General features: G+C 69.2%; 46 protein-coding genes. 32 read left to right on the forward strand and 14 right to left on the reverse strand.

Translation table 11 applies throughout. The features are described 5' to 3' along the window. Nucleotides 1-91: 91 nt before the first annotated feature. The 3 genes from ABZ863_RS31080 to ABZ863_RS31090 all read right to left on the reverse strand — a co-directional run bounded on the left by ABZ863_RS31080 (nucleotide 92) and on the right by ABZ863_RS31090 (nucleotide 2,532). The gene (locus tag ABZ863_RS31080; protein ID WP_358542944.1) at nucleotides 92-745 is read right to left on the reverse strand and encodes an RES family NAD+ phosphorylase; all 654 of its coding nucleotides are present in this window, start codon (nucleotides 743-745) and stop codon (nucleotides 92-94) included. A 39-nt stretch (nucleotides 746-784) separates the two neighbouring features. Then, the gene (locus ABZ863_RS31085) at nucleotides 785-1,369 is read right to left on the reverse strand and encodes a DNA-binding protein (protein ID WP_358542946.1); all 585 of its coding nucleotides are present in this window, start codon (nucleotides 1,367-1,369) and stop codon (nucleotides 785-787) included. 164 nt (nucleotides 1,370-1,533) lie between these two features. Beyond that, nucleotides 1,534-2,532, reverse strand: a complete 999-nt coding sequence (locus ABZ863_RS31090) for an aldo/keto reductase (protein ID WP_358542948.1) — start codon at nucleotides 2,530-2,532, stop codon at nucleotides 1,534-1,536. A 60-nt stretch (nucleotides 2,533-2,592) separates the two neighbouring features. Between ABZ863_RS31090 and ABZ863_RS31095 the strand changes: the two genes are divergently transcribed. Next, nucleotides 2,593-3,477 (forward strand): LysR substrate-binding domain-containing protein, encoded by an 885-nt coding sequence (locus ABZ863_RS31095; protein WP_358542950.1) that lies wholly within the window; start codon nucleotides 2,593-2,595, stop codon nucleotides 3,475-3,477. A gap of 3 nt (nucleotides 3,478-3,480) precedes the next feature. On the opposite strand, the gene ABZ863_RS31100 is transcribed toward ABZ863_RS31095, so the two are convergent. After that, entirely contained in the window at nucleotides 3,481-4,176 is a 696-nt protein-coding gene (locus tag ABZ863_RS31100) for a helix-turn-helix domain-containing protein (protein ID WP_358542952.1), read from the reverse strand. On the opposite strand from ABZ863_RS31100, the gene ABZ863_RS31105 reads away from it, so the two are divergent. Then, nucleotides 4,175-4,327 (forward strand): hypothetical protein, encoded by a 153-nt coding sequence (locus tag ABZ863_RS31105; protein WP_358542954.1) that lies wholly within the window; start codon nucleotides 4,175-4,177, stop codon nucleotides 4,325-4,327. The genes ABZ863_RS31100 and ABZ863_RS31105 overlap by 2 nt on opposite strands. 6 nt (nucleotides 4,328-4,333) lie before the next feature. Here the strand turns inward: ABZ863_RS31105 and rnhA are convergent, their stop codons facing one another. Then, nucleotides 4,334-4,813, reverse strand: coding sequence for a ribonuclease HI (gene rnhA / locus ABZ863_RS31110; protein WP_358542956.1), 480 nt, complete (start codon nucleotides 4,811-4,813; stop codon nucleotides 4,334-4,336). 90 nt (nucleotides 4,814-4,903) lie between these two features. On the opposite strand from rnhA, the gene ABZ863_RS31115 reads away from it, so the two are divergent. Further along, nucleotides 4,904-5,173, forward strand: a complete 270-nt coding sequence (locus ABZ863_RS31115) for a type II toxin-antitoxin system prevent-host-death family antitoxin (protein WP_358542958.1) — start codon at nucleotides 4,904-4,906, stop codon at nucleotides 5,171-5,173. Beyond that, the gene (locus ABZ863_RS31120; protein ID WP_358542960.1) at nucleotides 5,163-5,633 is read left to right on the forward strand and encodes a type II toxin-antitoxin system VapC family toxin; all 471 of its coding nucleotides are present in this window, start codon (nucleotides 5,163-5,165) and stop codon (nucleotides 5,631-5,633) included. Before ABZ863_RS31115 ends, ABZ863_RS31120 begins: the two co-directional genes overlap by 11 nt. 82 nt (nucleotides 5,634-5,715) lie before the next feature. Here ABZ863_RS31120 and ABZ863_RS31125 read toward each other — a convergent pair whose 3' ends face one another. Further along, the gene (locus tag ABZ863_RS31125) at nucleotides 5,716-6,393 is read right to left on the reverse strand and encodes an MBL fold metallo-hydrolase (protein WP_358542962.1); all 678 of its coding nucleotides are present in this window, start codon (nucleotides 6,391-6,393) and stop codon (nucleotides 5,716-5,718) included. A gap of 98 nt (nucleotides 6,394-6,491) precedes the next feature. On the opposite strand from ABZ863_RS31125, the gene ABZ863_RS31130 reads away from it, so the two are divergent. Together ABZ863_RS31130 and uvrA are read left to right on the forward strand one after the other, a co-directional pair. Beyond that, on the forward strand, nucleotides 6,492-7,679 hold the full coding sequence (locus ABZ863_RS31130; protein WP_358542965.1) for an acyltransferase: 1,188 nt from the start codon (nucleotides 6,492-6,494) through the stop codon (nucleotides 7,677-7,679). A 54-nt stretch (nucleotides 7,680-7,733) separates the two neighbouring features. After that, nucleotides 7,734-10,592, forward strand: coding sequence for an excinuclease ABC subunit UvrA (gene uvrA / locus ABZ863_RS31135; RefSeq protein ID WP_358542967.1), 2,859 nt, complete (start codon nucleotides 7,734-7,736; stop codon nucleotides 10,590-10,592). 53 nt (nucleotides 10,593-10,645) lie between these two features. Here the strand turns inward: uvrA and ABZ863_RS31140 are convergent, their stop codons facing one another. Then, nucleotides 10,646-11,389 carry a DUF4440 domain-containing protein gene (locus ABZ863_RS31140; RefSeq protein ID WP_358542970.1) on the reverse strand — a complete coding sequence of 248 codons (744 nt, stop codon included), beginning with the start codon at nucleotides 11,387-11,389 and terminating at the stop codon, nucleotides 10,646-10,648. A 51-nt stretch (nucleotides 11,390-11,440) separates the two neighbouring features. Here ABZ863_RS31140 and ABZ863_RS31145 point away from each other — a divergent pair, with 51 nt between their 5' ends. From ABZ863_RS31145 to ABZ863_RS31160, 4 genes are all read left to right on the forward strand, one after another. Then, a complete protein-coding gene (locus tag ABZ863_RS31145; protein ID WP_358542973.1) occupies nucleotides 11,441-11,836 on the forward strand; it encodes a hypothetical protein in 396 nt (131 codons plus the stop codon). A gap of 163 nt (nucleotides 11,837-11,999) precedes the next feature. Further along, nucleotides 12,000-12,389 carry a MerR family transcriptional regulator gene (locus tag ABZ863_RS31150; protein WP_358542975.1) on the forward strand — a complete coding sequence of 130 codons (390 nt, stop codon included), beginning with the start codon at nucleotides 12,000-12,002 and terminating at the stop codon, nucleotides 12,387-12,389. Beyond that, complete coding sequence (gene trxA, locus ABZ863_RS31155; RefSeq protein ID WP_358542977.1) at nucleotides 12,389-12,739, forward strand: thioredoxin; 351 nt, start codon at nucleotides 12,389-12,391, stop codon at nucleotides 12,737-12,739. The genes ABZ863_RS31150 and trxA overlap by 1 nt, the downstream gene beginning before the upstream one ends. 24 nt (nucleotides 12,740-12,763) lie before the next feature. After that, nucleotides 12,764-13,204 (forward strand): SRPBCC family protein, encoded by a 441-nt coding sequence (locus ABZ863_RS31160; RefSeq protein ID WP_358542979.1) that lies wholly within the window; start codon nucleotides 12,764-12,766, stop codon nucleotides 13,202-13,204. A gap of 113 nt (nucleotides 13,205-13,317) precedes the next feature. Here the strand turns inward: ABZ863_RS31160 and ABZ863_RS31165 are convergent, their stop codons facing one another. After that, nucleotides 13,318-14,628 carry a cation:dicarboxylase symporter family transporter gene (locus tag ABZ863_RS31165; RefSeq protein ID WP_358543046.1) on the reverse strand — a complete coding sequence of 437 codons (1,311 nt, stop codon included), beginning with the start codon at nucleotides 14,626-14,628 and terminating at the stop codon, nucleotides 13,318-13,320. 159 nt (nucleotides 14,629-14,787) lie between these two features. On the opposite strand from ABZ863_RS31165, the gene ABZ863_RS31170 reads away from it, so the two are divergent. After that, a complete protein-coding gene (locus tag ABZ863_RS31170) occupies nucleotides 14,788-16,401 on the forward strand; it encodes a sensor histidine kinase (RefSeq protein WP_358542982.1) in 1,614 nt (537 codons plus the stop codon). A gap of 45 nt (nucleotides 16,402-16,446) precedes the next feature. Continuing rightward, a complete protein-coding gene (locus ABZ863_RS31175) occupies nucleotides 16,447-17,124 on the forward strand; it encodes a response regulator (RefSeq protein WP_358542984.1) in 678 nt (225 codons plus the stop codon). A 40-nt stretch (nucleotides 17,125-17,164) separates the two neighbouring features. Here the strand turns inward: ABZ863_RS31175 and ABZ863_RS31180 are convergent, their stop codons facing one another. Genes ABZ863_RS31180 through ABZ863_RS31190 form a run of 3 tightly spaced genes read right to left on the reverse strand, consistent with a single transcriptional unit; the run spans nucleotide 17,165 to nucleotide 21,477 of the window. After that, nucleotides 17,165-18,571 carry a gluconate:H+ symporter gene (locus ABZ863_RS31180; protein WP_358542987.1) on the reverse strand — a complete coding sequence of 469 codons (1,407 nt, stop codon included), beginning with the start codon at nucleotides 18,569-18,571 and terminating at the stop codon, nucleotides 17,165-17,167. Beyond that, on the reverse strand, nucleotides 18,568-20,163 hold the full coding sequence (locus tag ABZ863_RS31185) for a D-aminoacylase (protein WP_358542989.1): 1,596 nt from the start codon (nucleotides 20,161-20,163) through the stop codon (nucleotides 18,568-18,570). The genes ABZ863_RS31180 and ABZ863_RS31185 overlap by 4 nt, the downstream gene beginning before the upstream one ends. A 9-nt stretch (nucleotides 20,164-20,172) precedes the next feature. After that, nucleotides 20,173-21,477, reverse strand: a complete 1,305-nt coding sequence (locus ABZ863_RS31190; protein WP_358542992.1) for an amino acid deaminase — start codon at nucleotides 21,475-21,477, stop codon at nucleotides 20,173-20,175. Between the two features lie 89 nt (nucleotides 21,478-21,566). Between ABZ863_RS31190 and ABZ863_RS31195 the strand changes: the two genes are divergently transcribed. From ABZ863_RS31195 to ABZ863_RS31205, 3 genes are read left to right on the forward strand one after another with little or no spacing between them, the layout of a single operon-like run. Further along, nucleotides 21,567-22,547, forward strand: coding sequence for a sugar kinase (locus tag ABZ863_RS31195; RefSeq protein ID WP_358542994.1), 981 nt, complete (start codon nucleotides 21,567-21,569; stop codon nucleotides 22,545-22,547). Further along, nucleotides 22,544-23,311, forward strand: a complete 768-nt coding sequence (locus ABZ863_RS31200; protein WP_358542996.1) for an IclR family transcriptional regulator — start codon at nucleotides 22,544-22,546, stop codon at nucleotides 23,309-23,311. Before ABZ863_RS31195 ends, ABZ863_RS31200 begins: the two co-directional genes overlap by 4 nt. Further along, a complete protein-coding gene (locus ABZ863_RS31205) occupies nucleotides 23,308-23,691 on the forward strand; it encodes a Rid family detoxifying hydrolase (RefSeq protein ID WP_358542999.1) in 384 nt (127 codons plus the stop codon). Before ABZ863_RS31200 ends, ABZ863_RS31205 begins: the two co-directional genes overlap by 4 nt. A 4-nt stretch (nucleotides 23,692-23,695) precedes the next feature. On the opposite strand, the gene ABZ863_RS31210 is transcribed toward ABZ863_RS31205, so the two are convergent. Then, a complete protein-coding gene (locus ABZ863_RS31210; RefSeq protein WP_358543002.1) occupies nucleotides 23,696-24,055 on the reverse strand; it encodes a DUF1844 domain-containing protein in 360 nt (119 codons plus the stop codon). Nucleotides 24,056-24,285: 230 nt separating this feature from the next. Between ABZ863_RS31210 and infC the strand changes: the two genes are divergently transcribed. The 6 genes from infC (at nucleotide 24,286) to pheT (ending at nucleotide 30,134) form a co-directional block, all read left to right on the forward strand. Beyond that, the gene (gene infC / locus ABZ863_RS31215; protein ID WP_358543049.1) at nucleotides 24,286-24,897 is read left to right on the forward strand and encodes a translation initiation factor IF-3; all 612 of its coding nucleotides are present in this window, start codon (nucleotides 24,286-24,288) and stop codon (nucleotides 24,895-24,897) included. A gap of 73 nt (nucleotides 24,898-24,970) precedes the next feature. Beyond that, complete coding sequence (gene rpmI, locus ABZ863_RS31220) at nucleotides 24,971-25,165, forward strand: 50S ribosomal protein L35 (RefSeq protein WP_358543004.1); 195 nt, start codon at nucleotides 24,971-24,973, stop codon at nucleotides 25,163-25,165. A gap of 59 nt (nucleotides 25,166-25,224) precedes the next feature. Continuing rightward, a complete protein-coding gene (gene rplT / locus ABZ863_RS31225; RefSeq protein ID WP_358543007.1) occupies nucleotides 25,225-25,602 on the forward strand; it encodes a 50S ribosomal protein L20 in 378 nt (125 codons plus the stop codon). A gap of 32 nt (nucleotides 25,603-25,634) precedes the next feature. Then, nucleotides 25,635-26,408 carry an RNA methyltransferase gene (locus tag ABZ863_RS31230; protein WP_358543009.1) on the forward strand — a complete coding sequence of 258 codons (774 nt, stop codon included), beginning with the start codon at nucleotides 25,635-25,637 and terminating at the stop codon, nucleotides 26,406-26,408. A 103-nt stretch (nucleotides 26,409-26,511) separates the two neighbouring features. Beyond that, a complete protein-coding gene (pheS, locus tag ABZ863_RS31235; RefSeq protein WP_358543011.1) occupies nucleotides 26,512-27,579 on the forward strand; it encodes a phenylalanine--tRNA ligase subunit alpha in 1,068 nt (355 codons plus the stop codon). Further along, nucleotides 27,579-30,134 (forward strand): phenylalanine--tRNA ligase subunit beta, encoded by a 2,556-nt coding sequence (gene pheT, locus ABZ863_RS31240; protein WP_358543014.1) that lies wholly within the window; start codon nucleotides 27,579-27,581, stop codon nucleotides 30,132-30,134. Before pheS ends, pheT begins: the two co-directional genes overlap by 1 nt. Before the next feature lie 103 nt (nucleotides 30,135-30,237). On the opposite strand, the gene ABZ863_RS31245 is transcribed toward pheT, so the two are convergent. After that, nucleotides 30,238-30,507 (reverse strand): helix-turn-helix transcriptional regulator, encoded by a 270-nt coding sequence (locus tag ABZ863_RS31245; RefSeq protein WP_358543017.1) that lies wholly within the window; start codon nucleotides 30,505-30,507, stop codon nucleotides 30,238-30,240. Nucleotides 30,508-30,594: 87 nt separating this feature from the next. Between ABZ863_RS31245 and map the strand changes: the two genes are divergently transcribed. Continuing rightward, nucleotides 30,595-31,419: a type I methionyl aminopeptidase gene (gene map / locus ABZ863_RS31250; RefSeq protein ID WP_358543020.1), complete on the forward strand. Its 825-nt coding sequence runs from the start codon at nucleotides 30,595-30,597 to the stop codon at nucleotides 31,417-31,419. 286 nt (nucleotides 31,420-31,705) lie between these two features. Here the strand turns inward: map and ABZ863_RS31255 are convergent, their stop codons facing one another. Continuing rightward, complete coding sequence (locus ABZ863_RS31255; RefSeq protein WP_358543022.1) at nucleotides 31,706-32,407, reverse strand: DNA alkylation repair protein; 702 nt, start codon at nucleotides 32,405-32,407, stop codon at nucleotides 31,706-31,708. A 147-nt stretch (nucleotides 32,408-32,554) separates the two neighbouring features. Here ABZ863_RS31255 and argC point away from each other — a divergent pair, with 147 nt between their 5' ends. From argC to tyrS, 10 genes are all read left to right on the forward strand, one after another. Beyond that, a complete protein-coding gene (argC, locus tag ABZ863_RS31260) occupies nucleotides 32,555-33,583 on the forward strand; it encodes an N-acetyl-gamma-glutamyl-phosphate reductase (protein ID WP_358543025.1) in 1,029 nt (342 codons plus the stop codon). Continuing rightward, nucleotides 33,580-34,731 carry a bifunctional glutamate N-acetyltransferase/amino-acid acetyltransferase ArgJ gene (argJ, locus tag ABZ863_RS31265; RefSeq protein ID WP_358543027.1) on the forward strand — a complete coding sequence of 384 codons (1,152 nt, stop codon included), beginning with the start codon at nucleotides 33,580-33,582 and terminating at the stop codon, nucleotides 34,729-34,731. Before argC ends, argJ begins: the two co-directional genes overlap by 4 nt. Continuing rightward, nucleotides 34,728-35,648, forward strand: a complete 921-nt coding sequence (argB, locus tag ABZ863_RS31270) for an acetylglutamate kinase (protein WP_358543029.1) — start codon at nucleotides 34,728-34,730, stop codon at nucleotides 35,646-35,648. The genes argJ and argB overlap by 4 nt, the downstream gene beginning before the upstream one ends. Then, complete coding sequence (locus ABZ863_RS31275) at nucleotides 35,648-36,841, forward strand: acetylornithine transaminase (protein ID WP_358543031.1); 1,194 nt, start codon at nucleotides 35,648-35,650, stop codon at nucleotides 36,839-36,841. Before argB ends, ABZ863_RS31275 begins: the two co-directional genes overlap by 1 nt. 1 nt (nucleotide 36,842) lies before the next feature. Beyond that, nucleotides 36,843-37,763, forward strand: coding sequence for an ornithine carbamoyltransferase (gene argF, locus ABZ863_RS31280; protein ID WP_358543034.1), 921 nt, complete (start codon nucleotides 36,843-36,845; stop codon nucleotides 37,761-37,763). Nucleotides 37,764-37,789: 26 nt separating this feature from the next. Next, the gene (locus tag ABZ863_RS31285; protein ID WP_358543037.1) at nucleotides 37,790-38,308 is read left to right on the forward strand and encodes an arginine repressor; all 519 of its coding nucleotides are present in this window, start codon (nucleotides 37,790-37,792) and stop codon (nucleotides 38,306-38,308) included. Then, nucleotides 38,301-39,503: an argininosuccinate synthase gene (locus ABZ863_RS31290; protein WP_358543040.1), complete on the forward strand. Its 1,203-nt coding sequence runs from the start codon at nucleotides 38,301-38,303 to the stop codon at nucleotides 39,501-39,503. Before ABZ863_RS31285 ends, ABZ863_RS31290 begins: the two co-directional genes overlap by 8 nt. Before the next feature lie 100 nt (nucleotides 39,504-39,603). Beyond that, nucleotides 39,604-41,001: an argininosuccinate lyase gene (gene argH, locus ABZ863_RS31295; protein ID WP_358543052.1), complete on the forward strand. Its 1,398-nt coding sequence runs from the start codon at nucleotides 39,604-39,606 to the stop codon at nucleotides 40,999-41,001. 131 nt (nucleotides 41,002-41,132) lie between these two features. Further along, a complete protein-coding gene (locus ABZ863_RS31300; protein ID WP_358543055.1) occupies nucleotides 41,133-41,747 on the forward strand; it encodes a DNA-3-methyladenine glycosylase in 615 nt (204 codons plus the stop codon). A gap of 27 nt (nucleotides 41,748-41,774) precedes the next feature. Further along, nucleotides 41,775-43,049: a tyrosine--tRNA ligase gene (tyrS, locus tag ABZ863_RS31305; protein ID WP_358543043.1), complete on the forward strand. Its 1,275-nt coding sequence runs from the start codon at nucleotides 41,775-41,777 to the stop codon at nucleotides 43,047-43,049. Nucleotides 43,050-43,472: the final 423 nt, after the last annotated feature.

Genomic DNA, 43,472 nt, shown 5'->3' on the forward strand with positions numbered 1-43,472 from the left:
ATCCACTCCGACCGCGACGCCGAGATCACCTGCACCACACCATGATCAACCAAGGACGCAACTCGACCGACACCGGGTTACGAGACAACCCTTAGTTCAGCATCAGGTAGTTCAGTTCCTCGCAGACCCGGCTCAGCGGCACGTCGAGACCGGGGTGGTCCAGGGGGAGTAGCACGTCCGGTGCCGTCGGCAGCGCGCCGCCCGCTGGCGGGTCCCACAGGCAGATGGCCGGCGCTCCGGAGTCCATTGAGGACCGATACCACAGCCCGTCCAGGTCGCCGAACGCGCCGCGAATGGCCCGTGCCCAGGCCTGGGTGATCCTCTTCGGACCGCTCGATATCTCCTGCGACGCACCGACCCGTGTCGGCCACAGACCGGAGAGGTCCAAAAGCCGGAGTGTCCGCGATGGACGGACGACAACCAGATGCGGCCCCCGCGTTCTGCGGTCGACCGTCGAGGTGGTTTGGAACACCTCGGCGATACTGGTGCGCACCGAGAGTCCGAAGTAGAGCACACCGTTGCCCGGGTCGTGCACGGGCTCGCCGTGCTTTGGCCGCTGCGGGTCGAAACGGCCGTGCGGCAGGGGGCCGGTGTAGCGGAAGGTGTCCCAGCGCTGGGGATGGTTACTGCGGGTGGTGAAGATCCGGACGAGCCGCGTCGCGGGATGGACGGCGACGACATCCTCGGTGGGGCGCAGCTCGCCGAGCAGCACCGGCCGCGGGGGTGGCAGTGGCAACCGTGCCATAGATCGTGACTAACCGTTTCCGTTGTTGTCGCCGGCGACTCAGGGCAGGTTTCCGAGCGTTGCCACGAGCCGCGCGACGAGTTCGGGGTCGCCACCGGCCAGCAACCACTGGCGCGGGGTGGCGGGCCTGCCGTTGATCACCAGGTCGGACTGTGGAGTGCCCATGAACGCCGCGACGACGAGTGCGGGCTGGTCGTCTGGAACGGCACGGAGTACGACCTCGAGCCCGGGCAGGACGCTGCTGGTGGTGAACTGCCAAGCGGGCAGCCGCCAGCCACCCTGGTCTTTCCAGCCGGTGAGCCTGCCTTCCTTGAGGCGATGCCGGATCCGGCTGTCGTCGACGCCGAGGCGACCCGCGGCTTCCAGCACGGTGAGCGCGGAATCGGCGAGCACGGCGTGCGCGGCGACGGTGCGGGCCCGATAGTCACCCTCGTCCTGGCGATGCGGCGAGAGATCGAGCCCCACGTCGGCGAGCGCCGCGCGCTGGTCGGCGGTGAAGTAGTGCGCGGGCTCCGGATTCGGCGGGGTGAGCCTGCGCGCGGCATCCTCCACCAGCGCCAGGAACTCCGCTGGGTTCACCTTGAGGCCGGCCTTGGCGAGGACGTTCTCGAGCGCGACAGACATACGCATAGAGTAGCCCGCGTGTGCGGGTTCGTGCGCTCCTGTGCAGAAAATGTGCAAGAAATCACCAAACTCGGTACAGAGTGCACACAACCAAACACTCCGGGTAGGCAGCCCCGTCAGTCTCGCGCACCCAGTGCGACCGTGTCCATCCCCGTGTAGGCCATTCAGAGGAGCCGTGCGGTTCCGCTCGGGGCGAACTCGAGCAGTGCGGTGCCGATCCGGGCGACCGTGTCGGGATGCAGGCCGATCCGCGCGGCGTGCAGGTTCTCCTCGATGTGCGCCGGGGTCCGGGAACCCGGGATCGGCACGACGGCCGGGTCCTGATGCAGCAGCCACGCCAGTGCCAGCTGAGCCGCGGTGATGTCCAGCTCGGCGGCCAGTGCGCGGATCGGCGCGTACCGGTCGTAGTTCGCCGCCAGGTGCTCGGCGCTGAACCGGGGAATGTTACGGCGGAAATCGTCCTCACCGAGCTCACGCACGTTCCCGGTGAGGAAACCGCTGCCGAGAGGACTCCACGCGACGATGCCGACGCCGAGTTCGCGTGCCCCGGTGAGGAGGTCCTCGTCGATCGGCTGCCACATCGACCACTGGGTCTGCACCGCGGCCACCGGATGCACCGCATGGGCCCGCCGCAGCTGCGCGGCGGTGACATTGGACAGCCCGAGGTACAGCACGAGCCCGTCCTCGATCAGCTCGGCGACCGCGCCCACGGTGTCCTCGATCGGCACCGTGGGGTCGGGGAAATGTGGGTAGTACAGGTCGATGCGGTCGGTGCCGAGGTTGCTGAGGCTCTGCTCGGCGTAACCGCGCACGAAGCGCGGTTCGGCGTTGACCGCCAGCGTTTCGAACGCGTACTTCACCGGGAACGTATGCGCCGGCGCGCCAGGCGGGACACGGAAGCCGAACTTGGTCGCGAGCACAACCTCGTCGCGGCGGCCGCGCACCGCCGCACCGACGAGCCGCTCGTTGTGCCCGTCCTCGCCGTAGCCGTCGCTGGTGTCGATGAGCGTCGCGCCCGCGTCCATGGCGCTGCGCAGCGCGGCCGTGGCGACGCTGTCGTCGATCTCGCCGTACATGCCCGGCGACAGGACCATGGCGCCGAAGCCGATCGCCGAGACGTTGATGCCGCCGAGCGAGCGGGTGGGCAGCAGCGTGTTCGTCATGCCGCCATCGTCCGTCGCGTACTGGCCCGCGTCGAAGACCCGCTGCTATAACCGGTCGTTATGGACGTCCACCTGCGGCACCTGCGGTACTTCGTGGCGGTCGCCCAGACGCGCCACTTCACCCGTGCCGCCGAGCGGCTGTTCGTCTCCCAGCCCGCGCTGTCCAAACAGATCCGCGTGCTCGAGCGGGAACTCGGCTTCGCGCTCTTCGAGCGCAGGGCGCGCGAGGTGGTGCTCACCAGCCAGGGCGAAGCGCTCCTGCCCGAGGCCGAGGCGACCCTGGCGAGCTGGGAGAACGGGCTGCGCGCCGCCCGTGCCGCCGGGCCCCGTCACGAACTGGTCGTCGGCATGCAGACGGCGGTGGGGCGGGGCCTGCAGCGCCAGGCCGTACGCAGGTTCGCGAAGCGGATGCCGGACTGGCAGGTGGTGCTGCGGCTCGTTGACTGGACCGATCCCTCCGCGGGCCTTGGCGACAGCAGCTCCGATGTCGCGTTCGTGTGGCGTCCGGTCCGTGTTCAGGGCGTCCGCACCCGGACGCTGCGGCGGGAACGCAGAGCGGTGGCGTTGCCGGAGGACCACCCGCTGGCCACCCGGACCGAGATCGACTTCGGCGACCTGCTCAGCGAGCCGTTCGTCGCGCTGCCCGCGGAGGCGGGCGCGCTGCGTGACTTCTGGCTCGCGCGCGCCGAACGCGGTGGTCGGGAACCGGTCGTCGGTGCCGTTGCGGGCTCGGCCGACGAGGTGTTCGAAGCCGTCGCGGCAGGACTGGGGATCGCGCTGCTGGCAGAGGGCAACGCCGAGCTGTACCGCAGGCCCGGCGTGGTGATCCGCCCCGTACTGGGCCTTTCCGACGCCGAGCTGGCCATCGCCTGGCGCAGTGCGGACACCCGTCCTGCCGTGCGCGAGTTCGTGACGAGCGTCAGCTCCCTGACGGGAGCGCACTGACGGTCACGGCACAGCCGAACACAGCGTGGCGAAGAAGGTGGTCGGGGTCGTGCCGGTGAGGTCGCGGCAGTCCCGCGACAGATGGGCCTGGTCGGCGTAGCCGGCTTCGGCAGCGAGCGAGGCCAGGTCCGGCATGCGCGGCGCGGTGTCGATGGCCCTGCCGAGTCGCGCCACGCGCAGGTAGGTCGCGGGACCGTAGCCGACCGCACGGGTGAAGCGCCGCCGCAGCTGCCGCTCTCCGGTGCCGAGCCCCGCGAGCGCGTCGCCGACCCGTGGCACGCCTGCGGCGAGCCTGCCGATCAGCACCTCCAGCTCCCGGTCACGCTGCCCGGTCAGGCGGCGCGCGACGACCTCGGCGAGCGCCGCGGGGCGGTCCACCAGCAGCCGGCCTGCGGCCGCGCCCTGCCTGCCCCACAGAGCGGTCAGGTCCACCCGCCGGTCGGCCAGCTCGTCGGCGGCCACGCCCAGCGCCTGCGGGACACGGCCGGGAAGGAGGCGGATGCCGTGCACGACGGTGCCCGCGGGCAGGTCGATGTCCCACGGCCCCGTGTCCGGCCCCGCGACGAACACCCGCTCGCCCGCGACCATCAGGTCGGCGCATCCGTCTGGGACGATCCGCTTCGTCCCGGACGTGCGGTTCCACCACAGGCAGCGCACGGCCCAGCGCAGGTGCGCGGGTGCGGGCGCTTCTCGGTACATGACTGCCATGATGCCCTGCGGCGCGGAGCCGACCTGGCTGTCGGGTGCGTTGTGGGCCACGATCGTCGCGCTGCTGGCGATCGGCGCGGCAGTCGTGTGGCGCGCCGCGCGCACGGAGCAGCTGCGCCGCGACTACGTCATGCGGTTGTGAGCGTTGTCAGCCCGGCTTGGCCGCGCTGAGTGTTCGGGCCTCCTGCACCCCGCGGACGGCGAGGCGGTCGGCCCGCTCGTTCTCCGGATGGCCCGCGTGGCCCTTGATCCAGTGCCATTGCACCTCGTGCCCGTCACGCGCGGTATCCAGCCGTTGCCACAGATCGGCGTTCTTGACCGGCTCACGGCCCTGTGTCCGCCAGCCGTTGCGTTTCCACCGGGCCAACCATGAGGTGACGCCGTTGCGTACGTAGCTGCTGTCGGTGTAGAGGTGCACCACCGAGGGCCGGGTCAGGGACTCCAGCGCGCGGATGGGCGCCATCAGCTCCATCCGGTTGTTGGTGGTGGTGCCCGGCTCGCTGCCGTAGATCTCCTTCTCGTGGCGGCCATAGCGCAGCACCGCGCCCCAGCCGCCCGGTCCCGGATTGCCGCTGCAGGCGCCGTCGGTGTAGATCTCCACGACCGGCCCAGACCCGTCCTCCGCCACGGCATCAACCCTAACCCTGGCGCGCGGTCGAGCCGGTGCGGCGCGGTGCTACAGCGTGGCACAGGGTAGCACCGCTGGTAAGATGGTGCTATGAGTATCCAGCCGGAGATAACTCAACGTGACCTGCGAAGCCGGTCCAGGGAGATCATGGACGCCGTTGAGCATGGGCAGTCCTTCACTGTCACGCGAGATGGTCATGGGATCGCGGAGCTGATCCCGCTCCGGCGGCGCCCTCGATTCGTCTCCCGGCAACAGTTCGCGGTCACGTCACGCAACGCGCCCAGTATCGATATCGAGGCGTTCCGCGCAGACCAGGACACTGCCGCCGATCATGAGGCGACCAGCCCGTATGACCGCTGAGCGGTACGCGCAGGGACTGCTGGACACCAACATCGTGATCCTGCGCAAGTGGGTGGATCCTGCTGAGCTGCCCGGCGAGATGGCGATCAGCGCGATTACCCTCGCGGAGTTGTCAGCCGGGCCCCATCAGGTCCGAAGCGCGCGGGAACAGAGCGCATACAGCGCATATGACGAACACGCGGAACGAGCCCGGCGGCTCGAGATCCTGCAACGCGCCGAGAACGAGTTCGATCCGATCCCATTCACCGCCGAAGCCGCACGTATGTACGGTCGCGTGACGGCGGCTGTCGTTGCCATCGGGCGTAAGCCTCGACGGCGTATCGCCGACCTGATGATCGCGTCGATTGCCTTGGCCGAGGGGCTGCCGCTGTTCACGACGAACCCCGAGGACTTCACCGGACTCGACGCTTTACTGACGGTCGTCAGGGTCAATTGCCCCGTACTGCCGCACGAATGTTGACCGTCAAGCGCGGCTCCCAAATGCCGCGTTTTGTCGGCTAGAGACTCCGCGTTTTGTCGGTTAGGGCGCCTCGAGACTCTCGTCACCAGCCCCGTTCGCGCCACTCCGCCAGCTTCGGGCGCTCCGCGCCGAGCGTCGAGTCGTCGCCGTGGCCTGGATAGAACCACGTGTCGTCCGGCAGCACGTCGAAGATCCGGTCGGAGACATCGTTGAGCAGCGATGTGAAGGCTTCCGGCGAGGTGGTCTTGCCGACACCGCCGGGGAAGAGCGAGTCACCCGTGAACAGGTGCGGGTGCCCGTCCGGGTCCCGGTAGAGCAGCGCGATGGAGCCGGGCGTGTGTCCGCGCAGGTGGATGACCTCCAGGGTGCAGTCACCCACCGTGAGCGCGTTGCCGTGCTCGACCAGGTGGTCGGGCGGCACCGGGAGTGGCCCGGCATCGTCCGGGTGCGCCGCCGTGTAGGAGCCGTTCGCCCCGGCGACGGCACCCAGCGCCTGCCAGTGGTCGGCGTGCTGGTGCGTCGTGACGATCGTGCGCAGCGCCGGCCGGTCGGGACCGTGCCCGATGAGGTCGGAGATCCGCTCTGGCTCGTTGGCCGCGTCGATCAGCAGCGCCTCGTTGGTGTCGCGGCAGACCAGCAGGTAGGCGTTGTTGTCCATTGGGCCGACCGACAGTTTCGTGATGGTCAGCGCCGCCAGCGTGCGCCGGGTGGCGTCCCCGCCCGGCTCGACGTGGCCGGTGTACTCCTCAACGACGTTCACTCGGCACACCGTAGTAGGTCGCGGCGACCCGATCGAGCGCGCGCCCGTTTCCTTCGTTAGTGTGCGTTTGGCGAGGTAGTCGGATCTGGGGAAAGTTTGTGACAAGCACCGAGGGGGCTTCCATAGCGGCGTCGTCACGCCGGATGAGCTGGGACATGATCCGGGTGATCGCGATCATCTTCGTCGTGCTGGGGCATGTCACCAACCTCGCCGCAAAGGTTCCGGGAATCGACGCGTACCCCTTTGCGGTGAGTATTCCATTCGGCACCGTGACCTTGCTGGTGCTGTCCGGCTACTTCATCGGGCCGACGATCCGGCGAGGTGCTCCCGGGAGGTGGTTCCGCGCCCGGCTCGCCCGCATGCTGCCGGCGTATCTCGTTGCGCTGCTGCTGACGTACCTGGCCGCCCGTTGGCTGGTGGTCGGGTTCAACGGCTGGACCCATCAGCCGGGCATCATCGGGTTCCTGTTCGCCGCGCCGGTCACGCCGGAGCCGCCCGATCCGGACGCCCTGCCCCCGTGGCACGTCCCCGACCTGCCCGACCTGCTGCTGCACGGGACGCTGCTGCACCTCTGGAACGACGACACCTACCACCAGATCGACGGTTCCTGGTGGACCATGCCGGTACAGGTGCTGGCCTTCGCCGGGGCGGCGCTGCTGTGGCGCAGCCGGGTGCGGCACACACTGCGCCCGCAGACGGTGCTGTGGATCATCATGGGGGTCGCCGCCGCGTCACCGCTGCTGGGCGTGGTGTGGGACCGCCTGCCGATCGCGACCGGCCTGTTCTACGCGTACCTGTTCGCGGTGGGCATGGCGATCTGGCTCTGGCAGCGGCGCCGCCTCACCACACCGCACCTGCTCGCGATGCTGCTCACGGCCGTCGTGCTGCACGCACTGCGGACGAACGGGCCGAAGGTGGCATCGGTCATCGGGTTCGCCATCATGCTGGGGCTGATGTGTCTCGCGGCGCGCGGGCCCGACTGGGACCTGCCGGTGCTACGCCTGCTGCGCAAACCGGTCTCGTGGCTGGCGGGCATCAGCTTCGGGGTGTACCTCGTCCATCAGGCACTCGGCTTCCAGCTCGCGCGGGTCCTCTCTGACGCGGGCGTCTCGGCGTGGTGGCTACGCTTGTCGATGGTGGTCGCGTTCGTTCTCCTCCTTGGCTGGCTGGTGACCGTCGCCGTCGAACGACCGGCGTACCGTGTCCTCACCGGCGCGCGCCCCGTCACCTCGGCCGCGGGCGGGCGGGACCGCGAGCCGGCGGTTTCTGTCGGTGGTCCGACCTAGCATGGTGGCGGCCGATGTCATCGGCACTCCACAGACCAGTGAAGGGACCTTCGGGTGGCTGAGCGCCTTGTAGTTCGCGGTGCCCGCGAGCACAACCTGCGCGGCGTCGACCTCGACCTGCCGCGAGACAACATGATCGTGTTCACCGGACTGTCCGGCTCCGGCAAGTCGAGCCTGGCGTTCGACACGATCTTCGCCGAAGGTCAGCGCCGCTACGTGGAGTCCTTGTCGGCCTACGCCCGTCAGTTCCTCGGACAGATGGACAAGCCGGACGTGGACTTCATCGAGGGGCTCTCGCCTGCGGTCTCGATCGACCAGAAGTCGACCTCGCGCAACCCGCGCTCGACGGTCGGCACGATCACCGAGGTCTACGACTACCTGCGACTGCTGTATGCCCGCGCGGGCAAGCCGCACTGCCCGCAGTGTGGCGAGGCGATCAGCAAGCAGACGCCGCAGCAGATCGTCGATCAGGTGCTCGCCATGGAGGAGGGCACCCGCTTTCAGGTCCTGGCTCCGGTCGTGCGCGGGCGCAAGGGCGAGTACGTCGACCTCTTCGCCAACCTCCAGCAGCAGGGATACGCGCGGGCCCGAGTCGATGGCACGGTGCACGCGCTGACCGAGCCGCCCAAGCTGAAGAAGCAGGAGAAGCACGACATCGCGGTCGTGATCGACCGGTTGACGGTCAAGCCCAGCGCGAAGCAGCGGCTCACCGACTCGGTGGAGACCGCGCTGCGGCTCGCGGACGGTCTCGTCGAGCTCGAGTTCGTCGACCTGCCGGAGCACGATGCGCACCGCGTCCGTGGCTTCTCCGAGAACCTCGCGTGTCCCAACGGTCACCCGTTGGCCATCGAGGACCTCGAACCGCGGTCGTTCTCGTTCAACTCGCCCTACGGTGCCTGCCAGGAATGCACCGGTATCGGCGTGCGCAAGGAGGTCGACCCCGAGCTGGTCGTGCCCGACGACGAACTGTCGCTGGCAGAGGGTGCCATCGCGCCGTGGGCGGGCGGGCAGAGCGCCGAGTACTTCGAGCGGCTGCTGGAGTCGCTGGCCGAAACCGTCGGCTTCCGCACGGACGTGCCGTGGCGGCGGCTGACGGCCAAGGCGCAGAAGGCGATCCTGCACGGTGTCGACGAGCAGGTGCACGTCCGCTACCGCAACCGCTATGGTCGCCAGCGTTCCTACTACGCCAACTTCGAAGGCGTGATCCCGTTCCTGGAGCGGCGGCACGAGCAGACCGACTCCGAATGGGCGCGCGAGCGCTACGAGGGCTACATGCGGGAGGTGCCGTGCCCGGCCTGCCAGGGCAGCAGGCTCAAGCCGGAGATCCTCGCCGTCACCATCGCGCACGCCGAGCAGGGGGAGCGTTCGATCGCCGAGGTCTGCGCCCTGTCCGTCGCGGAGGCCGCCGAGTTCCTTGACGGGCTCGCCCTCGGACCACGCGAGACCATGATCGCGGGCGCGGTGCTCAAGGAGATCCAGGCCCGGCTGCGCTTCCTGCTGGACGTCGGCCTCGACTACCTGTCACTGGACAGGGCCTCCGGCACCCTGTCCGGCGGCGAGGCGCAGCGCATTCGCCTCGCAACGCAGATCGGTTCCGGGCTGGTGGGCGTGCTGTACGTGCTCGACGAGCCGTCGATCGGCCTGCACCAGCGGGACAACCACCGGCTCATCGAGACGCTCACCCGCCTGAAGGACCTCGGTAACACCCTGATCGTGGTGGAGCACGACGAGGACACGATCCGCGCCAGCGACTGGGTGGTCGACATCGGCCCCGGCGCCGGTGAGCACGGCGGGAAGATCGTCCACAGCGGACCGTACCGGAAACTGTTGCGGGCCAAGGGGTCACTGACCGGTGACTACCTGTCCGGCCGGCGCAGCATCGAGCTCCCGGAGATCCGGCGCCCTGCCGACCGCAAGCGGCAGCTCACCGTCGTCGGGGCGCGCGAGAACAACCTGCGCGGCATCGACGTGTCCTTCCCGGTCGGCTGCCTGGTGTCGGTCACCGGTGTCTCCGGCTCCGGAAAGTCCACACTGGTCAACGACATCCTCGCGACGGTACTGGCGAACAAGCTGAACAACGCACGCCAGGTGCCCGGCAGGCACACCCGCGTGCGTGGCCTGGACCATGTCGACAAGCTGGTGCAGGTGGACCAGTCGCCGATCGGGCGCACGCCGCGGTCGAACGCCGCTACCTACACCGGGGTCTGGGACCATGTGCGCAAGCTCTTCGCCGCCACCACCGAGGCCAAGGTGCGCGGGTACCAGCCGGGCCGGTTCTCCTTCAACGTCAAGGGCGGCCGGTGCGAGGCCTGCGCGGGTGACGGCACGATCAAGATCGAGATGAACTTCCTGCCGGACGTGTACGTCCCGTGCGAGGTGTGCAAGGGGGCCCGGTACAACCGCGAGACGCTCGAGGTGCACTACAAGGGCAAGACGGTCTCCGACGTACTGGACCTGCCGATCGAGGAGGCCGCCGAGTTCTTTGAGCCGATCAAGGCCATCCACCGGTACCTGCAGACGCTGGTGGACGTGGGCCTCGGCTACGTGCGGCTCGGCCAGCCCGCGCCGACGCTGTCCGGTGGTGAGGCGCAGCGCGTGAAGCTCGCCAGCGAGCTGCAGAAGCGCTCGACCGGCAGGACCGTCTACGTGCTCGACGAGCCGACGACGGGCCTGCACTTCGAGGACATCCGCAAGCTGCTCATGGTGATCAACGGTCTCGTCGACAAGGGCAACACCGTGATCGTCATCGAGCACAACCTCGACGTGATCAAGACCTCGGACTGGGTCATCGACCTCGGCCCCGAAGGCGGTTCGGGCGGTGGCACGGTCATCGCCGAGGGCACGCCGGAACAGGTCGCCGCGGTGCCAGGCAGCTACACCGGTGAGTTCCTCAAGCCCCTACTGATCGTGTAGCGCCGGGCCGGCTTCAGCGACCTCGGCGATCCGTCCGAGGTGGCCGAGCATGGTCACGGCCTCGTCAGCAGTTCGAGGTTGTGCCCGTCGGGATCGTCGAAGTAGAGACCGCGTCCACCGTGCATGTGGTTGATCTCGCCGGGCCGCCTGTGCTCGGGATCGGCCCAGTACTCGGTTCCGGACTCGCGGATGCGGGCGAAGGCGGCGTCGAAGTCGTCTTCGCCGACGTGGAACGCGTAGTGCTGGCCCTGCACGGTGTCGACGTTCATGAAGTCCATGGTCACGCCGTTGCTCAACTCGATCGGCACGAACGGGCCGAACGGGTTTCCGACCGGCACGCCCAGAATCCCGGCGAGGAACTCCGCCGATGCCACCTTGTCGTGCGAGAACACGATCGTGTGGTTGAGCTCGATGCCGTGCGTGGCCGGTGCGATCGGGCTGAGGTGGATTCCGGCCAGCCGCCATTGAGCACCCTGCCGTACCGCGATGTGCGTGGCACGGAAGGTCCCGTCGGCGGGCGCGCCCCGGTACGTGGCCCGCTGGGTGTGCCGCCCGACGACGACGGCCGTGTCCCCATGGTCGCGGACGGTGAGGTCCTCCCACGTCAGTGACGTGGTGACGAGGTCGCCGCTGCGGTAGCGCTGCAGCCATTCCGGCTTGCTCAGGACGAACCCGAGCGGGCCCACCAAGGTGAAGTCCTCGGTGGTGAGTGCGTCCAGCGTGGCCGTGTCACCGCGCTGTTCGGCCCCCGCCCAACGCCGGCCGAGTGACAGAACCTGGTCCTGAGTGGTGCTCATGATGCCTCCAAAAACCGACTGTGGACCTGGTTCCGACGTTAGGTATCTGTCGTGCCGCAGGCCACCCGAGCGCCCGTCGGCCCCTCGTTTCCGCGCAGCTACGATCCGGGTGACCCGCTGCACGTGTGCGTCCTTGCCCACGCAATGGCCGATGTGCAAGACGACGTGCGCCAGGAGCTGGTCTGGGACCTACGAGCGCTTGCCGCCGCCGATCTGGTCACCAACGAGCGGGCAGCACAAGCCGGGGTGACGCTGTCGGTGGCCGGCTTGTACCCGTCGTTGCACCTCAACGTGGGCGAGTGCTATCGCAAGCTGGGCGATCTCGGCCGCGCGCGTGACCATCTCCAGCAGGCGCGGGACACATTCGGCGCGCTTGGCGACGACGAGTACGGGAAGGTCATCAAGGGCGGTCTGGAACGGCTGGCGGAACAGTTGGCCTCCGAATGATCACCAGCTCCCGGACGGTTGGTCGGAACTCACCAATACCGTGAAGGCGGTCACGTGGCCATGATCCGCAGAACCTCGGCAGCCGGACCGAAAGGCTGTCTGCGCCCGAAGGGCTTGCTGAGGAACTTGCCTTGACCTCGGCGTCAACGTTTACCTTCGGTCCATGCGTATCGGCGAGTTCGCCCAGCGAGTGGGGACAACGTCCAGGGCACTGCGGTTCTACGAATCCCAGGGCCTGCTCACGGCACACCGGTCGGCGAACGGATACAGGGAGTACGACGAGCAGGACTTCCGCCTCGTCACCGAGATCCTGACATTGCAGGCGGTGGGCTTGAGCCTGGACGACACAAGGCCGTTCGTCGAATGCCTGCGCGCAGGGTACGACCGCGGGGACTCGTGCGCCGATTCGATCGAGGTCTACGAACGCAAGCTGGCCGAGGTGGACGAGCTCGTCGACCGGCTCAACGCGGTGCGCGCGAGCCTGCGCGCCAAGCTGGCGACCGCGCTGGCGCGCCACCTCGACCCGTGCACCGTCAAGTCCGAGGAGTTCTGATGTCACCGACCACCGTGTCCGGCGAGATGTTCGCGGTCACCGACGCCACTTTCGAGCAGCAGGTGCTCCGGCACGACAGGCCCGTCCTGGTGGACTTCTGGGCCCAGTGGTGCCCGCCGTGCCACATGATCGCGCCGGTGCTGGCGGACATCGCACGTGACCGGTCCGGGACGCTCACCGTGTGCAAGGTCAACACGGATGAGAACGTCGAGTCCGCCCGCAGGTACCAGATCATGTCGGCGCCGACACTGATCCTGTTCCACAGGGGCCAACCGGTGTGGACGATCGTCGGCGCACGCCCCAAAGCCAGGCTGCTCGGCGAGCTGGATGCCGTTCTCGACCGCCTGTGAACGGATAGTGGCCATACTGGCACTGTGCCGTTGACCCGTTACCGGTTCCGGACCGACTGGACGCTCAGTGCTCCCGCACACCGCGTGTTCGCCGCGGTCGTCGACCTCGGCCGCTATCCCGTGTGGTGGCCGGATGTGCGCTCGGTGCGGCAGGTCGACGACGACACCGCGGAGCTCGTGTGCCGGGCCATGCTGCCGTACGCGTTGCGGCTGCGGATGACGCGGGTGGAGGAGGAGCCGCACGAGGGCAGGCTCGCCGTGGCACTCACCGGCGACCTCGAAGGCTCGTTGCGTGGCCGGGTGCTGGAATGTGGGGGAGGGACCCGGTTGGAGATCGCGCAGGACGTCGTGGTGCGCACGCCGCTGCTCAGGACGCTCTCGGCGGTGGCGCATCCGGTGTTCCGCCTCAACCACGCCGCCATGATGCGGCGCGGGCTGCGTGGCCTGCGCGCTGTTCTGGCCTGACAAGCCGCCAGGGTCCGGTCCGCGATCGCGGACCGGACCCTGGCGGTGAGCGAATCCCGGTGTGCGGGGATTCTCCGGGCCGGCAGGGGATGGGCAGGCCGGCGCCGGGGCTCTCAGGCGTGAACCGGCTCTCGTGCCGGCTCGGTCTCGGCAGGTGGCTTGTGGTCGTCGACCAGCGTTGCCTCGTTGAACGGATCTTTTCCGGCGAACACCCGGTGCGCCTTCTCCCGGTCGAACTCCTTGGTCCACGACCCGATCAGCACGGTGGCCACCGCGTTGCCCGCGAAGTTGGTCAGCGCCCGCGCCTCGGACATGAACCGGTCGATGCCGAGGATGAAGCCGACGCCGTCGACCAGTTCGGGCCGGTGCGACTGGAGCCCACCGGCGAGGGTCGCGATACCGGCGCCACTGACGCCCGCGGCCCCCTTCGAGGCGATGATCATGAAGACCAGCAACGAGATCTGCTCACCGACACCGAGCGGGCTGCCCTGCGCGGTCGCGATGAACAGCGTCGCCATGGTCAGGTAGATGGCGGTGCCGTCGAGGTTGAACGAGTAGCCGGTCGGCACCGTGATGCCCACGACGGGCTTGCTCACGCCGAGGTGCTCCATCTTCGCGATGAGCCGCGGCAGCGCCGACTCCGACGACGAGGTCGACACGATCAGCAGGAACTCACGGCCGAGGTAGCGCAGCAGCTTGAACACGCTGATCCTGGCCCCGATCCACAGCGCCGCACCGAGCACCCCGAAGACGAACACCAGGCAGGTCAGGTAGAACCCGATCATGATGACGGCCAGGCTGCGCAGTGCATCCCAGCCGGTCTCGCCGACAACGGCCGCGATGGCACCGAACGCGCCGACCGGCGCTGCCCACATGATCATCGCAAGGATGCGGAACACGAGCCGCTGGACGTGCTCGATGCCGCGCAGGATCGGTTCGCCTGTGCGGCCCATCTTCTGCAGTGCAAAGCCGGCGAGCAGCGCCACCAGCAGGGTCTGCAGCACCGAACCGGCGGTGAACGCCGAGACCATGGTCTCGGGAATGATGCCGAGCAGGAAGTCGACGGTGCCCTCGCCGCCTTCGGCCTGCGCCCGCACCGATTCGGCCGCGCTCGGGTCGAGATGCATGCCCTCGCCCGGGTGCAGCATGTTGCCCACCAGCAGGCCGATGGCCAGAGCGAAGGTCGACATCAGCAGGAAGTAGCCGAGTGCCAGCACACCGACCTTGCCGACCTTCGCCGCCTTGGCGACGGAGCCGATGCCGAGCACGATCGTGCAGAAGATGATCGGGCTGATCATCATCTTGATCAGCGCCACGAAACCGGTGCCGAGCGGTTTGAGCTCTTCAGCGAGATCCGGGACGGCAAAGCCGACGATCACGCCGAGCACTACCGCGGCGATCACCGCGAGGTAGAGGTAGTGCATACGGTCGCGACGCTTCGGCGCCTGGCCGGCCGTGGTCGACTGTTCAGGCAACATTGCCTCCTCGAAGTCAGAAAACGTCACGACGACTATCGGCAGCTGTGCGCTACAGGTCACGTTTGTGTTCATTTCGTTCGCCGGCGGCTGTGATGTCATGGGCGCGTGCGTGTGTGGTCGCCCGGCGCGCCGGGCAAGGGCTGGAGCCTCGCCCGGCAGTTGCTCGTGCTGCAGCTGGTGCTGGTGAGCGTCCTGGTGATCGGTGGTGTGGTGCTGGCTTATGCCGACGCCGTGCAGGCCACCGACAACAAGGCAGCCGATGAGGTCGTTTCGGTAGCCGTGACGCTCGCGGACTCGCCGAGCGTGCGGGACGCGCTCGCCGAACCGGACCCGAGCCAGGTGCTGCAACCGGTCGCCGAGCGGGTCCGGATGGACACCGGCGTCGACTTCATCACGATCATGAGCCTGAACGGCATCCGCTACACCCACCCGAACGCGGCCCTGATCGGCAAGCGCTTCCTCGGCAACACCGCGCAGGCCCAGCAGGGCAGGGCGTTCACCGAGACCTACACCGGCACGCTGGGGCCCTCGGTGCGTGCCGTGGCACCGGTGTTCGATGACGGCCACCGCGTCGTCGCGATGGTGGCCGTCGGGATCACCGTGGATGCGATCTCCGCGGAGCTGCGCGAGCGACTGCTGCTGGTGTTCGCGGTGGCAGGCGGGGTGCTCGTGGTGGGCGTCGCCGGCAGCTTCCTGGTGAGCGCGCGGCTGCGCAGGCAGACCCGCGGTGTCGCGCCGGCGGAGCTGAGCAGCATGTTCGAGTACTACCGGGCGATCCTGCACTCGGTGCGCGAAGGTCTCGTCCTGGTGGGCAGGGACGGCCGGGTCGTGCTGTGCAACGACGCAGCCCGCGAGCTGCTCTTCCTGGACGGCGAGATACGCGGCAGACCGGTCGCCGAGCTCGGCCTCGCGGCCGACCTGGTGAGCGCGTTCACCGCCACCGAGCCGCGGGACGACGAGCTGCACATCACCGAGACACGGGTGCTGCTGGTGAACGTCGCGCCGGTGCGCTCGGAGGACGCCGCGATGGGCAACGTCGTGACGCTACGCGATCACACCGAGCTGCAGAGCCTCACCGGGGAGCTCGACACGGTGCGCGGCTTCGCCGAGTCGCTGCGCTCGCAGGCGCACGAGTCGGCCAACCGCCTCCACGCCGTGGTGTCGCTGGTGGAGCTGGGCAAGGTGGAGCAGGCCGTCGAGCTCGCCACCGCGGAGCTGGAGACCGCCCAGCAGCTCACCGACAGGGTCGTGGGCGCCGTCGCAGAGCCGGTGCTGGCCGCGCTGCTGCTCGGCAAGTCGAGCGAGGCCAGCGAGCGTGGTGTCGAGCTCGTGCTCACCGAGGACACCGCCATGCAGGACACCGGGGCGCGCATCGACTCCCGCGACCTGATCACGATTCTCGGCAACCTGATCGACAACGGCTTCGACGCGGCGATCGAGCGGGCCGCCGAGCGTGCCCCGCGTGTCACCGTGACCGTGCGTGCCGACCCCGACGAGCTGTTCCTGCGCGTCGCCGACACCGGACCCGGCATCGCGCCGGGCGCCGCGGAGGACATTTTCCGCCGCGGCTGGTCGACCAAACCGGACGGTGGTGCGGCGGGCCGGGGTCTTGGGCTCGCGCTCGTCGGGCAGGCGGTGCGCAGGCACGGCGGCACCATCGAGGTGACCAACACCGCCGGTGCGGTGTTCACCGTGCGGATTCCGTTGCCGGGCGCGTGAGCTGGCCGCGGCGTTGTTACGGTGCGGCGTGGAGGAACGTCCCGGATGATCAAGGTGCTCGTGGTGGAGGACGACCCGGTGGCGGCCGACGCGCACCGGCAGTACGTCGAGCGGGTGGTCGGTTTCGCGGTCGCCGGTGTGGTGCATTCCGGCGCCGCGGCGGTTCGCTTCTGCGGACGGCATCCCGTCGATCTGGTGCTGCTCGACTTCTACCTGCCCGACACCCATGGGCTCGCCGTGTGCCAGGCGTTGCGCGCCGCCGGGACGCCGGTCGACGTGATCGCCGTGACCTCGGCGCGCGACCTGGCCGTCGTGCGGGCCGCGGTGTCCGCCGGTGTCGTGCAGTACCTGCTCAAACCGTTCACGTTCGCCTCGCTGCGCGACAAGCTGGAGCGCTACGCCCAGTTCCGCGAACGCGCCGCGCGGCCGGGGGAGGTGAGCGGGCAGGCCGATGTGGATCGCATGCTGGCGACCCTCCGCTCACCGGACCAAGGCGCCCTGCCGAAAGGGATGAGCGGCGCCACCCTCGACGCGATCAGCGCCGTGCTCGCCGACGCTCCCGCCGGTGTCTCCGCCGCGGGCGTCGCGGCCGTCACCGGAGTCGCGCGAGTGACCGCCCGCCGATACCTGGAGTACCTGGCGGACAACGGCCTCGCCGAGCGCAGGCCGCACTACGGCAGCGTCGGCCGCCCCGAGGTCCGGTACTCGCCGGTCAGCATCTAGACGATCTGACCCACCTCATCCCCCAGGTCGCCAACCGATTTCAGGACACGAGCACCATCAGCAGCGCCGCCACGGCGAAACCGGCGACCGACAGGATCGTCTCCAGCACCGTCCACGTCTTGAACGTGTCCTGCACCGAGATCCCGAAGTAGCGCGAGACGATCCAGAACCCGCCGTCGTTGACGTGCGAGGCGATGATCGAGCCGGCCGCGATGGCCACGACGAGCAGCGCCAGCTGCGGCTGCGAGTACCCCAGCTGGGCCACGGTCGGTGCGATGATGCCGCTCGTGGTCACGATCGCGACGGTCGCCGAACCCTGCGCGATGCGCATCCCGCAGCTGATCACGTACGCGGCGACGATCACAGGAAGGCCGGCCGAGTCGAGCGAGTTCGCCACGGCATCGCCGATGCCGGTTTCCGAGAGCACAGTGCCGAAGAAGGCACCCGCGCCGACGACAAGCAGGATCATCGCCACCGGACGCAAGGCCACGCTCGACAGCTCGCTGAGATCCTTGGCCGTCATCCCGCGCCGCGTGCCGAGTAGCCAGAACGCCAGCAGCACAGTGATGGTCAGCGCCACCGCGGGGGTGCCCACGAAGGTCGCGACACCCGCGAGCCACGAGCCCTCGGCGAGCCAGATGCTGCCGAACGTGCCGAGCAGGATCAGCACCAGCGGCACCGCGATGATGAACGCGACCAGCCGCAGCGACGGTGCGGCGGTCGCCGTGCCTGGGCCCTCGCGCTTCGCCGCGGCCAGCATCTCCTCGGGCACCGGCACGTCGATGCGCTTGCCGATCCACGACGAGAACAGCACCCCGCCGAGGAACCACGCCGGCAGGCACGCGATCGCACCCATCAGGATCACCCAGCCGAGATCGACACCCAGCAGTCCCGCGGCGGCCACCGGGCCGGGATGCGGCGGCAGGAACGCGTGCGTCACCGACAGCCCCGCCAGCAGCGGAAGGCAGTACAGCAGGATCGAGCGCCCACCCTGCTTCGCCGCGACATAAACCAGCGGCGCCAACACGAAGATCCCGATGTCGAAGAACACCGGGATGCCGAAGATCAGCCCGGAGATGCCCATCGCGAGCGGTGCCCGCCTCTCGCCGAACGCGCGCAACAGCGCCGAGGTCAGCACCTGCGCGCCGCCCGACTTCTCCAGCACCGCGCCGAGCAGTGTGCCGAGCCCGATGATGGCCGCGATGTGCCCGAGCACGCCGCCGAAGCCCCCTTCCAACAGGGAGTCCGACGCTCGCTGTGCCGATCCCACCAGTGTGCCCACCGGAACGCCCGCCGCCAGCGCCGTCAACAGCCCGACCACGATGAGCGCGATGAAGGGCTCCAGCTTGAGGCGGATGATCAGCAGCAGGAGCACGCCGATCGACACGGCGGCCAGCGTCAGCAGGCCCGAGGTCGACTCCTGCAACCAGCTCACGAATCCGGTCACGCTGTCCTCCCGGTGGACCGAAGGGAGCCACCCGCGAGGGCTCCGGTGGGACGGCCGTCGTCGATTGCGGCGACGCCGTTGACGAACACGTACGGGATGCCGGCGGCCTGCTGCCGCGGCTCGTCGAAGGTCGCCCTGTCGGCGACGGTCTCGGGGTCGAACAGCACGAGGTCGGCCGCGTAGCCCTCGCGGACGACGCCCCGGTCGGGCAGTCGCAGCCTGCGCGCGGCCCGCCCGGTCAGGTGCGCGACGCAGTCGGCGAGCGAGAGCACGCCGAGCTCACGCGCGTAGCGGGCGAGGTAGCGCGGGAACGTGCCCCACGCCCTCGGATGCGGCCGGTCGCCGACGAGCAGGCCGTCGCTGCCGCCGGTGTGCGTGCGGTGCCGCATGATCGCCTGCACGTTCTCCTCGTGCCCGACGTGCATGAGGCACGACGTGCCGAGTCGTTCCGAGCGCAGCACGTCGAAGTACAGCTCGCTCGGCGCGCGGCCCTGCGCGCGCGCCGACGACGCGACACTGTGTCCCACGAGGTGGGCGTTGCCGGGGTCGCGTACGCCGTTGATCTCGATGGCGTTCCAGTCGATCGGCACGCCGTGTGCGCCGTCGGAGCCGGTTTCCTCGATCTCGGCTCTGATCCGCTCGCGGGTGTCCGGATCGGACAGTCGTGCCAGCGTCGCGTCGAGGCCGCCCTCCGCGGCCCAGCTCGGCAGCAGCGCCGACAGGTAGGTCGCGCCAGGAAGGTAGGGGTAGGTGTCGAGTGTGATGTCGCAGCCGTCCGCGAGCGCGTCGTCGAGCAGGGCCAGCAGCTCGGGTGCTCTGCCCTTGTTCACCGAGAAGTTCATCGTCGCGTGCGCCAGGTGCAGCGGGCAGCCCGAGCGGCGCGACACCTCAACCATCTCGGCGAACGCCTCCAGCGCACCCGCGCCGTAGCTGCGGTGGTGTGGGCTGTAGTACCCGCCGTGCTCGCCGACCACCTCGCACAGCGCCACGAGCTCGCCGGTGCTCGCGTACATGCCCGGCGTGTAGGTGAGCCCCGACGACATACCGAACGCTCCCTGCGCCATGCCCTCGGCGACGAGCCGCCTCATGGTGTCCAGTTCGGACTCGGTGGCGGGGCGGTCGGCGAACCCGACGGCCAGCATCCGCACCGACCCCTGCGGCACGAGGTAGGCGGCGTTCACCGCGATGCCTGTGTCGAGCCGGTCGAGGTACTCGCCAACGGAGCGCCAGTTCCAGTCGAAGCCGGGCGGATCGTCGTTCCAGCCGGCCAGCTGTGCCCGCAGCGCCGCCAGCGTCGAGTCGTCGACGGGTGCGTAGGACAGTCCGTCCTGACCGAGCACCTCGGTGGTGACACCCTGCGAGACCTTGGCGAGATGGTCCGGTTCGGCGAGTACCTGGAGGTCGGAGTGCGCGTGCATGTCGATGAAACCGGGCGCCAGCACGAGCCCGGCCGCGTCGATGACCCGCGTGCCGGTCAGCGAGCCGGGCTCGCCGATCGCGGCGATGCGCCCGCCGGTGACACCGACATCGCCCTCGTATGGTTCGCCTCCGGTGCCGTCGGCGATGCTGGCCCCACGCAGCACAGTGTCCATTTCGGTCTCCTAGAAATAGGTGCGGACCAGATCGACGACGGTCTCGCCGTCCTCGCCGACCACGGGGACGATGGGCCACTTGTCGAAGACCGTGCAGGGATGGGAAAGACCGAGCCCCACCCAGTCGCCCACCTCCAGCGGTGAGTCCGGTGGCAACGCCACGAACGCGTGCTGGTCGTTGAGCTCGGTCACGGTGTGGCCGCGCAGCTCGCGCACCGGGCCGCCCGCGGGCCGGTGCAGCTGGGGTTCGGGCAGCCCCTCGTCGAACGACGCGTCGCGCTTGCCGAGTGTGAGCAGCGCCAGTTCCGGTTCGGGCTTGGACGTGACCTGCGCCCATGCGCGCAGCGCGGGCCGCAGCGGTGTCCCCGCCACGCGGGGTGTCGCGCCGAGTGGCGACATCGCGCGGTAGAAGCCGTCGTCGTGGGTCAGGTAGGCGCCGCTGCGCAGAATGGGCAGCACGTCGAGGCCGTCGGGCCAGCCGGTGGTGAGGCCGTCGGCGACCTGGTCGAAGTAGGCGCTGCCGCCCGCAGTGACGAGCAGCGGTTCGTCGGCTGCCGTGAAACCGCCCTCGGCGAGTGTGATCGCCAGCGCACGCAGCTCGTCCACATAGGACGCGATACGGGCCAGTGCGCGTTCGCCGGTGTCGTGGGCGAGCGCGCCCTCGTACCCGCCGGCGCCGCGTAGACGCAGCACCGGGCTGTCCCGGACCGCCGTGGCGACAGCCAGCGCGGTCTCGCGGTCACGCACACCGGTGCGCCCGCCGCTCGCGCCCAACTCGACGAGCACGTCGACCGGCCGCGTGGCGCCGCCGAGTGCCTCGGTCATCAGCTCGACGCCGCGTACGGAGTCCGCCCAGCAGGAGAACTCGAACGCGGGGTCCCGGTCGAGTTCGGTGGCCAGCCACCGCAGGGCGGCGGGGTCCACGAGCTGGTTGGCGAGCAGTACGCGGGAGACGCCGAACGCGCGGTACACACGGAGCTGGCTCGCGTTGGCGGCGGTGATGCCCCATGCCCCGTGCTCGAGCTGCCGGACGAACAGCTGCGGCGCCATCGTCGTCTTGCCGTGCGGCGCAAGCGCTACCCCGCGCGCGGCGCACCAGTCCGCCATCGTCCGCAGGTTGTGCGCCAGTGCGTGCTCGTCGAGCACCACGATCGGCCCGACGAACCCGCCGGTGAACAACCCGGTCCCGCTCGCGGCCATCTCGCCGAGCCGACGATCCGCCCAGTCCGCGGGCAGCGCCTTGAACCGCCAGTCGAGCGGCTCCTCCCGCAGAGCGCGCAGCGCGCCGGGGTCCATCGTTGCTGGTTGCACCATATGCAACGCTGATTGCGTAGAACGCATTGGAAAGGTGTAGCATCGCGTTCGCGGCAAGGTCAACGGTTGTGACAAGACGGAGGGGATGCGTGCCCGAGAAGCCGGAGGTGCTGTGTGTCGGCGAGGCGATGGCGGTGTTCGTGCCAGCCGAGCTGGCGCCCCCGCACGAGGTGCGCACCTGGCGCAGGGCGATCGGCGGCGCGGAGTCCAATGTGGCCTGTGCGCTCGCCGGGTTGGGCGTGCCGAGCGCCTGGCTGGGCGCGGTCGGCGACGACGCGTTCGGCAGGGCACTGCTCGCCGACCTCACCGCTGCGGGCGTCGACGTCTCCAGCGCCTACACCGACCCGGTGCGCCCGACAGGCCTCTACGTCAAGGAGACCGCCGCCTCCGGCAGCGCCATGCGGTACTACCGGGCGGGCTCCGCGGCGTCGGCGATGGGGCCCGACCTTGCGTCCATAGTGGATTCGAGCGGGGCCCGGCTGCTCCACCTGTCCGGCATCACACCGGCACTGTCCGACAGCTGCCTCGACCTCGTCCGCGCGCTGCTCACGACGCCGCGTGACACCCGGCTCATGTCGTTCGACGTCAACTGGCGGCCCGGGCTGTGGGCGGGCCGGGGCCCCGCCGTGCTGGCGGAGCTCGCCGGACTCGCCGACATCGTCCTGACCGGCGCGGACGAGGCCGAGCAGGTGTGGGGGACCGGCGAGCCGGACCGGCTGCGCGAGCTGCTGCCGCGGCCCTCGGTGATCGTGGTCAAACACGGTGAGCGTGGCGCGACGCTGTTGGAGCGGGGGCGGCCGCCGGTGTTCGAACCCGCGCTCGCCGTTGACGTGGTGGAACCCGTCGGCGCAGGCGACGCGTTCGCCGCCGGGTTCCTCGCGGCCACCCTCCGCGGCGAGGACGCCCGCACGCGGCTGCGCAGTGGGCACCTGCAGGCCGCGGCGACGCTGCTCACCCAGGATGATGTCGGCGAGCCACTGCATCCCGACGTCGTCGCGGCGCTGCTCGACGCTGACGAGCTGGTGTGGGCGGCGGCTCGGTTGACCGATGAGGGGGTGATGCGCGTATGAGCCAGAGTCTCGACCGCGCGCTGACGCTCGTGACCAGCCTTGCCAGAGAGCCGAAGACGCTCGACCAGCTCGCCCAGGAGGTCGGCGTGCACAAGTCGACCGTCCTCCGGCTGCTGCGCACGCTGGAGTCCCATCACTTCGTGCACCGCGAGGGGCCCCGGCACTACCGGCTCGGCAGCGCCCTTTTCGACCTCGCCAACAAGGCGCTCGAACAGCGCGACGTGCGACGCGGCGCCGAACCGGCGCTCGCCGCGCTCAACGAGCGCACCGGGCACACCGTTCACCTCGCCAGCTTCGAGGACGGCGAGGCCGTCTACATCGACAAGTTCGAGGGGCGCCACCCGGTACGGATGTACTCGCGCGTCGGCAAGCGTGCCCCGTTGCACTGCACGGCCGTCGGCAAGGTGCTGGTGTCCGCGCTGCCGACGGCTCGGCGTGAGGAGCTGGCCCGATCCATCGCCTACCCGCGGCTCACCGCGAACACGATCGGCGACGCGGAAAGCTACCTCGGCGAACTCGGCCGCGTGGCCGATCGCGGGTACGCCGTCGACGACGCCGAGCACGAGGACTTCATCCACTGCATTGCGGCGCCGGTGCGCGGGGCCGGTGGTGAGGTGCTCGCCGCGGCCTCACTGTCCGTGCCGAGGGTGCTGCTCGACATCGACGGCCTGCTGGCACTGGTCCCCGACCTGCTGGCCGCCGCGGAGGAAGCGTCCATCCAGTGTGGATGGTCGAAGAAGGAACAGGGAGGAATCAGCCGATGACGGACGGTGCGATCAGCACGGACGCTGCACCCAAGCCGGTCGCCGCGTACTCGCAGGCCAAACGCAAGGGAAACATCCTGCAGTTGGCGGGTCAGGTGGGTATCGACCCGGCCACCGGCTCGGTCGTGGACGGTGGCGTGGCCGAGCAGACGCGGCAGACGCTCGCGAACCTGGAGGCCGTACTCGCGGCGGCCGGCGCCAGCATGGCCGACGTCGTGATGATGCGTGTCTACCTCACGGATACGGCGCACTTCACCGAGCTGAACGCAACGTACAACGAGCTGGTCGGTGAGCCCTACCCGGCGCGGACGACGGTGTACGTCGGCCTGCCGGACGGTCTGCTCGTCGAGATCGACGCGCTGGCCGTGCTCGATAGCTGAGGTGTCAGGCGACCGGCCCGGTGTACTTCTCGCCGGGCCCCTGACCCGGCGCGTCGGGCACCGCGGAGGCCTCGCGGAATGCCTTCTGCAGTGACTGCAGGCCGTCCCGCAGCGGGGCGGCGTGCAGCCCGAGGTACTCCGCGGAGGCCGTGATCAGCCCGGCGAGCGCGGTGATGAGCCGACGCGCCTCGTCGAGGTCTCGATGCGGGCTGTTGTCGGGGTCCGCGTCGGCCAGTCCCAGCCGTTCGGCGGCGGCGGAGAGCAGCATGACCGCCGCCCGGCTGATGACCTCCACGCTCGGGATGTCGTGCAGGTCCCTGGCGTCGCGGGAATTTCCGGGCTGCGCAAAAGCGTTCTGCTCCACGTCTGGTACCCTTCCACGAGCGACCAGCCTCCGAGCGATCGGGGGCCGCAAGTGGAGCCCCGCTCCCACCCGAGTCGCCGCCGAGCAACACGAGGCGGCCGGGTCCGGTCCCGCGAGGCACGAACGGCTGAAACCGTTCGTGCCTCGCGGAAAGCCTGGGTTTTCCGGGTAGCGATCGGATTGAGGGCCCCGCACACGGGTACGAGGTACGTGTGACCGGGGCCCGCGGTATGTGGGCACCAGGTCGAGAAGAACAACGACACTTGGACCAAGGAGGCCCCATCAGCTCCGAGACGCGCATCAATGAGCGCATCCGTGTCCCCGAGGTTCGCCTCGTGGGACCGAACGGTGAACAGGTCGGCATCGTCCGTATCGAGGACGCACTGCGGCTCGCCCAGGAGGCCGACCTCGACCTCGTCGAGGTCGCACCGCAGGCACGCCCGCCAGTGGCCAAACTCATGGACTTCGGCAAGTTCAAGTACGAGAGCGCGCAGAAGGCCCGTGAGTCCCGCCGCAACCAGCAGCTCACCGTCATCAAGGAACAGAAGCTGCGTCCCAAGATCGACCAGCACGACTACGAGACGAAGAAGGGGCACGTGTCCCGCTTCCTCTCGGCTGGCAACAAGGTCAAGGTGACGATCATGTTCCGCGGGCGCGAGCAGTCCCGGCCGGAACTCGGATTCCGGCTGCTGCAGAAGCTCGCTGACGATGTTTCCGAGCTCGGGTTCGTCGAGTCGTCACCGAAGCAGGACGGCCGCAACATGATCATGGTGTTGGCGCCGCACAAGAACGCGAAGGCGAAGTCGAAGGTTTCCAAGGAAGCCGAGAACGCCGAGTCGTGACGGCCAGCGTCGGCCGAGACCACGCACAGCAGCACACCGGCCGACGGTGTGCTGCCGTTTGAAAGAGGGAAAGATGCCGAAGAACAAGACCCACAGCGGGATGTCCAAGCGCGTCCGCGTGACGGGCAGCGGCAAGATCCGCCGCCAGAAGGCCGGCCGCCGCCACCTGATGGAGAAGAAGTCCAGCAGGGTCACCCGCCGTCTCGAGGGCACCGTCGAGGTCGCCGCCGCCGACGTGCGCAGGGTGAAGCGGCTGCTCGGCCGCTGAGGAACTCGCCGTAACCACCGGGGTGCCCCGACGCGCCCCCTGATCGACAGGATGGACCCGTGGCACGCGTCAAGCGGGCGGTGAACGCCCAGAAGAAGCGTCGCGCAACTCTCGAACTGGCCAGTGGCTACCGCGGCCAGCGTTCGCGGCTGTACCGCAAGGCCAAGGAGCAGACGCTCCACTCCCTCAACTACGCCTACCGGGACCGCCGTGCCCGCAAGGGTGACTTCCGCCAGCTGTGGATCACCCGCATCAACGCGGCGGCTCGTCAGAACGGCGTGACCTACAACCGGTTCATCCAGGGCCTGAAGGCCGCCGGGGTGGAGGTCGACCGCAAGATCCTCGCCGAGCTCGCTGTGAACGACGCCGCGGCCTTCGCCTCGCTGGTCGAGGTCGCGAAGCAGAACATCAACACCGACGCGAAGAAGTCGGCCTGATCGCCAGCGGGAACCGACCCGGGGACGTCACCGTGTTCACGCACAGGACGCCCCGGGTCGTTGCCGCTCGGCGCCTCACCACCCGCGCGGGCCGTGAGGAGAGCGGCCGCTTCCTCGCCGAGGGCGCGCAGGCCGTGCGGGAAGCCCTGCGCTACGGCCGGGTCCACGAGTTGTTCGTCACCGAGGCCGCCGCGCGCAGGCATGCGGACCTGGTCGCGCAGGCACCGAGGGTGTCGCTGATCAACCAGCGCGCCGCCGAGCTGCTGTCGGAGACCGTGTCGCCGCAGGGCCTCGTGGCCGTGTGTGACACGGTGCTTGTCCCGCTCGACACCGCGCTGGCCGGTACGCCGCGGCTGGTCGCGGTGCTGGTGGGCATCGCCGACCCCGGCAACGCCGGCACGGTGCTCCGTGTGGCCGATGCGGCAGGAGCCGATGCCGTCGTATTCGCCGGCGACGCCGTCGACGTGCACAACGGCAAGTGCGTGCGCGCGTCGACCGGCAGCCTGTTCCATCTGCCCGTCGCGCGGGAGCGGGATGTCACCGCTGTGCTGGCGGCGTGTTCGCGCAAGGGCCTGCAGATCGTCGCCGCGCACGGCTACGCCGCGGAGGATCTGAACGCCGCGCCCGGTCTCGGCGAGCCCACGGCGTGGTTGTTCGGCAACGAGGCCCACGGGCTGCCCGAGGACGTGCTGGCGCGCGCCGACCGGGTCGTGCGGGTACCGATCTACGGCAGGGCGGAGAGCCTGAATCTCGCCACCGCCGCGGCGGTGTGTCTCTACGCGAGTGCGTTGCGGCACCGACCCTGACCGGGTGACCGGCAGGCGGGGAAGCCGGATCGCCTAGAATCCTTTCGTCCTTCTGCCCACGTGTGCGTGGTGCTTCCAGACCGTCTGCGGACGCCGAGGAGTTATGTCCGAAGCCTTCGACAAGCAAGAGCCCAAGCCGGCTGACCCGCTCGCGCCCGAGACACTACGCGCGGCGATCACCATGGCCGAGGAGGCGTTCTCCGCCGCCACGGATCTGGATGCGCTGGCCGTGGTGAAACCCGCCCATCTCGGCGAGCAGTCGCCGCTGCTGCTGGCGCGCCGAGCGATCGGCACGCTGCCCAAGGAGCAGAAGGCCGACACCGGCAAGCGCGTCAACGAGGCCAGGCAGGCGATCCAGGCCGCCTATGACGCCCGGCTCGCGGCCCTGCAGGTCGAGCGGGACGAGCGCGTCCTGCGCGAGGAGGCCGTGGACGTCACGCTGCCCTGGGACCGGGTTCCGCGGGGCGCGCGCCATCCGATCACCACCATCGCCGAGCGGGTGGCCGATGTGTTCGTGGGCATGGGCTACGAGGTCGCCGAAGGTCCCGAGCTCGAGGCGGAGTGGTTCAACTTCGACGCGCTCAACTTCGGCAAGGACCACCCGGCCCGGCAGCTGCAGGACACCTTCTACGTCGGGTCCGAGGACTCCAACCTGGTGCTGCGCACCCACACCTCGCCGGTGCAGGCGCGCGCGCTACTGCATCGCGACCTGCCGGTCTACATCGTCTGCCCCGGCCGGACGTTCCGCACCGACGAGCTGGACTCCACCCACACGCCGGTGTTCCACCAGGTCGAAGGCCTCGCGGTGGACAAGGGCATCACGATGGCCCACCTGAAGGGCACGCTCGACGCCTTCGCCAGGGCGATGTTCGGCGAGGAGTCCGGCACCCGTTTCCGGCCGCACTTCTTCCCGTTCACCGAGCCGTCCGCCGAGGTCGACGTGTGGTTCCCGGAGAAGAAGGGCGGCCCTGGCTGGGTCGAGTGGGGCGGCTGCGGCATGGTTCACCCCAACGTCCTGCGCGCGTGCGGTGTCGACCCCGACGTCTACTCGGGTTTCGCGTTCGGCATGGGCCTCGAACGCACGCTCCAGTTCCGCAATGGCATCTCCGACATGCGTGACATGGTGGAGGGCGACATCCGGTTCACTCTTCCCTTCGGAACGGAGGCGTAGTGCGAGTCCCCGTTAGCTGGCTGACCGAGCACCTCGAGCTCAGCGACGACGTCACGGCGGACACACTGGCCGACGCTTTCGTGCGGATCGGTATCGAGGTCGACAGCGTGGAGCCGCTGGTCCAGGTCAGCGGCCCCCTCGTCATCGGCCGCGTGGTCGAGATCGAGGAGCTGACCGGCTTCAAGAAGCCGATCCGGTACTGCCAGGTCGAGGTCGGGGACACCCTTGGCACCGACGACCTCGACGACGACACCGATGACACCGATGAGGCCGACGAGCGGGATGTCGACCCCACACGCCCGCGCACGAACGGCATCGTCTGCGGCGCGACGAACTTCGTCGAGGGCGACCTCGTCGTCGTCGCGCTCCCGGGCGCCGTGCTGCCCGGCGGCTTCGCGATCTCGGCACGCAAGACCTACGGCCGGGTCAGCGAGGGCATGATCTGCTCGGCACGCGAGCTGGGCCTCGGCGACGAACACACCGGCATCCTGGTGCTGCCGTCCGGCACTGCGAGCCCTGGCGACGACGCCCGTGCGGTGCTCGATCTCGACGACACGATTCTCGAGCTCGCGCCGACCCCGGACCGTGGTTACGCGCTGTCCATCCGTGGCCTGTCTCGCGAGCTGGCCTGCGCGCTCGACGTGCCGCTGGGCGACCCGGCGAAGATCGAGGTGCCCGGGGCCGAGGGCGAGGCGTGGCCGGTGCACATCGAGGACCCGTCGGGTTGCCGTCGGTTCGTCCTGCGCCGGGTGACCGGGCTCGACGCGGGTGCGCCGACCCCGTGGTGGATGCGGCGCAGGCTGCTCCTCTCGGGGATGCGCTCGATCTCCCTCGCCGTCGACGTCACCAACTACGTCATGCTGGAGCTCGGGCATCCGTTGCATGCCTTCGACACCGGTTCCGTCAAGGGCGACCTGGTGGTGCGCCGCGCGAAGCCGGGGGAGAAGCTCACCACGCTGGACGACGTGGAGCGCGAGCTCGACCCGGACGACATCGTGATCGCCGACGAGAGCGGTGTCATCTCCCTGGCCGGCACCATGGGCGGAGCCGGTACCGAGATCAACAACGACAGCACCGACGTGCTGCTGGAGGCGGCTCACTGGGATCCGGCGTCGATCAGCCGGACCGCGCGCAGGCACAAGCTGTTCTCCGAGGCGGCGAAGCGCTTCGAACGCTACACCGACCCCCAGCTGTGTGCGGTTGCCGTCGAGCGGGCGGCCCGCCTGCTGCGCCAGTACGGCGACGGCAGCATCCGGCCGGGCCGGACCGACGTCGGCCAGATCGAGCCGATGCCCGCGATCACGATGCCGATCAACCTTCCCGACCGGATCGCCGGTGTCCGCTACGAGCGTGGCGTCACCGTGAGCCGGCTGACCCAGATCGGCTGCAAGGTCGCCGTCGGCAGCGGTGACGATGGCACCGCGCTGGTCACCGCCGTGCCACCGAGCTGGCGTGGCGATCTGACCCAGCCTGCCGATCTGGTGGAGGAGGTGCTGCGGCTGGAGGGCTACGACAGCATTCCCTCGGTCCTGCCGTCAGCCCCCGCCGGGCGCGGGCTCACCGAGGTCCAGCGGCGCCGCCGGGCTGTCTCCCGGGCGCTCGCCGAGGCGGGATATGTCGAAGTTCTTCCCTTTCCGTTCGTGTCGAAGGCCAGCTGGGACGCGTTCGGTCTGTCTCCGGAGGACGCACGCCGCCGGAGCCTGACCGTGCTCAACCCGCTCGAGACGGAGAAGAACCAGCTCGCGACCACGCTTTTGCCGGGCTTGCTCGATACGTTGCAGCGCAACGTGTCCCGTGGTTTCCGCGATGTCGCGCTGTTCCACATCGGTCAGGTCGTGCTGCCCAGCGCCGACCCGGTTCCGGTGCCCGATCCTGGCGTCGCTGCCCGTCCCTCCGACGAGGAACTGGCCGTGCTGGAACAGTCCGTGCCGTCGCAGCCGCAGCACGTCGCGGTGGTCCTCGCCGGGCAGCGCCAGCACTCCGGCTGGTGGGGCCCTGGCGAGCAGGCCACCTGGGCCGATGCCGTGCAGGCTGCACGGCTCGTCGCGGCCGCGGCGGGCGTTGAGCTGCGGACCGAGGCGGCCGACCTCCTGCCATGGCACCCCGGGCGTTGCGCGCGGCTGCTCGTAGGCGACCGGCCGGTGGGGCACGCGGGTGAGCTTCACCCCAAGGTGGTCGAAGCGCTCGGTCTGCCCAGGCGGACCGTGGCGATGGAGCTGGATCTCGACGCCGTTCCACTGCGCGACTCCCGGCCTGCGCCGTCGATCTCGCCGTTCCCCCCCGTGCTTCTGGACGTTGCCCTCGTGGTCGACGCGACCGTGCCCGCGGCCGAACTCGCCGACGCGTTGCGCGGTGGCGCGGGCGAGCTGCTGGAGGACGTGACCCTGTTCGACAGCTACACGGGTGAGCAGGTGGGCGATGGCAAGCGATCGCTGGCGTACAACCTGCGCTTCCGTGCCGCCGACCGGACGCTGACGGTCGAGGAGGCGACGCAGGCGCGGGACGCCGCCGTGGCGGCCGCGGCCGAACGTTTCGGCGCCGTGCTGCGCGGCTGACCGGTCGGGTCACGATGCCGGCTCGACCAGCAGTGTCTGGATCAACAGGCACAGGCGCTGGATGACAGACCAGCTGGACTCTGTGGGCGGGGCGAAACAGCGGCTACGAGACGGCTTCCAGTGGTAGGTCGTTGCCGCGCCAGGTGGCTGCCAACTCCTGCACCGGCAGGTTGAGTGCCTCGCCGAGGCAGATGATCGTGCCGAATCCGGGAGAGGGTAGTCGTCCGGTCTCGATCTTGCGCAGGGTTTCCGGCGAGATGCCGGCCGCGTGCGCGACTTCCGCGAGGTCGCGTCCCGCTCGCGCGTGGCGCAGCAGGGCGCCGAGACGCCTGCCGGCTTCGATCTGCTCAGGTGTGAGCGGTTGGCGGACCATGCTCACAGGATAGGACTGGTATTACTATACCGGCAAGTGTTAGGGTGCTGGTATTACTATACCAACACCCTGTGACGCGAGGTATTCGTGATTGAACTGAAGACGCCTGCGGAGATCCAGCGCATGCACGTGACCGGGCGTTTCGTCGCCGAGGTGCTCTCCGAGGTCGGCCGGCTCGCTGACGTGGGCGTCAACCTCCTGGACCTGGAGCACCACGTGCGCGGCATGATCAAACGGCGCGGGGCGGAGTCGTGCTACTGGGACTATGCGCCGTCCTTCGGCAAGGGCCCGTTCCGCAACGTCATCTGCCTCTCGGTCAACGACGCCGTCCTGCACGGCCTACCCCACGACTACACGCTGCGCGACGGGGACGTGCTCAGCGCGGACCTCGCGGTCAGCATCGATGGCTGGGTGGCAGACTCGGCGCGCACGGTCGTCGTCGGCGCTGCTGCCGAGGAGGACTTGCGGATCATCCGTGCCACCGAGGAAGCGTTGGAGGCGGCGATCGAGGTGGCATGTCCGGGCAACCGCCTCGGTGACATCTCTGCGGCCATCTGGGCGGTGGCCTGCGACTACGGCTATCCGGTCAACAACGAATTCGGTGGCCACGGCCTCGGCCGCACCATGCACGAGGAGCCCCACGTTTCGAACAAGGGCAGGGCAGGGCGCGGCCTTACGCTCCGGCCGGGCCTGACCCTCGCGCTCGAACCCTGGTTCGCCCGCACGACCGACCGGATCGTCTACGACGCCGACGGCTGGACCATCCGGTCGGCCGACGGCTCACGCACCGCCCACTCCGAACACACGGTCGCCATCACCGAGGACGCCCCCTTGGTGCTCACCCGGCGTGAATCGGAGAACCCGGCAACGCGGGCTGATTCCGCCACTCGGCTATCCACAAAGGACGCCTAAGTCGCCCTGTTCAACCGATGCCGGCCCGATCGAACGGTGCAGCCGACAAACCAGCGGGTTGCGGGGTGGATCGCGATCTCGAGGAGGCTGGTGATCACTGCGGTGGGCATTTCGCCTGCCATGTCCTGTCCGAGCCGAGGTTCCGGAGATAGCCACACACTGTCCTCCGGCGACGCGATCAGCACCAACGATCGTGTCGTCGACCACGAGCCGGAGAGCGAGCGCCCATTGCTGATCGTATTCGGACAGCACGTCGCGGACGGGTTCGGTGGAACGGTGGGCCGGCTCAGCCGAGGTCATGGCCGTTTCCCAGATGCTTCATGGCCTCCCTACGCGAGAGCGGGGACAGGTCCGGATGTGCGTGGACGAACGCGCGGACCCAGCCGGGGTCGGTGCGGGCGTACTGTCGCAGAGCCCAGCCGATTCCCTTGCGCAGAAAGAAATCCGTGTCGCCGATAGTGGCTTCGAGGCAGTGGGCGAGCAGCTCGGAGTCGGTGCGCTCCTTGGCGCTGATCTGGCAGATCACGGCCGCGCGGCGCTTCCACCGGTCGGGGTCACCGGCCCAACTGCGCAGCACCGGCGCTACCGCTTGCTGCTCGCCGATCAGGATGGGGCCGACGCGGTGGATCGCGATCTCGTCCACGAAGTCCCACCAGGCACCACTCACGATGAGTTCCTCGTACAGCGGCACGCGTTCCTGTGTCTGCCAGCGGGCATAGGCGCGGTATCCGGTGAGGTCGACCGCAAGATAGCGCTCCTCGCGAAACGTCGCGCCGAACCACAGCCGGCGCACCGCGTGCTCCCACGTTTCCACGTCCGGCAACGGGTACTCCGCGAAGAGCCGGCGGGTGAGGAGCCGCCTGGCGGGTTTACGCACCCCCCGAAAGGGCATCTCGGACTTCATGTATCGCTGCATGTCCGGCGCCGAGGAGGCGTCGGCCAGCTCGCGGAGCCCAGCGCGTGCCGCGTGCACCAGTGCGGTTGTCATCTCGTGTCCCCCAGAGGTCGTTGACTACTGCCGTCGACGGTAGGGGCGAGGGGCGACAGTTTTCCTCTTTTCGGCACCAGGTTGCGCGAACGGGCACTTGCCGCAGTCCCGTTGAATTATCTTGCGCGTCTATGCATAATCATTCGTATGACGGTGAAGGTTGCGGTGGCCGGGGCCACCGGGTACGCGGGCGGCGAGCTGCTGCGCCTGCTGCTCGCGCACCCCGAGATCGAGATCGGTGCGCTGACAGCCGCGAGCAGTGCGGGGACCCCGCTCGGCCAGGTCCAACCGCACCTCGTGCCCCTGGCAGGCCGCGTCGTCCAGCAGACCTCGGCCGCGACGCTCGCGGGGCACGACGTGGTGTTCCTCGCGCTGCCGCACGGGCATTCCGGCGAGATCGCCGCGCAGCTCGGCCCGGACGTCCTCGTGGTGGACCTCGGCGCCGACCACCGACTGGCCGACGCTGCCGACTGGCAGCGCTGGTACGGCGGTGACCATGCGGGCTCCTGGCCGTACGGGCTGCCGGAGCTGACCGGCGCGCGGGAGAAGCTCCGCGGCACCAGGCGCATCGCCGTACCAGGCTGTTTCCCTACCGGTGGAACCCTTGCCCTTGCACCTGCGCTCGCCGCCGGACTGGTGCGCCCCGAGGTGTCGATCGTGGCCGTCACCGGGACGTCCGGCGCGGGCAAGAGCCTCAAGCCCCACCTCCTCGGCTCCGAGGTGATGGGCTCGGCCAGCGCTTACGGTGTCGGCGGTGCCCACCGGCACACGCCGGAGTTCGCGCAGAACCTCGCCGCTGTCGCCGGGGAGCCCGTGGCCGTGTCGTTCACTCCGGTACTGGCCCCGATGCCCCGCGGCATCCTCACCACCGCGAGCGCTCCGTTCGCGTCAAAGCTTGACATCGCCAGCGTCAGGGACGCATATGGAAAGGCATACGAGGCAGAGCCGTTCGTGCAGCTGCTGCCGGAGGGGCAGTGGCCCACCACCGCTTCGACCGTCGGCTCGAATGTCGTCCAGCTCCAGGTCGCCGTGGACACCGATGCCGGAAGGCTCATCGTGGTGGCCGCGCTCGACAACCTCACCAAGGGCACCGCGGGCGGTGCCGTCCAGTCCATGAACATCGCACTCGGACTTCCCGAGACCACGGGACTTCCGACGGTAGGAGTCGCGCCATGACAATCACTGCTCCGCAAGGATTCCGGGCATCCGGGATCACCGCGGGACTGAAGGCCAGCGGTAAATCGGACATCGCGCTCGTCGTCAACGACGGGCCGTCCGCTGTCGCGGCAGCCGTCTTCACCACCAACCGGTGCAAGGCCAATCCCGTGCTGTGGAGCGAGCAGGTCATGGCAGGCCACAAGGCCAGTGCGGTCGTGCTCAACTCCGGTGGCGCCAACTGCTATACCGGTCCCGAGGGCTTCCAGAACACGCACGCCTCCGCCGAGAAAGTGGCCGAGCTGCTGGCTATCGGCGCGATCGACGTCGTCGTGTGCTCCACCGGCCTGATCGGCGAACAACTCGACCGGGACAAGCTCCTCACCGGCATCGCGCAGGCGGCGAACGAGCTGTCCGATGCGGGCGGACCCGCCGCGGCGGAAGCGATCATGACGACCGATACCCGCAGCAAGCAGGTGCTGCGCGAGTCCGCGGGGTGGTGCATCGGCGGTATGGCCAAGGGTGCCGGCATGCTCGCGCCCGCACTGGCGACGATGCTCGTGGTGATCACCACCGACGCGCAGGTCGACGCTGTGACCGCCGACCGTGCGCTGCGCCAGGCGACCAGGGTGACGTTCGACCGGCTGGACTCCGACGGCTGCATGTCGACCAACGACACCGTGCTACTCATGTGCAGTGGTGCCTCCGGGGTGACACCCGAGGAGGGCGAGTTCACGGCCCTGCTCACGGAGGCCTGCCACGACCTGGCCCAGCAACTGCTCGGTGACGCCGAGGGCGCCGAGCACGACATCACCATCGATGTCGTCAACGCCGCCTCCGAGGACGACGCGGTGGAGGTCGGCAAGGCCATCGCGCGGAGCAACCTCTTCAAATGCGCTGTCTTCGGCAAGGATCCCAACTGGGGGCGCATTCTCGCCTCCGCGGGCACCACCCGGGCCGCATTCGACCCGGGCGCACTGGACGTCGCGTTCAACGGCGTGTGGGTGTGCCGTGACGGGGAACCGGGCGAACCACGGGACAAAGTGGACCTCAGTGAGCGTGCCGTGAACATCACCGTCGACCTGAAGGCAGGCACCGAATCGGCGACGATCTGGACCAACGACCTCACGCACGCCTACGTGCACGAGAACTCGGCGTACTCGACATGAGCGGCGCGGAATCCCTGGTGCCGGCCGACGATCGGCTGGCCACCGCCGCGGAGAAGGCCGGGGTCCTGGTCGAGGCGCTGCCATGGTTGCAGCGTTTCCACGGCGCCACCGTCGTCATCAAGTACGGCGGCAACGCCATGATCGACGATGAGCTGAAGCAGGCGTTCGCGCAGGACATGGTCTTCTTGCGCATCGCGGGGCTGCGGCCGGTGATCGTGCACGGCGGCGGCCCGCAGATCACCGCGATGCTCGGCAGGCTCGGCATCGAAGGAGAGTTCCGCGGCGGGTTACGCGTCACGACACCGGAGACGATGGACGTCGTGCGCATGGTGCTCGTCGGCCAGGTCAGCCGGGAGCTGGTCGGCCTCATCAACGCGCACGGACCATACGCCGTAGGGATCTCCGGTGAGGACGGCCAGCTGTTCACCGCGGAACGCAAGCACGCCACGGTCGACGGCGAACCGGTGGACGTCGGACTGGTCGGCGAGGTCGCGAGCGTCAACCCCGATGCTGTGCTCGACATCGTCAACGCGGGGCGTATTCCCGTCGTCTCCACCGTCGCCCCGGATATCGACGGCATCGTGCACAACGTCAACGCCGACACGGCGGCCGGTGCGCTGGCGGCTGCGCTGGGCGCGGAGAAGCTCGTGGTCCTCACCGACGTCGAGGGCCTGTACGCGAACTGGCCGGACCGTTCCTCGCTGATCGACCGGATCGGCGTGGACCGGCTCGAGCAGCTGCTGCCGACTCTCGCCAGCGGCATGATCCCGAAGATGGAGGCGTGCGTGCGTGCGGTCCGCAATGGCGTCCACCGAGCACACGTCATCGACGGCCGGATACCGCATTCGGTGTTGCTCGAGGTTTTCACCACGCGGGGCATCGGCACGATGGTCCTGCCCAAGGACGGGGGCGAGTGATGTCCAATCAGGACAACCAGCAGCGGTGGCAGGCCGCGATGATGAACAACTACGGCACCCCACAGCTGACACTGACCAGGGGCGCGGGTGCCGAGGTGTGGGACGCCGACGGCAACCGTTACCTGGACCTGGTCACCGGTATCGCGGTGAACGCGCTGGGCCACGCGCACCCGGCGATCGTCGCCGCGGTGACCGAGCAGATCTCGACCATCGGGCACACGTCCAACCTCTACATCAACGAGCCCGCACTGCGGCTCGCCGAACGACTGCTTGATCTGTCCGGTGTGGACGGAGACGGCCGGGTGCTCTTCTGCAACTCCGGCGCGGAGGCTGTCGAGGCCGCGTTCAAACTCAGCCGCCGCACCGGCCGGACGAAGGTGATCGCCACCGAGGGCGGCTTCCACGGCCGCACCATGGGGGCACTGGCGCTGACCGGCCAGCCCGGCAAGCGCGCGCCGTTCGGGCCGCTGGTACCCGGCGTGCAGCACATTCCCTACGGGGACATCGCGGCGCTGGAAGCCGCCGTTGACGGCGAGACGGCGGCGTTCGTCGTCGAGCCCGTCCAGGGTGAGGGCGGCGTCGTGGTGCCGCCGGAGGGGTACCTGCAGGCGGCGCGTGCGATCACACAGCGACACGGTGCCCTGCTGATCGTGGACGAGGTGCAGACCGGCATCGGCAGACTCGGCAGCTGGTTCGCCTTCCACCAGGCCGGCATCGTCCCGGACATCATCACGCTCGCCAAGGGGCTGGGCGGTGGCCTGCCGCTGGGCGCGTGCATCGCGGTCGGGCCGGCGGCGGCACTGTTCGAGCCGGGCCAGCATGGCACCACCTTCGGTGGTAACCCGGTGTGCTGCGCTGCCGGCCTCGCGGTGCTCGACACGATCGCCGCGGACGGGCTGCTGGAGCACGCCTCGGGCCTGGGCAAGGAGATCGCAGCGGGCGTGGAGGAGCTGGGCCACCCGCTGATCCGCGGGGTACGTGGTGCCGGGCTGCTGATCGGTATCCTGCTGCGCGAACAGGTGTCTGCCAAGGCGGCGGCCGCGGCTCAGCAGGCCGGTCTGCTCGTCAACCCGGTCCAGCCCGACGTCGTCCGGCTCGCACCACCACTGATCTTCAGCAACGAGCAGGCCGAGGAGTTCCTGGCCGCGCTTCCCCGCGCGCTCGACTCCACCACCACAAAGGACACCGACTGACATGCCTCGCCACTTCCTCCGCGACGACGACCTCACCCCTGACGAGCAACGGGAGGTGCTCGACCTCGCCGACGAACTGAAGAAGCAGCCGTACGGCGATGCGCTCGCCGGCCCGAAGGCCGTCGCGGTGATCTTCGAGAAGAACTCGACGCGCACCCGGTTCTCGTTCGAGGTGGGCATCGCGCAGCTCGGCGGGCACCCGGTGGTGGTCGACGGGCGGAGCATGCAGCTCGGCCGGGAGGAGACCATTGAGGACACCGCCCGGGTGCTGTCCCGCTACGTCGACATCGTGGTGTGGCGGACGTTCGCGCAGGCGCGCATCGAGGCGTTCGCGTCGGTTGCCACGGTCCCGGTCGTCAACGCCCTCACCGACGAGTTCCACCCCTGCCAGATCCTGGCCGACCTGCAGACCGTCCGGGAACGCAAGGCCGAACTCGCCGGGCTGACCCTGACCTACCTCGGCGACGCGGGCAACAACATGGCGCACTCCCTGCTCCTCGGCGGTGTAACCGCGGGCATGCACGTCCGGGTCGCCGCGCCGGCAGGCTTCCACCCACTGCCCTGGGTGCTCGACGCGGTCAACAAGCGCGCGGCGGAGACAGGGGGCAGTGCCCAGGTGCTGACCGACCCGCAGGCTGCTGTGGACGGTGCCGATGTGGTGACCACCGATGCGTGGACGTCGATGGGACAGGAGAACGACGGCAAGGACCGGGTGGCGCCGTTCCGGCCCTACCAGGTCAACGCCGAACTGCTAGCCCGCACCGGCAAGGACACGATTGTCCTGCACGACCTGCCCGCACATCGGGGCTGGGAGATCACCGACGACGTCATCGACGGCCCGGCGAGCGCGGTGTGGGACGAGGCCGAGAACCGCCTGCACGCCCAGAAGGCGCTGCTGGTGTGGTTGCTGAACCGACGATGAACACCGTCGGCAACCGTGGAGGCGGCATGAGCAGAGCCGGTCGTCAGGCCAGGATCATCGAGCTGGTGTCCACAATGGCCATCCGCAGCCAGACCGAGCTCGCCAAACTCTTGGCCGCTGAAGGCATCGAGGTCACACAGGCTACGTTGTCCAGGGATCTCGACGAGCTGGGTGCGGTCAAGTTGCGGGGAGCGGACTCCGGTGCGCCGGTGTACGTGATCCCCGAGGACGGCAGCCCGGTCCGCGGAGTGCAGGGTGGTACGTCGCGGTTGTCGCGGCTGCTGGCCGAGCTGATGGTGTCTGTGGACGCCTCGGGAAACCTGATGGTGCTGCGGACTCCGCCAGGGGCAGCGCAGTTCCTGGCCAGCGCGATCGACCGGGCGGCGCTGGAGGAGGTCGTCGGTTCCATTGCCGGCGACGACACGGTGGCGGTGATCGCAAGAGAACCGCTGTCGGGAAAAGACCTGGCCGAGCGCTTCGCCACGATGGCGCAGCGATCGTCGGCTTCGAACGTAAACGGTAGTGAGGAGAACGATCATGACTGACCGGGTGGTGCTCGCGTACTCGGGCGGGCTCGACACCTCGGTGGCGATTGGCTGGATCAGCGAGGAGACGGGCGCCGAAGTGGTGGCCGTTGCCGTCGACCTCGGCCAGGGCGGCGAGGACATGGAGACCATTCGCAAGCGGGCCCTCGACTGTGGTGCCGTGGAGGCGGTGGTCGCCGACGCGCGGGACGAGTTCGCCGATGAGTATTGCCTGCCCGCGCTGCAGGCGAACGCACTGTACATGGACCGTTACCCGCTGGTGTCGGCCCTGTCGCGGCCGGTGATCGTCAAGCATCTCGCCGAGGCGGCCAAGCACCACGGTGCGACGACGGTCGCGCACGGCTGCACCGGCAAGGGCAACGACCAGGTCCGGTTCGAGGTCGGCATCGGCGCGCTCGCGCCGGATCTGGACGTGATCGCACCGGTGCGGGACTTCGCGTGGACGCGGGAGAAGGCGATCGCCTACGCCGAGGAACGCAACCTGCCGATCGACGTGACCAAGAAGTCGCCGTTCTCGATCGACCAGAACGTGTGGGGTCGCGCGGTGGAGACGGGCATCCTCGAGGACCTGTGGAATGCGCCTCCGAAGGAGGTCTACTCCTACACCCAGGACCCGACGGTGCATTTCCAGGCACCGGACGAACTGGTCATCACCTTCGACCAGGGGGTGCCGGTGGCGATCGACGGCACGCCCGTCACGATGCTCGAGGCGATCAAGCAGCTCAACGCCCGCGCCGGTGCCCACGGCATCGGCAGGCTGGACATGGTCGAGGACCGGCTGGTGGGCATCAAGAGCCGTGAGGTGTACGAGGCGCCGGGCGCCATCGCTCTGATCACGGCGCACCAGGAGCTGGAGAACGTCACGGTCGAGCGGGACCTCGCCCGGTTCAAGCGGCAGGTCGAGCAGCGCTGGGGCGAGCTGGTCTACGACGGCCTGTGGTTCTCGCCGCTGAAGGAGGCACTCGACGGCTTCGTCGCCAAGACGCAGGAGCACGTCAGCGGTGACATCCGGATGGTGCTGCACGGTGGCAGCGCGACCGTCACCGGGCGGCGCAGCAACGAGTCGCTGTATGACTTCAACCTGGCGACCTACGACGAGGGTGACACCTTCGACCAGTCGCTGGCGAAGGGCTTCGTGCAGCTGTGGGGGCTGCCCAGCAAGATCGCGGCGAAGCGCCAGCAGAGCAAGAACTGACTCAGCTGCCGGAAACGACGCGTTCGCCGGACGGGTCGTTCCCGGCGTTGCCATCCGTGGAGAGAGTGGAAGCGTGACCGAGAAGAAGAGCGAGCAGCCCGTGGCTCTGTGGGGCGGGCGGTTCGCGAGTGGACCCGCCGAAGCCATGGCGGCACTGAGCGCGTCGACCCACTTCGACTGGCGCCTGGCGCCCTACGACATCGCGGGTTCGCGGGCGCACGCGCGGGTACTGCACAAGGCGGGACTGCTCACCGACGCCGAGCTCGACGGCATGCTGGCCGCTCTCGACACGCTGGCTGCGGATGTCGCATCCGGAGCGTTCACGCCGACCGTCGCCGACGAGGACGTGCACACCGCACTGGAACGTGGCCTGCTGGAACGTGCGGGCGCCGAGCTCGGCGGGAAGCTGCGGGCGGGGCGGTCCCGCAACGACCAGGTCGCCACGTTGTTCCGGATGTGGCTGCGTGACGCCGCCCGGCGCGTTGCCACCGGCACCCTCGACATCGTCGACGCACTGGTCGAGCAGGCACGCCGGCACCCGGAGGCGGTGCTGCCCGGCCGCACCCACCTGCAGCATGCGCAGCCGGTGCTGCTCGCCCATCACCTTCTCGCGCACGCACAGTCGTTGTTGCGCGACGTCGGCAGGCTGCGCGACTGGGACGCCAGAGCCGCCGAGTCGCCGTATGGATCCGGTGCGCTCGCCGGTTCCTCGCTGGGGCTCGACCCGGGGGCCGTCGCCGCGGACCTCGGCTTCGCGACGTCGGTCGAGAACTCGATCGACGGCACCGCCTCCCGTGACTTCGCCGCTGAGTTCGCCTTCGTGCTCGCCATGCTCGGCGTGAACCTCTCCCGGATCGCCGAAGAGGTCATCATCTGGAACACCGCGGAGTTCGGTTACGTCACGCTCGACGATGCCTGGGCCACCGGCAGCTCGATCATGCCGCAGAAGAAGAACCCCGACGTCGCGGAGCTCACCCGGGGCAAGTCCGGCCGGCTGATCGGCAACCTCACGGGACTGCTCGCGACGCTGAAGGCACAGCCGCTGGCGTACAACCGGGATCTGCAGGAGGACAAGGAGCCGGTGTTCGACTCGGTCGAACAGCTGGAACTGCTCTTCCCGGCGCTGGCCGGAATGATCGGAACGCTCACCTTCCACACCCGCCGTCTTGCCGAGCTGGCCCCAGCCGGGTTCACCCTCGCCACGGACATCGCGGAATGGCTGGTGCGGCAGGGAGTGCCGTTCCGGGTGGCGCACGAGGCCGCGGGGGAGTGCGTCCGCGTGGCCGAGTCGCGCGGTGCCGGGCTGGACGAGCTGACCGATGAGGAGCTGGCGGCGATCCACCCGGCCCTCACGCCGCGGGTGCGCGAGGTCCTCACCGTCGCCGGGTCCGTCGCGTCCCGCGATGCCAGGGGCGGGACCGCGCCGTCCAGGGTGGCTGAGCAGCGTGACCGGCTCGTTCACCGGCTCGCCGATCATCGGGTGTGGGCGTCCGGTTAGCCTGGGCGCGCACGCGAGCTGCGGAGGAGATGGCCGGGGTGACGGGAGTGCCGGAGAGAGTGCGCCACGACGGCGATACGGATGGCGGGGTACCGGCGCGTACCGGGGCTGGCGACGCCGCGGACCGGGTCATGACCCGGGACGAGCTGGCCATCGACCCCGTGGACCTGGCCCAGCGACTGCTGGGTTGTTGCCTGGAGTCGCGCGGTCCCCACGGCGCTGTCCGGCTGCGACTGGCGGAGGTCGAGGCCTACCGTGGGCTGGACGATCCCGCATCCCACTGCTACCGCGGGCGGACACCACGCAACGAGGTGATGTGGGGCCCGGCCGGGCACCTGTACGTGTACTTCGTCTACGGCATGCATTTCTGCGCCAACATCGTCGGGCTCACCGACGGTCAGCCGGGTGCGGTGCTCCTGCGTGCCGGCGAGGTGGTGACCGGCCACGAGCTCGCGCGGTCCCGCCGCCCGACGGCGCGGGGCAACGGCACCGTCGCGAAGGGGCCGGCTGTGCTGACGTCGGTGCTGGGGCTGGATCGAGCGCACAACGGTATCGATCTGACCGATCCGGAGTCGCCGATTCGCCTGCTCGACGGTCCTGCGGTGCCGGAGGCGCGGATTCGCACCGGCCCGCGTGTTGGTGTCGCCGCGGCTGTCGACATCCCATGGCGGTTCTGGATCGACGGTTCGCCTGCGGTCAGCACGTACCGGCGCGGGGGCCGCGTCCGTCCCCGCCCGGATAACTGATTGTGCGGTAGGGGAAAATCTCCAGGCGTGAGTGAGCACATTCTCGACGAGCTGACCTGGCGAGGGCTGATCACGCAGTCCACCGACCTCGACGCCCTGCGTCGCGACCTGGACGCGGGTCCGCTGGCGGTCTATATCGGGTTCGACCCCACCGCCCCGAGCCTGCACGCCGGTCACCTCGTGCAGATGCTCGTACTCCGCCGGTTCCAGAACGCCGGGCACCGGCCGGTGCTGCTCGCCGGTGGAGGCACGGGACTCATCGGCGATCCGCGTGACGTCGGCGAGCGCACGCTGAACTCCGAGGAGACCGTGCGTGAGTGGGCGGACCGTCTGCGCGGCCAGCTCGCCCGTTTCGTGGACTTCGACCACCCCGACGTGCCGCCGATCGAGGTGAACAACCTCGACTGGCTGGGCGCGATGTCGGTGCCCACGTTCCTGCGTGATGTCGGGAAGCACTTCTCCGTCAACACGATGCTGGCCCGCGAGACCGTCCGGCGGCGACTCGAGGGGGAGGGCATCTCCTTCACCGAGTTCAGCTACATGCTTCTGCAGGCCACCGACTACCAGGAGCTGTACGAGCGGTACGGGGCGCGGCTCCAGGTCGGCGGCTCCGACCAGTGGGGCAACATCGTCGCCGGCGTGGACCTCGTCCGGCGGGTGCACGGGGCGCACGTCCACGCGCTGACGACGCCACTGGTCACGGACTCGGAGGGGCGCAAGCTCGGGAAGTCGACGGGTGGCGGCAACGTCTGGCTCGATCCGGAGATGACCACGCCCTACGCCTGGTACCAGTACTTCCTCAACCTGCCGGACGCGAGCGTGGTCGAGTACCTCAAGCTGCTGACGTTCCTCGGCAAGGACGAGATCGCCGAGCTCGAGGCGGCGACTACCGAGCGGCCCGCTGCCCGGCTGGCGCAACGCCGGCTGGCCGAGGAGCTCACCGACCTGGTGCACGGTGCGGACCAGACACGGCAGGTGGTGGCGGCGAGCCAGGCGCTCTTCGGCAGGGGCGAGCTGGCCGAGCTCGACGCCGCGACGCTGAAGGCCGCGCTGGCCGAGGTGCCCAAGGGCGAGGTCAAGCTTTCCGATGAGCCGACGATCGTGGACGTGCTCGTCGCAGGTGGGCTCGTCGACAGCAAGGGCGCAGCACGCCGCACGGTGAAGGAAGGCGGCGCGTACGTCAACAACGTCAAGATCACCGACGAAGACTGGCGGCCCGTCGCATCGGACGCGCTGCACGGACAGTGGCTCGTGGTGCGCCGCGGCAAGCGCACTCTCGCTGGCGTGCGCCTGATCGGCTAGTACCCCGCGCGGGGGTCTCTGACCTGCGGATTCGCAGTTAGGGGACCCCCCGTTCGCGGGGGTTTCCACGACGTGTAATCTTCTCTTCGTTGCCGGGGAGACCGGCCGGTGGGAAACCGCCGGGGCGGGCTACCAGGCAGGGGGACACGAACCAAGCTCCCACGTTGGTGGTAGAGTGGGTGTCCCTGATCGGAGCGACAAGCCCCCCAGTAGAACCGCAAGGTTTTGAGGCGGGACTTTCGCGCTCCGGGACAACAACTGCGTGTTGTTTGAGAACTCAACAGTGTGCTAGTGAACTAAGCCAGTAGAGCTTTGTTTTTATGCCCCTTTTGTGGGTTTCTTTGAGATTGACTGTTTGAGTCGATCGACTTTTCAGCATTGTTGGAGAGTTTGATCCTGGCTCAGGACGAACGCTGGCGGCGT

Source organism: Saccharomonospora sp. NPDC046836, assembly GCF_040645195.1.
Classification (GTDB): Bacteria; Actinomycetota; Actinomycetes; order Mycobacteriales; family Pseudonocardiaceae; genus Prauserella_A.

Excerpts from the sequence above, each read along its gene's own strand:
- ABZ863_RS31080 (WP_358542944.1), bottom strand. The coding sequence starts at position 745 with ATGGCACGGTTGCCACTGCCACCCCCGCGGCCGGTGCTGCTCGGCGAG.
- ABZ863_RS31085 (WP_358542946.1), bottom strand. The coding sequence starts at position 1,369 with ATGTCTGTCGCGCTCGAGAACGTCCTCGCCAAGGCCGGCCTCAAGGTG.
- ABZ863_RS31090 (WP_358542948.1), bottom strand. The coding sequence starts at position 2,532 with ATGACGAACACGCTGCTGCCCACCCGCTCGCTCGGCGGCATCAACGTC.
- ABZ863_RS31095 (WP_358542950.1), top strand. The coding sequence starts at position 2,593 with ATGGACGTCCACCTGCGGCACCTGCGGTACTTCGTGGCGGTCGCCCAG.
- ABZ863_RS31105 (WP_358542954.1), top strand. The coding sequence starts at position 4,175 with ATGACTGCCATGATGCCCTGCGGCGCGGAGCCGACCTGGCTGTCGGGT.
- ABZ863_RS31100 (WP_358542952.1), bottom strand. The coding sequence starts at position 4,176 with ATGTACCGAGAAGCGCCCGCACCCGCGCACCTGCGCTGGGCCGTGCGC.
- ABZ863_RS31115 (WP_358542958.1), top strand. The coding sequence starts at position 4,904 with ATGAGTATCCAGCCGGAGATAACTCAACGTGACCTGCGAAGCCGGTCC.
- ABZ863_RS31120 (WP_358542960.1), top strand. The coding sequence starts at position 5,163 with ATGACCGCTGAGCGGTACGCGCAGGGACTGCTGGACACCAACATCGTG.
- ABZ863_RS31140 (WP_358542970.1), bottom strand. The coding sequence starts at position 11,389 with ATGAGCACCACTCAGGACCAGGTTCTGTCACTCGGCCGGCGTTGGGCG.
- ABZ863_RS31150 (WP_358542975.1), top strand. The coding sequence starts at position 12,000 with ATGCGTATCGGCGAGTTCGCCCAGCGAGTGGGGACAACGTCCAGGGCA.
- trxA (WP_358542977.1), top strand. The coding sequence starts at position 12,389 with ATGTCACCGACCACCGTGTCCGGCGAGATGTTCGCGGTCACCGACGCC.
- ABZ863_RS31165 (WP_358543046.1), bottom strand. The coding sequence starts at position 14,628 with ATGCACTACCTCTACCTCGCGGTGATCGCCGCGGTAGTGCTCGGCGTG.
- ABZ863_RS31175 (WP_358542984.1), top strand. The coding sequence starts at position 16,447 with ATGATCAAGGTGCTCGTGGTGGAGGACGACCCGGTGGCGGCCGACGCG.
- ABZ863_RS31185 (WP_358542989.1), bottom strand. The coding sequence starts at position 20,163 with ATGGACACTGTGCTGCGTGGGGCCAGCATCGCCGACGGCACCGGAGGC.
- ABZ863_RS31190 (WP_358542992.1), bottom strand. The coding sequence starts at position 21,477 with ATGGTGCAACCAGCAACGATGGACCCCGGCGCGCTGCGCGCTCTGCGG.
- ABZ863_RS31200 (WP_358542996.1), top strand. The coding sequence starts at position 22,544 with ATGAGCCAGAGTCTCGACCGCGCGCTGACGCTCGTGACCAGCCTTGCC.
- ABZ863_RS31205 (WP_358542999.1), top strand. The coding sequence starts at position 23,308 with ATGACGGACGGTGCGATCAGCACGGACGCTGCACCCAAGCCGGTCGCC.
- infC (WP_358543049.1), top strand. The coding sequence starts at position 24,286 with ATGTGGGCACCAGGTCGAGAAGAACAACGACACTTGGACCAAGGAGGC.
- rpmI (WP_358543004.1), top strand. The coding sequence starts at position 24,971 with ATGCCGAAGAACAAGACCCACAGCGGGATGTCCAAGCGCGTCCGCGTG.
- pheS (WP_358543011.1), top strand. The coding sequence starts at position 26,512 with ATGTCCGAAGCCTTCGACAAGCAAGAGCCCAAGCCGGCTGACCCGCTC.
- ABZ863_RS31245 (WP_358543017.1), bottom strand. The coding sequence starts at position 30,507 with ATGGTCCGCCAACCGCTCACACCTGAGCAGATCGAAGCCGGCAGGCGT.
- ABZ863_RS31255 (WP_358543022.1), bottom strand. The coding sequence starts at position 32,407 with ATGACAACCGCACTGGTGCACGCGGCACGCGCTGGGCTCCGCGAGCTG.
- argC (WP_358543025.1), top strand. The coding sequence starts at position 32,555 with ATGACGGTGAAGGTTGCGGTGGCCGGGGCCACCGGGTACGCGGGCGGC.
- argJ (WP_358543027.1), top strand. The coding sequence starts at position 33,580 with ATGACAATCACTGCTCCGCAAGGATTCCGGGCATCCGGGATCACCGCG.
- argB (WP_358543029.1), top strand. The coding sequence starts at position 34,728 with ATGAGCGGCGCGGAATCCCTGGTGCCGGCCGACGATCGGCTGGCCACC.
- ABZ863_RS31275 (WP_358543031.1), top strand. The coding sequence starts at position 35,648 with ATGTCCAATCAGGACAACCAGCAGCGGTGGCAGGCCGCGATGATGAAC.
- argF (WP_358543034.1), top strand. The coding sequence starts at position 36,843 with ATGCCTCGCCACTTCCTCCGCGACGACGACCTCACCCCTGACGAGCAA.
- ABZ863_RS31285 (WP_358543037.1), top strand. The coding sequence starts at position 37,790 with ATGAGCAGAGCCGGTCGTCAGGCCAGGATCATCGAGCTGGTGTCCACA.
- ABZ863_RS31290 (WP_358543040.1), top strand. The coding sequence starts at position 38,301 with ATGACTGACCGGGTGGTGCTCGCGTACTCGGGCGGGCTCGACACCTCG.
- ABZ863_RS31300 (WP_358543055.1), top strand. The coding sequence starts at position 41,133 with ATGACCCGGGACGAGCTGGCCATCGACCCCGTGGACCTGGCCCAGCGA.